We start from the raw sequence: 57,671 nt of genomic DNA, 5'->3' as shown, positions 1-57,671 counted from the left end.
TTGATTTTTCATTAATTATCCATGTAGCTCCAATTTTTTCTGACACTAATTTCCCATCTCTGCAAAGATTTCTAACTTGTTGGGGACTTAGATTTAGTTTAACTGCTGCTTCTGAAACACTTAACATATGGTACTTAAATTACTTTCTTTAAGGAAAATTTATCAGGTACCCAAAAATAGAAAGTAAAACAACATACCACAAATAAAACGACTATTCTAAGAGCTAATTATTTTTTGTGTTTGAGTGAGATCAAAAAAAGACCACCCCATTCGGAGTAGTCTTTCGTCCTAATATACTAATAGTTTATTTCTTGCCCATATAAGCATCTACCTCCTGGCGCCAATTTTTGATCAAGGCCATCAGCTCTGCGCTTTTCTCAGGCATGGCTTTGGCCAGATTGTTTTGTTCTTCAGGATCTTTTGCAATGTTGTATAGCTCTACACGATTGGCTTCGTAGAAGTCTAGCAATTTGTAATCGCCTAGTCTTACGGCCGTATTGGCTCTGTCGCCAGTGCTCTTGGGTCTTGGTTTTGGCGAATGCCAAAATACCGGACGATTTTCATTTTGTGTATTTTTCGTGGTCAATGATGATGCAAAACTTACGCCGTCAAGGTGAGCCTCGTTTTCTAAAGGCAATCCTGTGAGCTCCAATAGCGTAGGAAAGTAGTCTGTACCCGTGACGACAGAAGAAGACTCACCCGCCTGTATCTGGCTCGGCCAGGCCACAAACATCGGGATCCGGACGCCACCTTCATAGTTGTGCCCTTTGCCAGCTCTCAGAGGAAGATTAGAAGTAGCTAATTTCCTTCCGTTGCCACGATTAGAAAGTCCACCATGATCGGAAGTGAATACCACTATGGTGTTTTCTTTCAAGTTCAATTCTTCCAGCAGATTCATGATTCGTCCAAAGCTTTCATCCATACTCTCCACCATTCCAGCATAGACTGGATTGTCTTGGCGCAATTTTGTTTCGCCAGTTGTTGGGTCTGAGGAAAACTCTGCTACTTCCTCTTCGCCATATAGCGTTCTGGCTTTTTTGCGGTACTTCTTGGTCTTTTCGACTTTGCTTTCAAATGGAGTATGCACCCCATAGTGGGAGAGATACACCAAAAATGGCTGATCTTTATTTTCTCTAATAAAAGCCTCCGTCTTATCTGTCAAGTGATCAGTCAGATAGTAACCCTCTGGTGCATCTTCCAGATTTTCTATGCTTTTCTCCTTGCCATTACCTTTGCCAGACTTTTGCACGTTGTAGGGCTGGAAGTAGGACTTTGGTGCGCCAGCATGTCCACCACCAAAATTGTAGTCAAACCCTTGGGTATCTGGATAAGATTCTGCTGAGGCCAAGTGCCATTTGCCGGCAAAGAACGTGGTATAACCAGCTGCCCTGAATGGCTCTGCAAGTGTTATAGCATCGTCGGTCAGGTCGCCCTCTCCTGGGCCAGGGCTATTGATCCTGGCCGGATACCTACCCGTAATCATCGCATACCTGGAGGGCACACATCTGGGGTGGGCGGCGTAGGCTTGGGAGAAAACCACGCCTTCTTTGGACGCCTTGTCGATATTTGGCGTTTCGTAGAATTTGGATTGCGCAAAACTCACATCATTCCATCCCATATCATCTACCAAAAAGAAAACCACATTGGGTTTTTGCTTTTGTGCAGTCGTAGGGCAGATGCCTATGGCCAGCATGCACACTAGCAGTACACTGGCGATTTTTTGAATGTATCTATTCATCATGATCTAATTTATTCTATTACTATCTTTTTATTTACCAATTGATTCTCAAATCCAATTCTCAGCAGATATACGCCTTGTGCCCAGGAAGAATCCAATGGTATTTCAAGTGGTTGACTGCTATAGGTATTTGAATAGAGGTGGTGCCCTTCCATGTTGTATAGCGCTACAGTGACCGTGCCAGATATTTTTTCACTCAGTTGAATTTTGATATCACTGTTGGAGACAGGGTTTGGATAAATTTTGATTTCTTCCTTTTGATTGCTGATTTCTCCTAGGATGATTTCTATTTCTTCTTCCTCTTGGGCTTCTTCTTCTGTGATAAAATGGGAGGTGAGATGGTAGTTTTCTGTTAATGAAATGGTTTTAGGATTTTCTTCACCAGGCGCTGTTCCTTCCCAATGTGAAAACACATAGCCATCAGCTGGTGTCGCGGTCAGCGTGATTTCTGAGTTGAGCAAATAGGTGCCATCCACTTCATTGATGGAACCCTCTCCGATCACTGAAGTGGTCAGCGTGGCATCTATCACGATTTCTTCTAAAACTTGCTGGACAGCATAGTACGCGGGTTTGGCTGTTCCCTCGGCATCAAACATGGCGGGTAAGCCCGCAGCCCCCTGGCCGTCACTATCACGTACCATCCACGCATTCCAAGTCACTACGCCACTGGGAGCTTTGGAAAGTACGGCCTCTACAACAGTGGCAAATACTTCTGCTTGGTTTTCGTTGCCGTCTCCATCTTCTATGTCCACGTCATTTTCCGTGACATGAAACTCCAGGTCATTGGCGTGCGCCCAATCGATCAAGTCTTCCAATTTGGAAATCACATCAGGAATATCCAAAAAGTCGGTTTCCAAATGGGCTTGCCAGCCAATGCCATCTACTCGAAGCCCGAGAGATTTCAAGTACAGCACGGTCGCTTTTGTCTTTTCCCACATGGGGTCTTCCATGTCGCCATGTTGGTTGTAAATCAATTTGATGTCTGGGGCATGCTCGCTGGCAATTTCGAAAGCCATACGAATGTATGAAGGAGGATTCAACCCGTCCTCAGTTTCATCGTAGCCAATCAATGGCCAGGGGTTTTCCCAAAGGTCAACACCTTCCTTAGGGCCAAACCAATTGCCATCCCGTTCCACGGTTTCATTGACAACATCCATCCATTTGATATTAGGATGGCCATTGAAGTGCTTGCAAAGCTCGGTCATGTATTCGGTCATGTTCGTTTCTAGTTCTGCAGCCGTACGTGAATCGTCTTTGGCCCATTTCGAAGCTTGCGGGCTTATGGGCGAGTGCATACGGATCACTTGTCCATTGAGCGCTGCACTGTCTGCCCATTGATCTGAAACTTCCCATCTCCATTTATCTGGTTCAGGGTGTATATATGATTGCTTGTAATCATTGGCTGGAGTGATGTAGCTAAACTCGCGGTTTAGAATTTCAAGTGAAGCCGTTCCGAACAGTTTGCCGTGCGTGGCACCTCCTATGTAGATTCTGTCATACACAAAGCGGTCTGCCGCGATTTCTCGCAAGCGTCTGCCTGTGGGTATTTCTAGCGTGGAGCCTTGTTCTTCAAAATATTCATACCCAAAAGCCCAATCATCAGCGTCATCTATTTTATGATCCCAATCTTCGCCATCTAGTTCGTAGCTGATGCTTTCTAGTTCATTGGCTGAAGAGCCAGCCCATTGCACGTCAAGGTCACGAAACCATATTTTACCCTCAGTGGAGCCAGAGGCAGGGGCGCCAAATACGATTCTTGTTTTCCATTCGCTAATGGACTTAAGGCTTTGGAAAGCTGAAATATCATTCGCATTGTTAGCGAAGGATACTTCTACCCAGTCTTCTCCAGGTATCACTGTACAGCTCGATCCATTTTTGTAAGGATGGTCTGTGGCCAGGTCGTCCCCGTTCAAATTGGGATATTTGGTGATCGACTGATCGTCCGCATCCAGGCCTACCATCTGAAAAGATACTTTTAGGTCAATGGTAATTTCAGACTTTACAAAAAACGAAACCTTGACCTCTTTATCTACTGAGAAATCAGGGTAATCGGAAAATTTGGAAATGTCTTCTTCGTTTTGATGGAAACTAGCCTCCCGGATGTTAGAACTGGAACCAGATATACTAGTCCAATCCGCATACATAGTGTTTTGTGCGAAACCGGAGAAACTAATCAGGTAAAAAGCTAAAAGGTAAAGGGTTCTTATGATCATAGACTTGATGGTCAGTTAAATACATTATTAAACAATCAAATCTATTTCCTTAATCTTCCTTTCAGGTTCGAAATTGGTTTTTTGAAGTTGGAATACTGTTAGCTGTGGTTTGCTATGGAAAATGAAATAGGCTATATCTTAAGAAGTATTGAAAAATGTCCCGTTTTGTAAAAATTCCGGTCGATTGATAGAATTCAAACCCTAAAAAACAGTTTTTAAACTGGATTGCGTGCTAAGATGGAAACCTTTGAGATGATCAAAAAACAGAACGCATGAAAACATTTCTACAACAACTTTTCATTTTATTGATAGTCCTGACTACTACTCAGGTTGGATATGCCCAGAGCGATATTGTCTACGGGTTTGATACAGATGAAGAAGGCTGGTCTAATATCGGAGGAAATACTTCCATTGCCGTAAGTGGCGGCCAATTGGTAATGGGTACCAGTTCTTCCCAAAACCGGCCAGGCATCAAACTCAATGGGCCATTGGGATTTTCGGATGTGATATACACACAAGTTGAAATTGTGGTACAAAACAATACTGCAATATATGAGGAACTGGAGTTCGTAGTTTTTGATACGGATGATTTCAATGTTGGCAATGGAGAGAAAGTAGTGTTTACCATTTCGACAGAAGATGCTAGCCCGCAGACCTACATTGTGGATATACCTATTAACTCTGACAATCAGGGCTACCTTAACCGAATTGGCATACGTCTCAATGAAACGGGCGTAAACGTAACGGACATGTTTGCCTTTGAATCGATTACCTTATTAGCGGAAACAGGAGATTATTTTGATTTAACAATAGATCAGACAGGTTATGGTACAGTGAGCCCGTCCACCAGCAACTTGCCCACAGGAGATGTGACCATCTATGCCAGCCCAGCTTTGGGATATGAGCTTTCGAGTTGGGGTGGAGATGGATCAGGCTCGGACAATCCGTATGTGTTCACCTTAGACGCAGCCAAAACTGTGACCGCCAACTTCACAGCAATTTCAAGCTTTAGCTACGACTGGACTTTTGGTACGGATGACGATCAAGAGGATTGGGTAGAAGCATCAGCCACAACAAGTGTGGCTAGTGATGTACTGACCATGTCGTTTGATGGCACGGGTACACCTAAAATAGTGCTAAGCGACTTAGGTATTCCTTCGGATGATTATCCGCAGTTAGAATTGATTGTGAAAAACAACACCACAGTCCTGGGAGACAATGATACCAATGCAGATGGCATGAGAATTGTCACGACCAATGATAATGCAGATACAAAATATATCAGATTTGATCATACTGCCAGCGATGCAGATTTTCAAACTTATACCATAGACTTAGCTGGAGGCAACTATACTGGATACATTACCAATTTAGAACTGCAGGGAATCAGGGATGGAAATCCTGGTAGCATTGAAGTGGAAAATATTAGATTGATTTCGGCCTTGCCCGAACATGCATTGACTACAGCCGCTACAGGTTATGGTTTAGTGGATGTAGCTTCAGGCACTTATCCAGAAGGAGATTTGGAAATTACAGCTACGCCAACCTTGGGACATGAATTTGTCAATTGGACAGGAGATGTGACCAGTACAGATAATCCACTCACACTGACTTTGGATGCGGACAAGAGCGTGACCGCTAATTTTTCACCTATTACTGATTACACGTATGAGTGGGAATTTGATACAGATGATGACACGGAGGGCTGGACAACCACTACCAATGCCACGGCTACTGTAGCTAGTGGTGTAGTCAATCTTGCGTTTGATGGGTCGGGCAGACCTAAGCTGATTTTTGATGCTTTGGCTCTGGTAGCCGACGACTATCCATTTATGGAAGTGACTGTCAAAAACAATACGGCCGTAGACAGTGAGTCTGGTGATGGCATGAGAGTAGCGACTTATAACGGGACAGATTTCGCCTTTACATTTTTTGATCACAGTGCTAGTGATGTAGAGTTTCACACCTACACCATCGATTTGCGAACAGCCAAATACAATGGTATCATTCAGCAAATCGAAGTACATGGTATACACGGAGCTACTGTCGGAAATGTCGACATTGATCGTGTCAGGTTGTTGCAGAAGGCTGATCAGACCATCACCTTCGAAGCGTTAGATGAAGCTTTTGTGGGGCAAGACCCTTTTGAGCTGACAGCTACGGCTAGCTCCAGTTTGGAAGTGACTTATGCCAGTGGAAATACTGATGTAGCTACTGTTTCTGGAAGTACCGTGACTATTGTTGGCGAAGGCACTGCCGTGATCACTGCATCACAGGTAGGTGATGACTTATACAATGCGGCTACAGACGTAGAGCAGACCCTGACGGTTAGCACGGTTGACCTCTGGGCACTGGTTGTCTCACAAAGTGGATATGGTACTGTGGATATAGCCTCTGGAAGTTACCCGGAAGGTGATATTGATTTAACGGCAGCATCTGTTTTTGGTCACGAGTTTGTGAACTGGACTGGTGATGTAACTAGTACAGACAATCCACTGACCTTGACTTTGGATGCGGATAAAGGCATTACTGCCAATTTTTCTCCTACCCTCGATTTTGTGTACGACTGGGGCTTTGACACAGATGATGATATGGAAGACTGGATCAATCAATCGGCTGACGTTACCGTGGAGGGAGGACTAGCAACTATGGCTATTTCAGGAAATGTGCCAAAAGTGGTAAGAACCGGATTGGCGATACCTACAGAGAATTATCCTGTAATCTCCGTTCGTTTAAAAAATAACACTGCTGTAGACGGTACAGACGGCTCTACTTGTATGAGAATAGCCACAGGAATCAGTGGTGAAAGTGGTTACAACTATTACAACTTTGACGAGACAGTGGTCCCAATTCCTGATGGAGAGTATGAAATATATAATATTATTTTAGGCGAACGGACCAGCTATACTGGCTTTTTAGAAGAGATTCAATTTATTGGCCCGAGACAGCTGGATTTAGAAGACCCTGATGTGCTGGCTACTGCCAGTGTGGTGATCGATTATATCAAATTGTCTACCATGGCAGATCAATTCATAGACGTTACGGCTGTAGACGCTTATGTTGGCGGTTTGCCCGTAGAGCTTCCGTCTACTTCTAATGCTGGATTGGAAATTACTTATGAAAGTTCAAATACGAGTGTAGCAACTGTAGAAGGAAATATTTTGACTATCGTGGCCACGGAGGCTGCAACAGCAGAAATAACAGCAAATCAGGCCGGAAACGAATATTATAATGCAGCACCTGAAGTGACCGTAGCACTAAATGTAACAGTCACTGATTTGTATGATCTGACCATCACCAAAACGGGTGCTGGTTTGGTTGATGTGGCAACAGGAACTTACCCAACAGGAGAAATGACCCTAGAGGCGACCAGTGTGCTTGGCTACGAATTTAGCAGCTGGACAGGAGATGTGATCAGCACGGACAATCCGCTAACCATTAACTTGACTACTGATCTAGCCATTGAAGCTATTTTTACCAGGGACGAATCATTTTCGTTCGAGTGGAATTTTGATACAGATGACGACATGGAGGGCTGGGTAACCAATTCAAATGCAGAGGCGACTGTATCAGGTGGAGTCCTCACCATGAACATCACAGGCAATGCACCTAAAATCGAATATTATGATTTGGGTATAGACCCAGATGATTATGTCATGATGGAAATCAGTTTACAAAACAATACTGGCGTAGGGCCTGATGATGGATCAAGTACAAACATGAGGATTGCCTACGATCCTTATGATCCTACTGAAGATCCAGAACCAGGTTTCAAATATTACAATATAGATGGCACGGCCAACGACGCGGATCAGGTGGTCTATCAGATTCCACTAGCTGATCAAGCCAATTACAGAAATGTAGATTTCATTGAAGCCTTGGGCTTTGTGGGGCCACGTCAGCAAGGGTCTGGAACCGTCGTTATTGACTATATCAAATTGCTGCCAAAGCAATCACAAAGTATCACCTTTGATGAGCTGGTAGCAGTTGCAGAAGGAGATGCTGCATTTAACCTGACTGCTTCTGCCAGTTCAGGATTGGATGTGACTTATAGCAGCTCCAACCTGGATGTAGCCACAGTGGATGGTCATACAGTGACTATTGTAGGCGCGGGTACTACTGAAATCACAGCCTCGCAAGAAGGAGATTATATCTATCTGGCTGCTGAGGATCAAGTACAGACCTTAACGGTCAATGGCGAAAAGTTGGATCAAGTCATTACGATATCAACAATAAGCGACCAGTGGAATACTCGAACAGAGTCTATCAATATTGAAGCTTCAACGAATTCTAGCTTGACATTAGATTATGATGTGACCGGCCCAGCAACTTTAACTGGATCAGCTTTGACCCTCACTGGTGAATTGGGAACTGTGACAGTATCAGTTTCACAAGAAGGAGATGACACCTACAAGAGTGCCAGTGAAAGCATTTCGTTTGATGTGGTGTCTTGTGCTGAGGTTACTTTGTCCTTGGCGACAACTCATATCTCATGTTTTGGGTCTGATGATGGAGCCATTGATTTGACCGTGAATGGTCCGGAAGGATATGCCGTAAGCTGGTCATCTGGATCAGATGCGGAAGATGTTTCTGCGCTCAGTCCTGGCGAATACACAGCTATAGTGACTTATGAGGGTGGCTGTAGCCTGACGGAATCTGTGACTTTGACTTCTCCTGTAGCGCTGACCGTGGAGGCAGATGTCACGGATGGTGAGATAGCCTTGACAGTAGCAGGTGGCACCTCTCCCTATTCATTTGATTGGAGCCATGGAGTCACTTCGCAGAATGTGTCAGGCCTATCGGCAGGGGAGTACACGGTAGCGATCACTGATGAGAATGGATGTGAGGTTTCAGGCACCTATATGGTAGAAACTACCGTTACGGCGGTTTCTCCTAACGATTTTGAATTTACTGTTTCAGTTTTTCCTAATCCAGTTTCTGAATACTTGACTCTTAATTCAAACCTTGAAAATATACAATTGAACATTGAGGTGCTTGATATGTCAGGAAAATTACTGATGAGCAAAGAAGTGAATGACAATAATCATCAATTGTCTCTTGGACAACTCCAAGCTGGGCAGTATTTACTGAAAATTTCTACTCGGAATAATAGTATGGTTCACCATGTGATTAAGCGATAAATTGGGCATTACTATGGTGAATTCACAAATAGATTGAGAGGATAGGGACGAACTTTCTTCATAGTCCATTGAAGACTATTTGTCAATTTAATCATTAGGTTATTGCAAATGGGTGTAATATTTGGTAACTGGTATGGACGGAAAATTCATTGATGTGTATTTAGTTATTCAGTCAAAACAAATTTTCCAAATGTCTCTGGAATATGAAAATCAGGTTCAGAAGTGTTTGGATCTATCCAACTCATCCATTTGAATCCCTCTTCTAAATCTCCAGGTTTGATGCAATTGGCTCTATAGAGCCCAGTGATGATTGCTGCATCATTCAATAGCTTCAATTGTTTTAAGGAGCTAATGGTTATTTTGCCTGATACTGTGTACCCTTTATCATTCAAATTAGATTCAATCACAAGATTTGGCCAAGACCAGTTGAAATCTAAATTTCGGTAATGGGAGGATTGGAAATCCATTACTTGACCTATAGCATCTATTTCCAAACAATAGTATTTGGATAATTCAGCATCTGTGGAGAAAAAAAGCTCAATTCGATCGTGATGGTTGATTTCTTCCTTGTTTTTATCAATGGGTTTGGTGAATATGTTTTTATCCACAGCGTCATATTTGAAGTACAAGTAATTAGAATCCCAGAGCGCCCTGAAAGTAGTTTTTGGCGCTTTTTCGTTTTCCCAGGGATAGCTGAAATCAGTGAGTAATTCTGCAGTGTGCCAAGGAACGGTGGATAATGAAGCTGGGAATTTATTGACCTGATAGGTTTTCATAATAAAGAAAGTTATAGGCTTAAATCAGCTATTTGTTGTTTGACCATTTCAAAAATTTTATTCGCCTTTTCTTCTGTGTCAGATTCGGTATAAATCCTGATGATGGGTTCAGTGTTTGATTTTCGAATATGCGCCCATTCCGTACCAAAAATGATCTTGAGACCGTCTTCTGTGTTAAGCTTTTCATCTTTGAATACCTCTTTTAGGTTGTCGAGCAACTGATCCGCATCTAGTGCTGGAGTAAGTTCAATCTTATGCTTGGCAATAAATGAGGGAGGGGCAGCAGCCTTTAATTCAGATACTTTCTGTTTGCTACTTGCGAGATAGGAGAGAAATAAGGCTATTCCAACTAGTGAATCTCTGCCATAGTGCAACTCTGGGTAGATAATCCCTCCATTTCCCTCACCACCAATGACGGCACTTACTTCTTTCATTTTTTCAACCACGTTGACTTCGCCCACTGCCGAATCGTATCTGAGTTCACCATATTTTTCAGCAATAGTCCCCAGTGCAGCAGACGATGACATATTGGAAACCACAGCCCCAGGTGTATGAGAAAGGACATAATCTGCAATAAGTACGAGTGTATATTCCTCTCCAATAAAGTCTCCTTGTTCATCAATAATGGCCAGACGATCCACATCTGGATCCACCACAAACCCAACATCGTAAGAAGCAGTTCTAATCAGATTGCAAATATCTGTCAGATGTTCAGGAAGAGGTTCGGGGTTGTGAGGAAAGCGGCCTGAAGGATCACAATACAGTTCCTCTATTTGGCTCACTCCTAAGGCTCTTAGCAGTTTGGGTATGGCAATACCACCAGTAGAATTAACGGCATCTATGGCTACCTTAAAGTTCGTTTTTTTGATAGCTTCTACATTTACCAATGGTAGGGCTAAAATATCCTCAATATGTAGATCTATATACTCATCCGCTTTTTGAATAGTCCCAAGTTCCAGCACTTCCGAGTAGTCAATGTTGGCCGCTTCTGCCAAATCAATGATTTCTTTTCCATCACTTGCTGATAAGAATTCACCTTTTTCATTCAGGAGTTTTAAGGCGTTCCATTGGATAGGATTGTGGCTGGCAGTGACTATGATACCGCCCGCAGCAGATTCTTTTGGTACAGCAATCTCTACTGTAGGAGTAGTGGATAATCCAAGGTCAATCACATCAATACCGAGCCCTACGAGTGTGTTAGAAATGAGGTTGCTTACCATTTCGCCAGAGAGCCTTGCATCTCTGCCTATCACTACTTTGATTCGGTCAGTACTTTGGTTTTTGAGCCATTGCCCATAGGCTGAAGCAAATTTTATAATATCCACAGGCGTTAAGTTTTCTCCTGGTTGTCCTCCTATGGTACCTCTTATTCCGGAAATCGATTTGATTAAAGTCATGTCTCTTGTCTATGTGAAAGGATATTTTCTTTTGTGATGATATCGATGGGTAACGTTGTTTTTTTCTTCATTTTTTTGTCAAACACCAGGTGCTCGCCTATTTGCATGGCAGACAGAAAAGCCTGTTGTTTCGCATTTTGATAAATGAGAAAGTCAATAATGCCTTCAGAAAGAAAGCTTGCATTTTTATCTATCAAATCATACCCGACCAGTTTATGAGGCAACTCATGATGGCTTAGGTATTGAGCAACTTTGTAACCCTTAGAGGTGGTCACAAATATTCCTTTAGTGTCTGGGAAGGAGCTGAAAATGGTATCCAGGTGGTCATGCAATTGCCCCTCTTCTTTTTCCGTCAGGTTTAGAGCTGTCAGCCTCCATCCTGTGATGTGGTCTTGATCAAAATAATCACGAAATCCAGCCTCTTTTTCCTGCATGTGCATGGCATTGGAGATGTTCTCATCGAAGTGTATGATAAGGATGGTGCCTCCTTGGTCGCTCATGCATTTATGCAACAAGCCTGCTGCCACACGCCCACTTTGCACTAAATCTTGACCAATAAATGAGGCGAATGATGAGGAAGGTAGAAATGTGTTGAAATTGATGCAGGGGATGGCTTTCGTTTCGCATTGGGCAATGAATGCAATAGATTCCTGATGAAAAAACGGGGCCATCACCAGACCAGCTGGCTGACTTTCTAAAACAAGTTGGCTAACAGTTCCAAAGTCTTTAGGACTCTTTTGATCAAAGTAAAAATATTCAAAGCCTACATTATACATGGACAACTCCTTTGCTGCCTGATCAATGCCGATCTTGGCATCTTCCCAATAGACATCTTTTTCTACAGAGGGCATCAGTACAGCAATTCTAAATTCCTTTGAACTACTGAGAGCTTTGGCAATGACATTGGGCTGGTAGTCTATCTCTTCGAGTACCTTCAGTACCTTATTTCGGGCTGTTTCTGACACCTTGCCGCGATTGTGTATGACACGATCAACCGTTCCTCTCGACACATTGGCCAGTTGAGCAATGTCTTTAGATGTATATCGGATTTTTTTCATAAGGCCAATTTGCGGCGACATTATTTAGGGAACAAGTTTCAGCGTGCTAAAATTTATTGTTCACGAGAACAAATATAATGTTCACGTGAACAAATTCCAATTTCGCTTGCTTTTTATTTAATTATTGTCTTGGTTTGTGAAGAGATAATGAAATGATATGGTAACAGAAGACATAAATTTTAAGAAAGAAGGAATAGAGAGAATTCCAGTCCGAGTTTTCGAATCAGACGTAGTGGCGAGTATTGCTGTGGCTGAGCAGATGGCATCCGTCATAAAGGAAAAGCAGAGCCAGAATAAAATGGCGGTCTTAGGTTTGGCCACGGGATCGAGCCCAATCAAGGTCTATAGAGAACTGGTTCGAATGCATCAAGAAGATGGATTGAGCTTTGCCAATGTGGTAAGCTTCAATCTGGATGAATACTATCCAATGAGAAAAACTTCTGATCAGAGTTATTACTATTTCATGCATCAGCACTTGTTTGATCATGTAGACATCAAATCCGAAAACATAAATATTCCAGATGGTGAATTGACTATTGACGCCATAGATCACTACTGCCGAACATACGAACAAAAAATTGATGAGCTAGGAGGTATAGATTTGCAGCTATTGGGCATTGGGAGAACGGGTCATATTGGGTTCAACGAACCTGGCTCTTATTTCGAGTCCAAGACCAGGCTCGTTAAGCTCGATCCGTTGACCATACAGGATGCAGCGAGTGATTTTGGTCGTGAGGAGTTAGTTCCGACAAGAGCAATTACCATGGGCATTCAAAGCATTTTTAAAGCCAAAAAAGTAATCTTGATGGCTTGGGGAGAGAAGAAGGCACCCATCATTAAAAGAACAGTAGAAGGAATCATAAGTGAGGCAGTACCAGCCACCTTCTTGCAAAAGCATTTGGATGTCGAGGTGGTAGTAGATGAAAACGCTTCCCTCCAACTGGCAAAAGTGAAAACACCATGGATTTCTTCCATTTGCGAATGGAATGAAAAACTGACAAAATCGGCAGTCATCTGGCTGAGTCAAAAATTGGGTTTGCCTATTCTGAAACTTACAGATGATCAATACAGAGAAAATGGATTGGGCGACTTGATCGCACATTATAACGGGAGTCAGGAGCTCAATGTAAAAATATTCAACGCCCTACAAAAAACGATTACAGGATGGCCAGGCGGAAAACCCGGAGCAGATGACACCAATAGGCCAGAAAGGGCTTTGCCAGAGAAAAAGAGAGTGATCGTCTTCAGCCCACACCCAGATGATGATGTAATCTCCATGGGAGGTACTTTCCTGAAATTGGCCGAACAAGGCCATGAGGTACATGTGGCTTACCAAACTTCTGGAAACATTGCCGTATTTGACGATGACGCCAGGAGGTTTTTGGATTTCTACCATGACCTATCGATTGAGCTAGGACTCAATGAAGACGAAGCAGAGAAAATCTACCAAACGGCATTGGATAGCATAAGTAATAAAGGTGGTGAGACCAAGGATCATGAAGTGGTCAGAAAAGTAAAGGGTCTGATCAGAAAAGGAGAAGCTGCAGCAGGTGCTCGTTTGGTAGGGCTGCCAGACGAAAGAATTCACTTTTTGAATTTACCTTTTTACGAAACAGGTGCAGTCAATAAAAAAGACATAGGCGAAGCGGATGTCGCCATTATTACTGAATTGCTTAAGAAAGTGAAACCTCATCAGGTTTTTGCGGCAGGTGATTTGAGAGATCCACATGGTACACATAAGGTGTGTTTGGATGCCATCTTCAAAGGGCTTGCAAATGTAAAGAGTGAATCTTGGGCAAAAGATTGTTTCCTCTGGTTGTATCGTGGAGCATGGCAAGAATGGGATGTAGATGAAATTCAGATGGCTGTGCCACTAAGCCCAATGGATTTGGTCAAGAAGAGAAAAGCAATATTTAAGCATCAATCTCAGAAAGACACACCCGTTTTCCCAGGCGAAGACAAGCGCGAATTTTGGCAGAGAGCAGAAGACCGAAATAGGGAAACTGCCAAAATTTATGATAGCCTGGGTCTTGCTGAATATGAGGCGATGGAAGCCTTTGTAAAATATGATTACTAGATCAATTGAAATTGTACTTAATAGGGTTTAGTTATTTCTGCAGCTGTTGGATTAGCGTATGCAGAAGTCGGCCAGGCACTGGTCTGGCCGACATTTTAAAGAATTGAAGAGTCACAAAGATGTATCGTTCACATGAAAATACTTGAAGCGCTTAACGAATTTAGATTTTCTTGTTCTTCCTGCAAGCTGGAAGGTTTCGGCGGCGAGTTGATCAATGATACATTTTATCTCAAGAATTCTGATGTCAGCAAACCAGATGGCTTGCTCCAGCGCATCAATCCTCGAATTTTCAAGGACATTAAATTGTTAATGAAAAATATAAGTTTAGCGATAGATTATTTCGAACCTGATGGAGAACAAGTCATAGATCCTGTGCGTCCAGCTACAACCAAGGAGGGTGGTAGTCAATATTACAGGGATACTGATGGGTATTATTGGAGAATGTATCACTTGCTAAGCAGAAGAGAACTATGTAAAATCAAGGACATACACGAAAATGCATTCAATTGGGCGTCTGTATTTGGTAAGTTCATATCCGACATAGATGAGCTTCCAATTCAAAGCCTGGTAGAAATTGAGCCTACAGATTTATTACATGCATCTGCAACAAAAAGGGCGCCTGAAGAGATAAAAAATGAAATAGACTATGTGCTACGACTCATCAAGCAGCTCACTATTATGAATAACATTTGGAGGGAAGAACAATGGCTGAATTCAACAATTGAAAGAGCGGCAAGACTGGATCGCAAGCGTTTGAGGGTTTTGAATGAAGTAAATAACTACTCAGGCATAGAATTAGAAATGAATAGAAACCGAGTCTTGGCTTACTAGAAGCCTAAAGGCCTTAAAATCATGAGATGATGAAAAAACCAAGTTTATTAGTATTGGCAGCTGGCTTAGGAAGCAGATATGGCAGTTTGAAGCAAATAGACAAATTTGGTCCAAATGGAGAAACTATTGTGGACTATGCGATCTACGATGCGATTGAGGCAGGATTTGAGAAAATTGTCTTCGTTATCAGAGAAAGCATAGAAGCAGAGTTCAAGGAAATCTTTATCAATAAGCTAGCAGACAAAGTTCAGATAGAATACGTGTTTCAGGAATTGGATGTATTGCCTGAAGGATTTCAAGTCCCTGAAGGCCGTGAAAAGCCCTGGGGCACAGCACATGCCGTCATGACTGCGGCTCCAAAAATACAAGAGCCTTTTGCTATAGTGAATGCAGATGATTTCTATGGAAGAAAATCTTTGGAAACCATGTATAATCATTTGATTACACTCGACGACTCCAAATTGGATGCTTGTTTGGTTGGCTTTGTTTTAGAGAATACGCTTTCAGAACATGGTCGGGTATCAAGAGGCATTTGCCAGACCAATGATCACAGTGAGCTGACTGAGATCATTGAGCGCACACATATTTTCAAGAAGGAAAGTGGTGGCGCTTATTATGAAGAAGATGGAAACAGCTTTGATTTAACAGGGAAAGAAATGGTATCCATGAATTTAATGGGCTTCACATCTCAGGTTTTTGAAGTCATGCAATCGATGTTTGTTGATTTTCTGAAAAAGGAAGGTCAAGAACTTAAGTCTGAATTTTTTATTCCTTCAGTGCTGGATCAGGTGCGCCAGTTAGGCGTAAAAGTACCAGTACTTACCTCTGAGGAACAATGGTTTGGAGTTACTTATCAGGAAGACAAACCTATTGCCAAGAGAAATTTGAATCAGTTGGTTGATGCAGAAATTTATCCCCAGAAATTATGGAAGTGAAAACAGACGGGCTGGCCAATGTCAGTGAAATTTTTAATCAGTTTGATTTTGAAGGGGACATTCAGAAGGCCAGGCCATTCGGGAATGGTCACATCAATGATACCTACAGATTGGAGAACACGGATCAGACCAAACCAGACTATTTGCTTCAACGGGTAAATCATCAGGTATTCAAAGATGTGCCAGGTATGATGGATAATATTTGGAAAGTGACCAATCATATCAGTAATAGCAAACAAGCTGATTTCAAACAAGAGACACTCAATATTGTAAAGTCGCATGGCGGTCAATTATTCACCAAACAGGAGGATAACTATTGGCGCATGTTTGAATTCAAGAAGGGGACGAAATCCTACGATGTAGTAGAAACGCCCGAGCAGGCCTTTCAAGGTGCATTGGCTTTTGGATGCTTCATGCGATTATTGTCTGATTTTCCCGCAGACACTTTGGTTCACACGCTTCCCGAATTTCACAACATCATTTTAAGGCTCCAGACATTTGAAGCTGCAGTGGTTGCAGACGAAAAAGGTCGGGCAGGAGAGGTGCGATCAGCCATAGATTTTGTACGAAGCATGGCAGAGCAGATGTGCGAAATCGAAGCACTTAGAATAAAAGGTAAGATTCCACTGCGCGTCACGCACAACGACACCAAGTTTAATAATGTGCTGCTGGATGAGCATGACAAAGGGGTTTGTGTCATTGATTTGGATACGGTAATGCCTGGAGTGGTGCATTATGATTTTGGAGATGGCATTAGAACCAGTACCAATACAGCAGAGGAAGACGAAACGGATCTGTCGCTTGTACATTTCGATATTGACAAATTCGAAGGGTTTACCTCAGGGTACTTGGAAGCCACCAGAGATATATTGATGCCAGTTGAAATTGAATACCTGGGCATTTCAGGCGCATTGTTGGCCTATATCATGGGCGTAAGATTTTTGACCGATTACCTCCAAGGAGACGTGTATTACAAAATCAAACACCCTCAACATAATTGGGACAGATCCAAAGTGCAACTAGAATTGGTTCGTCAAATAATGGAACAACAGCTGGACATTAAAAAAATAATTGCCAAGCAGGCGAGTATAATTTTGTAATCATGAGCAGACAGAGAGCAGAGAAAATATTGGTAACTGGTGGGACAGGGTTTATCGGGTCGCATACAGTAGTTGAATTGATCAATGATGGCTATGAGGTAGTAATTATTGATGACTTGTCAAATTCTAAAATTGAGGTATTGGACAGAATTGAAAAAATCACTGGTGTCAGACCGACATTTTACCAGCTCAATTTATGTGATATTGACATTTTGAAATCATGTTTTAAAAAGGAGGAAAATATATCAGCCATCATCCATTTTGCTGCAAGCAAAGCTGTGGGAGAATCGGTCGAAAATCCTTTGTTATACTATAGGAACAATCTGCTTTCTTTAATGAACCTATTAGAGATGATGAAGGCTTTTGAAACTTCCAGTATGGTGTTCTCATCCTCATGTACCGTCTACGGCCAGCCTGATCAATTACCAGTGGATGAAAGTACACCTTTCCAAGAGGCCGAATCACCTTATGGCAACACCAAACAGATTTGTGAAGAAATATTGAGAGACACGGCCAAGGCACATGAGCAACTCTGTGCCATTGCACTGAGGTACTTCAATCCTGTAGGCGCACACGAATCTGCCCTTATAGGAGAGCTGCCCAATGGCACACCAAACAACTTGGTTCCATTTATTACCCAAACAGCAGCAGGCATTCGTCCGAAGTTGAGCATTTTCGGGAGTGATTACAATACACCTGATGGCACTGCGATCCGGGATTATATCCACGCCGTGGATTTGGCCAAAGCCCATGTGATTGCCCTGAGACGTATGATCGAGCAAAAGAACAAGTCAAACTTCGAATTTTTCAACATTGGTACAGGCAATGGATTTTCCGTACTAGAAACCGTGAAAAAATTTGAAGAAGTAAACGGAGTCAAAGTGAACTATGAATTGGTGGATCGGAGAGAAGGGGACATCGAACAAATCTTTGCCGATACCACCTTGGCCAATGAAGAACTGGGATGGAAAGCTGAAAAAGGGCTGGCTGAGATGATGGCTACCGCTTGGAAATGGCAAACTGAGGGTGCAGTATAATTCTCCACAATAACAGATTAACGGCAATGAACAAGTTATCAATTATCTAAATATTACTATTGATATTTCTCAAGAATGATCAGGTCAAGCAGCATGCGTTGTTCTCTGCCATTCAAGCTTACACTTGCGTGGTATGGATAGATCGTGGTATTAGCTACGCAGATGCCTCTAGTCTAACGCTGAGAGGAGAGTGGCGTGTTGAGCCATCCAGAGCAGTTATAGCTACTAAAATCAGTAATGGTGAAACCATCATCAGTATGAAATGCCAACATGGTCTCACTTCCGAGCTGAAATTGATTCAATCGTCTGCTGAATAAAGCCTATTGAATCATGCAGGCATAAATTTAAGCTTGTGCTCATTTGCCCCTTGGGTTTGATTCATGAACCCCCATTAAATGGGAACTTATTAAGCAACTTTAGCTTACAGTTAATGAGTTATATGATATGTTCAGCTTGATTTAATGTTGATATCAAGGTATGGAATGGTTCCATAAACTTTGATTAATGATGGATAAAGTGACGAACAAACAATGGCTAATAACTACATGTAAAATCTGTCTGTACAAATTAACTTAACCAAACCAACAGTTTATGAATCTTTCAGTCAAGCAACTAAAATTCAGAAGTGAACAAATTTTTCGTTTAAACCATGAAATCAGAAAATATCTTACCAATGCGGTAAGCCTTTGTGAGTTGTTAGAAGGGAATGAAATTTCAGATGTGGATTTTGATCGATTTAAGTGCTTACTTTTGAAGAGCCTGCAAGATCTTGATTCTGCACTTTATATGCTTGACGATAGCGAACAGTGTGAGTAGTTTTCAAACAGTTACCTAGTCCTAGGTCAATAAAAGTCATTCCGTCTGGAGGTACGACTAGCGAAATCTCGTTAGCTGGCAGCCGAATGTAAATGTCCAAGCAAATTTTCCGCTAGACCTTGAGAAGATTTCTCCGCTGAGCTACGAGATGAACCCTGAGCTTACAAGCTTACTCAGACATCGGAAATATTCTCCTGCCCCCAACTGCACAGACTGATCCGTGATCAACCCCAACTTTGCAGACTGATCCCAATCTTGTGTGCATTCTTTGTTCGCCGAAAACAAATAAAGGCTGCTAGAGGTTAATCTAGCAGCCTTTATTTGTTAAAAGAGTAGTCCGTAGGGGAATCGAACCCCTGTTACCAGGATGAAAACCTGGCGTCCTAACCCCTAGACGAACGGACCATTACTTTGTCAAAATAAAAGGACGACAAAGCGTCCTAAGTATTGTAGTCCGTAGGGGAATCGAACCCCTGTTACCAGGATGAAAACCTGGCGTCCTAACCCCTAGACGAACGGACCAAAAAATGTCTTTTTTCGTCCGTAAAAGAATCGATGGCATCGGCCAACCGCCCCTGTTACAGATGAAAACCTAGTGCGGCCGGCTAGGATCCTAACCCCTAGACGAACGGACCAAAAAATGTCTTTTTTTCGTCCGTAAAAGAATCGATGGCATCGGCCAACCGCCCCTATTACAGATGAAAACCTGGTGCGGCCGGCTAGGATCCTAACCCCTAGACGAACGGACCATTTTGTAATGGTCTGCAAAAGTAAACTGCTTTTTATCTTTTCCAAAGGCTTGCTGTAAAAAGGTGCATTTTTTTTCTAATTACTCAATATTTTTTTTCTTCACATACCAACATATTGCCAATAGCAAAAGGTGTGAGTAAGTTTAGGGCATGGAATTGTTAGAGGTTAGAAGCAAACGCGACGAACAGGATTTTGTGGAGATGGCTGTCGATTTGTATCGAGGTCAAAAAAACTGGATTCGTCCGTTAGACAAGGACGTACATGCTGTATTTGATCCTGAAAAAAATAAGACTTTCAAATGGGGGCAATGCAGCAGGTGGCTACTGAAAACAGAAGGACAAATTATTGGCCGTATTGCTGCCTTTGTGAATGACAAAACGAAAGATAAGGACAACAGTCAGCCTACAGGTGGCACTGGTTTCTTCGAATGCATCAATGATCAGAAAGCTGCCAATTTATTGTTTGATACGGCCAAGAATTGGCTGAAGGTGCAAGGTATGGAGGCCATGGATGGACCTATCAATTTTGGTGACCGTGACAAGTGGTGGGGTTTGCTGGTAGATGGTTTTGAAATCGAGCCGAATTACCAATGCAACTATCATTTTCCCTATTACCAGGAGCTATTCGAAAACTATGGCTTTCAAGTGTACTTCAAGCAGTTCACTTTTATCCGAAATACATTTGATCCTTTTCATCCCAGAATCATGCAAAAGGCAGAAGTATTGAATAAAGACCCAGATTATTCCTTTGAGCACATGAAGTTGAGTAATCTCGAAAAATATACTGAGGATTTTCGCCAGGTATATAATGTGGCCTGGGCCAATCATGATGGAGTGGCTGAAATGTCGAAAGAACAATCTCAGGCAATCATGAAACAGATGAAACCGATTATTGATGAGAAGATCATCTGGTTTGCTTATTACAAAGGAGAACCTGTCGCTTTTTACTTGAATTTGCCTGAGGTCAACCAGGTATTCAAACATGTGAATGGCAAACTGGATTTGATTGGCAAACTGAAATTTGTTTGGCACAAGTGGAGAAAAACAAACAAAAAAATGTTGGGATTGGTATTTGGCGTAGCCCCTGCGCATCAGGGCAAAGGGCTGGACGGTGCGCTGGTGATGGCTACCGCCCAAATGGTGCAGAAAGACTACAAGCGATACCCCATTTTAGAAATGAACTGGATTGGGGATTTTAATCGAAAGATGATTTTAGTCGTGAAGCAAGTGGGTGGAGAGATTGGCAAGACGCATCATACCTATCGTTACTTGTTTGATAGAAACCAGCCATTTGAGCGAATGCCAATAAAATAGCAAAGCGTCTTGTAATAAAGAACGAATTATATCAACCTACTGCTTAGAAATCAATCGTATATGAAATCTGACTTTCAGGGTTTTTTGGATAACAACCATCGCATCATCGCGAAAGTCTGTCGGATATATACGGACAGTACAGAAGATTTTAATGACTATTACCAGGAATGTATCGTACAGCTTTGGCGTTCCTTTGATACCTTTCGCGGCGCCTCTAAATTAAGTACCTGGACATATAGGGTATGCCTGAATGTTTGCCTGTCTCAACTAAGAAGTAAGAAACGCACCATACCTACCGAAAACAGGGAGATTCCTGATATAATAGATGAAGACAGTGCGCTGCAAGAGGAGAGGGTACAAGAGCTCTACAAGGCAATCAAGCTCTTGAGAGAATCTGATCGAGCGATTATTCTTCTGTATTTGGAAGAAAAAAGCTATAAAGAGATGGCAGAAATATTGGGTATTACTGTTACCAATGTAGGCGCCAAAGTGAATAGAGTAAAAGCACAGCTAAAAAAGATCATTGATGAAAGATTTGGACATTAAAGACTTGTGGAAGCAGGGTGATGCAAAAGAAGTGGGGACATTCTCTGTTTCTCAAATCCAGGACATGATTCGTAAAGGGTCTGATAGTTTGATTCATCGTTTTATCAAAACTTTGACCATTGAGCTGTGGATCAATTTAGTGATTCTTACCTTGCTCAGTGGGTCGTTGCTTTATCTGTCCGAATGGGAGGTAGGTGGAGTGGCCATGATACTTAATATCCTTTTTTGGCTTTACTATAAAAATTTGATTGGCAATTTGAAAAGAGAAGAAATAGATAGTACCGTGCTCGCGCATCTTTATGTCATTCAGAAAATGGTCAAACGATTCATTCTCCATTACAAAATAGCGACCCTAGTCATGTCCCTTATTGCAGTGTCTGCTGTATTTTATCTGGAAAACAATGCCTTTTATTATATGTTTTCAGAGAAACCCAAAGCTACTGCCATTGGCATGGCTTGTGGATTCGTTTTTGCTGTACCGCTTTCTCTTTACTTGATCCATATACTCTATGGCAAAAAAGCTAAAAAATTAGCTGACATGATAGATTCTCTTGAAAAGGAAGAGGATTGACCTATACTGTGACCAGGCCGTCAAATACTCTTTTGATTTCGTGGTAGGCAATTCCCATGTGCGAATTGTGATAGACACACACGCCATCCGAAATGATCAGTACTTGAGGAGATTCATGTGGCACGCTAAAAGAAATGGCTATCTCATCCGAAAGATCCCTGTGCTGTATCAAATCTAAATGATAAATAGTCATGGAAGGAATCTCTTCAGTATTCCAAGCCCGCTCAAGTCTGTTTTCAGCCATGGCACTGATGCTGCATCTGGTGCTGTGCTTGAAGATTAATACAGGTTTGTCAGCAGATGAAGCCTTGATTTGATCTATTTGATCCTTAGCTGTTAAATGATTCCAGTTCATACTTAATTATTCCAAATTTCTATTTCGTCCTTATCGAACTTAGCCTTTTTAGGTTTTTTCTTAACAGCGTCAGGTTGAATTTTGTTCCCGTGCATGCGCACCCAAACCACATTAAATTTTCGTTTGGTATTTCTTACCGTTCGGTTTTTGTAATATTTGGCAGAGAGGTAATTGGCACTTGGGTGCATATCACTCTTTTTGCGCATTTTTTTAGTTTTCAGCTCATAATTAGCCATCTGGGCATTGGGGGAAAACCGTAAGTTTCGATTGGTGTATTTCTTGTAGCTTTTGATATTTTGATTATGATCACCTACATGAAAGGGTTTTTGGTATTTGTTTTTCATCACCCCGGCATACTGAGAGTTTGGCCCTGCTTTGTGTTTGGCAGGTTTTCTGTACAAGTTGAAATCGGAGAGAAAACCTTTTTTGCGGTTGCCAGCAGGTTTTGTTCTGTTGTAAGTAGGCGGAACAGTAAATCGAGGTTTTACGATCACCATTTTGCCAGCTTGTTTCCATTGTGAGTAGCGTGGGCTAATGTTTCTTCCTTTTACTTCGCCAGCATTGGTTTTGGTAAATCTTGGAGCAATTTTTCTTCCTTTTACTTGTCCAGCATTCAACACTGAATATCTGGGGTTTACTTTTCTATCCATCCCTGCTCCAGCATGGCTTTGTGTATACCTGACATTGATCTTTTTGCCTCTAAATTGCCCGGCATTGGCCACAGAATATCTAGGGGTTACTTTTCGATCTGTTCCTTTTCCCGCATTACTTTGCGTATATCTGATGTTTAGCTTTTTGCCTTTTGACTGTCCAGCAGTAAAGACCGAGAATTTAGGGTTGATATTTCTGTTCGAACCTTCTTTTGAGGACGGCTGAGAGTATTTGGTTTTTCCTGCTGCTATGGTCTTGTGTTTCCCACTTGGGCCCTTGATTTTTGCTTTCTTTTTGAATTGAAGGAATCCAGATTCTCTTCTGGCAGTTTTGAGCTTATTGCGATCTGTCAAAAGTTGCGCGTAGGAGATGTGGCTCGAGGCCATAATTAGGCCGGCGAATAACAAAAAAACATACAGCCGCTTGTTTAACATATATCCTCTCTACGCAATATAAACGGGAAGTTAACAAATATATTGAACTCAATATAGGAGGCTACAAAGTTAGGTGGTTAGTATTCCAAAAGGGTTTTTAATTTGGTTTTAAATCGCTCTTTGGGTAAGAAATTCTGTTCTAGGTCTGGGGCAAAGGGAACAGGTGTATCCAGACTGGCTTCACGCATGACTGGTGCATCTAGATTCTGGAAGTGATGCTCACTGATCCAAGCTGCCAGTTCGGCTCCAATACCGCCCGTCAAGCAGTCCTCGTGAAGAACAATCACTTTGTTTGTTTTCATGACAGTTTCAGCTACGGCCTCTTTGTCCCATGGCAGAAGTGTACGTAAATCTAGAATGTCCGCGTCAATACCTAATTCTGTCGTAATCTCTTTTGCCCAATGTACCCCCATGCCATAGGTAATGACAGATAGGTCTGAACCTTCTTTGACCAATTTGGCCTTACCAATTTCTACTGTGTAATAATCCTCAGGAATTTCTTCTGAAAGGGCTCTGTACAAAGCTTTATGCTCAAAAAATAAATAGGGATTTGGGTCTTCAATAGCCGCATGCAACAAGCCTTTGGCGTCATAAGGATTGGAAGGATAAACGATTTTTAGACCAGGTGTATGAAAAAACCAAGCTTCATTCGACTGTGAATGAAAAGGTCCAGCAGCTACACCCGCACCTGTTGGCATTCGAACGACCACGTCAGCATTTTGCCCCCAGCGCCAGTGAATTTTAGCCAGATTGTTAATGATCTGATTGAATCCACAGGTGACGAAATCTGCAAACTGCATTTCTACCATGGATTTGATGCCTTGAATGGAAAGTCCCAGTGCGCTGCCTAAAATAGCAGATTCGCAGAGTGGCGTATTACGCACTCTTTCCTCTCCAAACTGTTCTACGAAACCTTCTGTGATTTTGAATACACCTCCATACTTTCCTATGTCCTGACCCATGAGTACCATTTCAGGATATTTTTCCATGCTTTGTCTTAGGCCATCAGAGATGGCATCTACAAATCGCTTATCTACCTTTTTATCAGATTTTGGAGCAATGACCTTTTGTTCAAAAGGAGAAAAAAGATCATTGAATTCTTTTTCAGTTGACACTGAAATTAGGCTTTCCTCATTGGCTAACTTCAGACCGTTCTCTATGGCTATTTTTATCTCTCCCTCAATCTCGGATTTGAGTTTTTTGGTAAGCACTTTTTCTTTAAGCAAAAAATTCTCATAGTTGTCCACAGGATCTTTTTTGGACCACTGGTCTTGCAGCCCATCTGGATAGTATTTGGTTCCGCTGGCTTCTTCGTGCCCTCGCATCCTGAAGGTCATACACTCAATCAGGAAGGGTTCGTTTTTCCTTTTTATAGATTTTGAAGCCTCTGAAATCGCGTGATAAACCTCCAACAAATTATTGCCATCTACCTGCTTGGTTTTGATTCCGTATCCTGGGCCTTTTTGGGTAAAGGATTCAAAATTGAATTGTTGATTGCTTGGTGTGCTGAGTCCCCAGCAGTTGTTTTCTACTACAAAAATGACTGGCAGTTGCCATACAGAAGCAACGTTAAGTGCCTCATGAAAGTCTCCCTCACTTGCGCCACCATCACCACTGAAAACAAGTGTTGATTTTTTGTTTTTCCTTAATTTGTGAGCAAGGGCAATACCATCAGCAATACCTAGCTGTGGCCCCAAATGTGAGATCATTCCTACCAGATGATGCGCTTTAGATCCAAAATGAAAGGAGCGATCTCTACCTTGAGTAAATCCGCTAGCTTTTCCCTGAAACTGTGCAAATAGCCTGTGCAAAGGAATTTCTCGTGTAGTGAAAATGCCGAGATTACGATGCATGGGCAAGATGTATTCGTCCTCTTCCATGGCCAGTGCTGATCCAACGGAAATGGCTTCTTGCCCCATCCCAGAGAACCATTTGCTGATTTTTCCCTGACGGAGCAAAATCAACATTTTTTCTTCTATGAGTCTGGGCAGAAGTAAGTTTTTATAAAAAGAAAGAAGTTGCTGGTTGGTGAGTTTCTTCCGATCAAATTTCATTGGGTATGAATTGGGTTGCTTAACAATTGTTTTTGGACGAGCCAATCACAAATCTAACAGTTTGATCGAGTTGGTGAATGTATAGAAGAGAAATTTTACTGAATGTATCAATATAGTATAGATTCATCCGATTGCGACTTATTTTTACACTCAGAAGGAAAACTATGAAATACGAAAAATTTACCTTGGACAACGGACTCCAAGTGGTGGTACATGAAGATCATTCCACGAAAGTGGCCGTGCTCAATGTCTTGTATAATGTAGGTTCCAGAGACGAGGATGAGAACAAAACTGGATTTGCACACTTGTTTGAGCATTTGATGTTTGGTGGATCTGCCAATATTCCCTCTTATGATGAGCCTTTGCAGAAGGTAGGCGGCGAGAACAATGCCTTTACCACGCCTGATTATACTAACTATTATATTTCCATTCCTTCTAATAATTTGGAAACAGCCTTTTGGCTAGAGTCCGATCGGATGCTAAGTTTGGCATTTGACCCACAGTCCCTAGAGGTGCAGCGAAAAGTGGTTATCGAGGAATTCAAACAGCGATATTTGGATCAACCTTATGGTGATGCTTGGCTGAATATGAAACCAATGGTGTATAAAATCCACCCCTATAGGTGGAATACAATTGGGAAGGAAATTTCGCATATTGAGGATGCGACTATGGATGATGTAAAGGCCTTCTTTAAAAAGTTTTACATTCCAAATAATGCCATTTTAGTCGTAGCAGGAGATGTAAGTCTGGATCAGGTTAAATCACTGACAAAAAAGTGGTTCGCACCAATTCCAGCGGGAGAGCCTTATGTGAGAGACTTGCCTCAAGAGCCTAAGCAAGTAGAAGAACGGAACAAGACGATTCAGAGGGATGTGCCTATGAATGCGTTTTACAGAGCTTACCACATGCCAGATCGATTGGATGAAAAATATCATACGATTGATTTGCTAAGCGATGTTTTGGGGCGAGGAAAGTCTTCCAGACTCTATACCAAACTGGTCAAGGAAATGAAGCTTTTGAATTCTATAGGTGCGAGCATTACCGGGTCAATTGAATCAGGATTATTGGTTATTTCAGGTAAGCTAAAAGACAAAGTTTCCTTTGATGAAGTGGATAAAGTCGTAGATGGGGAAATTGAAGCCCTTTTGAAAGATGGCTTGACGCCAGAAGAACTGGACAAGGTGAAAATGCAGGCCGAATCTTCTCACGTGTTTTCTGAGGTAGAGTTGCTAAACCGGGCGATGAGTTTGGCCTACTATACTTTGCTTGGAAATACAGAATTGGTCAATGAAGAAACAAAAGCCATCAATGAAGTATCTGCAGATGCGATACTTAAGGAGGCAAAAAAAATGTTGAACAAAACCAATTGTTCAACATTGTATTATCAGAAAAAGGAAGCTTAGGCTTCCTTCCATTTTATCGTGCAGCCGATAGCTTTTGTTGAGGCTGTTTTTACTGCCTTACCCCCTAAAAGGCTATCTACAGCATCTTCCACATATTTTTGTGTCACTGCGTCAGCATCTTTGTGATTGTCATCAATAGCGCCAATGTAAGCTACTGTAAGTCCTTTGGTGTTTTTGTTTAATACGTAAACGTGGGGTGTGCGAGTGGCGCCATAAGCTGTGGCTACAGCTTGACTTTCGTCATATAGATATGGGAATGAATATGCTTTGTCTTGGGCTCTTTTGGTCATTTCCTCAAAGGAGTCTCCTGGTTGTTTGGTCACATCGTTCGAATTGATAGCAATGACCGGAAATCCCTGAGGCTCATATTTTTGGTTTAGCAGATCAATTCTCTTTTCGTACATTTTAGAGAAAGGGCAGGTGTTACAGGTGAATACCACAATGAAACCCTTGGCGTCTTTGTAGTCTGTCATGGAGATGGTCTTACCATCCACATTCTTCAATTTGAAATCAGTGGCTTTGTCTCCTACTTCAAAACCAACTTTTGGCTTGACAATTTCTTCTTTGTTGCCACTTGCAAAAAGCACTGCTGCTACAGCAACCAGGCCGAAAACTAAAAGTATATTTTTCTTCATGATAATAGGGTTATTTAATAAAGTTCAGATAGACTTTTTCTAGTTCATCTTCTGAGAATTCTTTTTCAATAAATTTTCTTTTTGTATTTCCTTTGGATACCATCAGAGTGGCGGGTATTGCCCCACTCCATGATGGATCCACCTTGTCAATGAATGCATTATAATCTGTTTCATCTAGCAGGTAGACTTTGGCTTCTATATTTTTTTTCGTTACGAAAGGCTTCAGTTTGTTTTCCAAGTCTTCCACGAAATCAAAACTGATCAGACTCAACTCTAAATTTTCTTCATTGTACTTTTCGTATAATTCGAGAAATTGTGGCAGCTCCTTCACACATGGTCGGCACCAAGTAGCCCAAAAATTAATGACTTTGTTTTTGTCTGATTGAGAAGAAATAAGTTTTGCTAGATCTGGGTATTTGATCACCTCAACACTTTGAGCCTGTGAATTGCTTGCCAATAAACAAACAATAATTATTGCTAGAAAAGGAAAATGGACTGCTTTATTCATGAACGATGGCAAATATAAATATTCTGTAAAAATATGATAACGTACTCAGAAATAGATAGTTGCAACTTTATTAGTGCGATGTCAAAATTATCCGTCAATAGTACTATTTTAAGAATTAGATATAGTTATCCACAAAATAGAAAGTTATCCACAATGTTTAAATAAAGGGATGTAACTGGCAGTATTATAGTGAGTTGTGTATTTTTTATGAAATGAAAAATGTGGAAAAGGCGAATCAATTTTAAAAATGCCTAAGCAATATTCAGGGAATAGTGCAAAGTATGCAACGTTGATAATTTTATTCTTTGTCTTGATTTATCAACTTATTTCGATAAGCATTAAAAATTCTGGATTTAGATAAAAAGCCAATATATTGTCCCTCGTCAATCACAGGAAGATTCCAGGCTTGTGTCACCTCAAACTTGTTCATCACAGTCTGCATAGAATCATCTGGGTGCACTTCCGCTGGAGGAAGCTGCATGACTTCTTTAACAATAATTTTCTTTCGGGCCTCTTCATCAAACATTTTTTCTCGAATGTCATCTAGAGTGATAATGCCTTCTAGCCCTCCATCATAGTTCAGTACTGGAAAAATGTTGCGCTTAGATTTTTTGATCAGTTTGATCATGTCCTCCAGTTTGGCATCGTACTTTATGGTTAGTAAGTCAGATTCAATGATCTTGTTGACTTTCATCAAACTGAGCACTTGTCGATCTTTGTCATGTTGAATCAAGTCTCCTTTTTCAATGAGGCTCTTCGTGTACAATGAATGTTTTTCGAAATAGCTGATGGTGATAAATGAAATGGCACTGACTAACATGAGCGGCACAAAAAGTTCGTAACCGCCAGTTATTTCCGCAATCAAAAAGATGGCTGTCAATGGTGCATGTAGTACGCCGCTCATCACACCACACATGGCTACTAGGGTAAAATTACTCGTACTAATGGTGATCGGTAAAACGAAGTTGACAGTTTTGGCAAAGAGATAGCCGGCAATACCTCCCATAAATAGTGATGGTGCAAAAATACCACCACTACCACCTGAGCCTATAGTTAATGCTGAAGCTACTGGTTTTACGACCAGAATAGCAAATAGCAGCATGATAATGACTAACGTTTTGTCTGTGCCCTCATATATCAAACTGTTATTAAAAATGATATCGTCATTGCCGTTCAGTAGTTGTTTGATGGTGGCATAACCTTCCCCATAGATTGGCGGAAAAGTTAAGACAATCAAGGCCACACCTATCCCTCCTACGACTGCCCTGCTCCAGTCGTTCGTCACTTTTTTTATCAATCTCTCAATGACATAGGTCAACCGTGTAAAATGTACAGAAACAATACCACAAGCTATGCCTAGAAAAATATAGTAGTGGACATGTTCTGCGAGAAACGGATCTTTCAACTTAAAAGAGAATAGTAAATCATCACCTAGCAGAGCCAGTGATACCAATGATCCCGTCACTGATGAAAGCAGAATTGGAATGAATTTGTTGATCGTGACATCAGTGAGGATAACTTCTATGGCAAAGATGACACCAGCTATGGGCGAATTAAAGATGGCAGAAATGGCACCAGATGCACCACAAGCAATCAACAAAGTTCTTTTCTTATAATTCAAATGTGTGAGTTGGGCGAGGTTTGAGCCAATGGCAGAACCTGTCACTACTATGGGTGCCTCTAGCCCTACAGACCCACCAAAGCCTACCGTGATGGCGCTCGTCAACATTCGAGAATACATCATTGATCTTTTGACAATACTTGATCGTTTTGAAATTACGAACAGGATTTGTGTAATACCGTGACCTAATTTTTCTTTTAGCACGTACTTCGCCACTACCATAGTGAGTACTATACCAGCCAATGGATAAAAGAGGTATAAAAAATCGAAGCCAGAAGTATATATGTATTTGTTTAAAACGGCCTGAATATAGTGGACAGACTCTTTCAGTGTCACTGCGGCTAGTCCTGCAACCAGCCCGACAATTCCGCTCAGTATCAAAGTGAAGTTGTTGTTGCTGATATACTTCATCCGCCATACCAGAAACCTGACCAGCAACACGTTTAATTTCATTTCAAGAAAGAGCTATAATTTTTCACCACAATGGAATGCATGAGCAAATGTAAGTTTTTAGGCTCTGAGCCAAAATTTATTTCTTATTATTTCCAAGCCAAAGAGACAAATTTTTCAATTGTTGCTCACCTGCACCTACCAAGACAGAAATATCATAAGATCCATAGTAGTTTGAGGAGGTGATTGGCACTTCAATTCCTAAAATTCTTGAACCTCTCTTGATTTTGAATATGACTTGATCAGAAAGTATGATTTCCTCTTCATTGAAGTTTTTTCCGTTCAATTCAAGAATTTCATCTCCAACTGATAGATACTCTTCCGTGTGGCTGCCAGGAGCTATTTCCGTGATTTTGTGATCCAGACATTTGATGCCCAACTTGCTTGTTAATTCATTTGAATGCGCTCTTGACGTCAGTTCGCAACCCACATACGAAAGCGCCTCTTTTAGATAAGTGTCTAAACTGGCTGTGGTTTCGTAGAGGGTATGAAGTAGTGGTTTGATGTTTTCACCACCAAAGTCCACTAATATAGCATATACCTGTTCTTGTGTATATCCGCCTTGTACATAAGTGTGATTTTGAAAGAGTGCCTTCACTATATCAATGAGTGTTGATTCATTGTTGGTATGCTTTCGAATTGTTAAATCCAAAATCAAAGAGCAAAGTGCACCTTTTACATATATCGATACTTTTTTGGGAGGAAAGAGGTTTTTGTATCCATCCACCCAAAGGTTTTGACTGGATTGAATTAAAGTACTTTCATGTCTGCCATAATTTTCAAAATGTCTGCTGAATAGTGTATTTAATTCTTTAAAATATTCGGCTTGACTGAAAACGCCAGATTGTTTCAAAAACAAATCTCCATAATAGGTGGTAAATCCCTCTGTTACAAAACCAGTCTTGGTCATCGTCTCAGAGTCGAATTGGTAGGGAGACATTTCTTTTGGGCGAATACGTGTCACATTCCAGGTGTGAAATAGCTCGTGTGAAGCTACGCCCATCAATTTTCCATAATAAGAAGCTTTATTGGCTTCGTCATTTGGGCCCAGTACCAGTATGGTTGAGTTTTGGTGTTCTACACCATGATAGTGCGTGTAATCCAATGATTGTATAATAAAATCATATTGCTTGGTTGGGAATCCGTCCATGGTAGCTATTTGACATTCACTGAATTTTTTAAAATCCTCGATAATTTTTTCGTCTGAGTACGGGCAGTCGCCAAGGATGGCAATGGAGAATTGGGATCCTTTTACTTGATAGTCCAATATTTTCAAATCAGGACTAGCCAGCAGGGGCGAGTCCACCAATTGAAAATAGTCAGCAGCATTGAATTGGCCTAAATTCGTTTGCGTGAGACTACAACTTACCAAATAGTCCTTAGGTATATCAACTGTCAGATTGATTGACTCAGCTGTATGCTTTTCTGTATAAAAAATGCAATTAATGAAATTGATGTAAATCTGGCGATCATCCAATACAGAATTGCCAGCATCCATTTTGTTTGCATAATACTGATAACCTACTGTGATTTCATTGGATTGATTTGTGTCTACAGTCCAAATGTTGGGTTGGGTTTTCTCCCACCCTAAAAGGCCGCCACTTGAATTTGTCACAGAAAATTTCTGGATATTTTCAACAAAAGGAGCCAATTCGTACCTGCCAGGACGCCATGCTGGTAGTATCAGATCTAATGTAGGTTGATTGCTGACTTCAAATTTCAGTTCAATATGCAATAAGTGAGTCAAAGGGTTTGGAAATGAAATGCGGCAATCAATCATAATTTTGTGTTTGTTTGCACAAATATTCAGGATTTGGAATGGATATATCAAGAACGCATCCTTTTATTATGCATTCTTGCCCAAACTATCTGATTCAGACTTTGTTATTGTCAAAAAGCTCTCTATTTTTGCACTCCATTTTTTCAAGCTGCGTCAGAAGAGTAGTTAGGGGCATTTGGAAATTTAGAGATAAAAAATACGATATAAGATGAAAAGAACATTTCAACCTTCTCAGCGAAAAAGAAGAAATAAGCACGGTTTTAAAGCCAGAATGGAAGACGTAGCCGGCAGAGCTGTTTTGAAAAGAAGAAGAGCTAAGGGCAGAAAAAAATTGACAGTCTCTGACGAAAGAAAGCACAAGAAATAAGAATCTTGGTTAGCTTTATTCCTTCTTAATGGAAGGAACAAATCATACATATAGAAAATACTCCTTTCCCAAACGGGAAAGATTGAGTAGTAAAAAATTAATTGATGCTCTTTTTACCAAGGGGGCATCTTTTTATTTTTATCCCTTTTCTGTCAGGTTCCTCTTGGCAGATGAAAATACCACGTGCCATCAATTTATGGTGAGTGTTTCCAAGCGGAATTTCAAACGAGCAGTTGATCGCAATCGAATCAAACGATTAATCCGTGAATCTTATCGGTTGCACAAACACCTGCTCGACGAGCATTTACCTCAAGGTAAATTTTTGCTGATTGCCTATATTTACACAGGTAAAGAAATTCATCCCTATGATTTCATAGAATCCAAACTTGTGGATTCTTTTAGGCGTTTAAAGTCCAAAATGGATCAATAGGTACTTAATAAAAAATTCATCAGATATGAAGAGAATAGTAATAGGTGTAGTTGGTGTGGCGTTATTGGCTGGACTGTTTTCTTTTACCTGGTTGGGTGGTGACCATAGTTTCGAAATTTCTCGAAACTTAAACATATTCACGACGCTCTACAGAGAATTGAATACCCACTATGTGGATGAGGTCTCAAGTGAGAAATTAATTGGTGATGGCATTGAGGCCATGCTAAAATCTCTAGATCCGTATGCTGCTTATATTTCTGAAAATGATATAGAAGATTATCGCACAGCCACCACAGGCGAATATGGTGGAATAGGGGCAATTGTAGGACAACGCAATCGAGCAAACACTGTCATCATGCCCTATGTTGGGTATCCAGCGCACACTGCTGGACTAAAAATTGGGGATGAGATCCTAGAAATTGATCATCAAAACCTTGAAAATAAGACTTCAACCGAAATCAGTGAACTCCTGAAAGGACAGCCTGGTTCTGAAATTGTGTTGAGAGTGAAAAGGTACGGAAGAGACAAACCTTTTGATGTGACATTGACCCGCTCTAAAATCACTATTGATAATGTAATGTTCTATGGCATGTATAATGAGACCATTGGCTTTATCAAACTGACCGATTTTACCACTGATGCAGGAAGCGAAGTAAAAAATGCTTTGGATAGTCTGAAAAGTGCTGGTGCAACTAAAATCATTCTTGATCTTCGAGACAATCCAGGGGGTCTGTTGGATGAAGCTGTGAAAGTGGCCAATGTATTCGTAGAACAGGGAAAAGAAGTGGTAAGTACCAAAGGCAAAATGGCATCCTGGAATAAAACCTACACGACGCCTTATGCTTCCGCAGATAATGATATTCCGTTAGTGGTGCTGACGAGTCGTGCCACGGCATCTGCAGCTGAAATTGTGTCTGGAGTGGTTCAAGACTATGACAGAGGAGTATTAGTAGGGACTAGGACTTTTGGAAAAGGATTGGTACAAGCTACTCGTCCACTGCCCTACAACTCACAACTAAAAATCACTACAGCCAAGTACTACATCCCAAGTGGAAGATGTATTCAGGCGATTGACTACTCGCACAGAAACGAAGACGGAAGTGTAGGAAAAATCCCAGATTCGCTAAAAGTGGCTTTTAAAACAAGCAAGGGCAGAACAGTTTATGATGGAGGAGGGATAGAGCCAGATATCCCAGTCACACCACAGAAATTCTCCAATCTGTTGTACAACATGGTAAGCCAAAATTTGATATTTGATTATGCCAATGAATACGCATTTAATCATCCCGAAATCCCTGCTCCAAGGCAATTTGAGTTGACAGATGCAGAGTATATTGAATTTGTAACATGGGTAAAAGGGAAGGAATTCAATCTGTCTTCACAAATGGATGATGCAATAAAAGCATTGGAGGAAATGGCCAAAAAGGAAAAGTACTATGAAGGTATGGAACCAACTATTGAGAAGTTGAAAGCAAAAGTTAGCACGTTGAAAGAAAACTATTTGGAGACTTTTAAGGATGACATCAAGTTCATGCTAGAAGAGGAAATAGTGAGTAGGTATTATTTCCATACAGGGATGATGGAAGCCAGTTTAGACCATGATCCAGCGGTGCTAGAAGCCGCTAAGATACTGGCAGATACTCAGACGTATTCAAAAATTTTAAATCAATAAATTTTAATCAGTGTCCTTAATACTTGGTATTGATACTTCTTCCAGCAGTGGATCTGTTGCGCTGCTAAAAGATGGGAAACTCATTGGCTCTCAGCTGTATTCCATAGAAAAATCGCACTCTTCATTACTGCATGTCATGATCGAACAGATGATGAAAAATGCAGGGTGTCTGATGAACGAACTATCTGCTGTTTCAGTGGCAGAGGGGCCAGGCTCTTATACGGGCTTGCGAATTGGGGTTTCGGCTGCCAAGGGATTGTGTTTGGCGTTGGATATTCCATTGATTGCTATCAATACATTGGAAGCCATGGCTTACCAGCTACATAGACGGTCTGCTGATCAAGTTACTTACTGTCCAATGCTGGATGCTCGACGTATGGAGGTGTACTCAGCGCTTTATGATCAGAATTTTCAGAATATAAAATCTACCGCTCCAGTGATTTTGGACGACTATGCTTATGAGGATATTTTAGAGAATCAAAAGGTATTGTTTTTTGGAGATGGCTCGAATAAGGCCAAAGAGGTGATTAACCACAAAAATGCCTTTTTTGTTGACTCCATTGTTCCTTCGGCAGAGGAGGTGGCACTTTTGGCCTTTGATAAATTTAAAAGCAACGCATTTGAAAACGTAATCAGCTTCGAGCCGTTTTATTTAAAAGAATTTAGAACTGCATCATCATTCAAATAATGGAAGGAGAAATAGTAAATAGGGTAGCGCAGAGTACATTGATCAACTTCGATTTGGAGCAATATTATGATCAGTCCCCCCGCATACAGATAGATATCAAAGACCAATTGTTTAATGAGTTGGTACTTCGAGAGAAAGATTTTAGGGCTTTTGTTAAGGATCACAATTGGGAGGATTATAAAAACAAAAACGTGGCTGTGCACTGTAGTGTAGATGCTATTGTGCCGACTTGGGCTTATATGCTCTTGTCTTCAGCGCTAGAGCCTTATGCTAAAAATTTCGTGTTTGGTGATTTGTCTCATTTAGAAAATCACCTTTTTCAGCAGGCTCTTTCAAAAATTGATTTGGCGGAATACAAAAATGAAAAAGTGATTATTAAAGGATGCGGAAAGTTTCCAGTGCCTGAATACGCTTATGTAGAAATTACGAGATTGTTGAGCCCAGTGGTTTCGAGTTTGATGTATGGGGAAGCTTGTAGTGCCGTGCCTATTTACAAAAAGGCCAAATCAAAATAAGGACTTACTTTTTCAAATCAAGTAATCGTGATACCTTTGAAACTGACTAAATGTATTACTATTGAAATTTGAAGTCAAGCTACCGTTATTTGAAGGTCCGTTCGACCTGTTGCTCTTTTTCATTCAAAGAGATGAGCTTGATATCTATGATATTCCGATTTCCCAAATCACCAATGACTTTTTAGACTATATCAAGCATTTGGAGAAGATGAATGTAGAAGTGGCTAGCGAATTTATTTTGGTGGCCTCTACACTCATGCGGATCAAATCAAAGATGCTATTGCCTCGACCAGTATTGGATGAGGAAGGCAATGAAATTGATCCACGAGAAGAATTGGTGCGTCACCTGCTAGAATATAAGCGCTATAAGTCAGTAATTGCCGAGTTGATCCAATTGGAGTCTGATAGATTGGATAGGGAAAAGCGTGGAAATTTAGCCAAAGAAATTCGTGCACTTTCGGAAGTGAGTAATGTAGAAGCCGAGTTGCAAAATCTGGATCTCTTCAAAATCCTGAAAGTGTATAAAAAAGTACTCCAGCGCTACGAGAGTGAACAAAACAAAGTGGAACACAAGGTAGTACAATATCCATATACCATATCTGGTCAAAAGGATCACATACTTTCCTCACTGGATAGAGTGCCTCGCATGGCGTTCACAGAGGTGATGGCCGAGAAGCCGGAAAAGATAGCCGTCATTTTTAATTTCCTTGCCATATTGGAGTTACTCCAAATGCAGCAAATTCAAATCACAATTGGTGAGGGCTTCAATAATTTTTGGATAGAAAAAACGGAGACCGTAACGGCCGATTGATGGAGATCAGTAAGAAGAGTGCCTTCAAAGTTTTAAATCCTAACAACATTTGGGTACCCATACTACTTGGTTTGGGTATTGTTTTTCTCCTGTTTTATTTTGATGATAATATTACAGCAGACAACCTCAGGCTGATTTTTGATGCGAAGTGGTCATCTGTTTTGGTTGCTTTCTTGGTGCTTCTGGCAAGGGATGCTGGATATGCCTATCGAATAAGAACACTCACCAATCAAGAACTGTCATGGAAAAGCAGTATCATGGTGATTATACTTTGGGAGTTTGCCTCAGCAGTTACTCCCTCTGTTGTAGGAGGTACGGCAGTTGCAGTTTTTATCCTTACGTACGAAGGCATCAATTTTGGAAAGTCTTTGGCGTACGTGATGCTCACGGCCATACTGGACAATTTATTTTTTGTTGTGGCGGCTCCAATTGTGATGCTACTCACGCAGGGTGTTATTTTTCCTGCTGTTGAAACCTTTGATTTACAAATCGGCGGAAGTTTGCAGTTTTTCTTCTTCCTAAGTTATGGTCTGATTGCTATTTACACGCTAGTGATGTCTTATGGCTTATTTGTGAAGCCCCGAGCATTCAAATGGTTCTTATTGAAAATGACCTCCATGAAGTGGTTGAAAACATGGAAAGTCAAGGCCAACCAGTATGGAGATGAGATTATCATTGCATCGAGCGAAATCAAAGGGAAGGTGGCTCAATACTGGATCAAAATTTCCCTGGCCACTATTTTTATTTGGTGTGCACGATATCTGATGCTCAATAGCCTGGTGTCTGCTTATACCGAAATTACGATACCAGAACACATGGTGATTTTCAGCCGTCAGGTGATCATGTGGATTGTGATGCTGATTTCACCCACGCCTGGTAGCTCGGGCACGGCCGAGTTCTTTTTTAATCAATTCTTCAATGAGTATTTAGGAAGCTATACGTTCGTCTCTAGTATATTCTGGCGATTGATGTCGTACTATCCTTATCTATTACTGGGTGCGATTTTCCTGCCTCGTTGGGTTCGAAGCAAGTTTTTCAAGAAATAAAAAAATCCCACCAGAAGTGGGATTTCATATTTTTATTCTATCGAAATATGCAATTAAATTTTCTCCAGTTCAGAGAAGAAGAAAGAGCCCTCAATAGCTGCATTTTCGTCTGAATCAGATCCATGTACCGCATTGGCCTCAATAGACTTAGCAAATATTTTTCTGATCGTACCTTCTGCCGCGTCAGCTGGGTTGGTCGCACCAATCAATTTTCTAAAATCCTCAACTGCGTTATCTTTTTCAAGAATCATTGCAATGATTGCTCCTGAAGACATGTAAGCACAAAGATCGTTGTAGAATGGTCTTTCGCTATGTACCGCATAAAATTTACCAGCAGTCTCAGCCGTCAACTTCGTTAACTTCATTGCTTTGATTGAGAAACCTGCTTCTTCTATCATTTTGGTTATTGCACCAGAATTGCCAGCACTGAATGCGTCAGGCTTGATCATGGTGAATGTTTTGTTAGTAGCCATTAAATTTTAAGTCTTATTTGTTCTAAAAATCCCGCAAAATTAGGGCTAATTTCTGACGATCAAAAGAATTCTTTACTTATCATAATTCGTAGTTGTGCAGGCCTTTTGCATTTCCGATAAATTTCACCACTTTTGCACCTTCTTTTTACATCATCGATGCAAAACTTAGCAGCATTTAAAGCTTTACTGGAGCTTCCAAAGCGAATAGTAATTACCACCCATGTCAAACCCGATGCTGATGCACTAGGTTCTTCTTTGGGGCTTGCAGGATATTTATTGAAGCAAGGCCATCAGGTATGTGTGATTACACCCACTGATTATCCGAAGTTTTTGAATTGGATGGAAGGAAATGATGATGTGTTGATTTTTGAAGGCAATGAAGAGAAGTCGAAGTATCTGGTAGAAAATGCTGATTTGATTTTTTGTCTGGATTTTTCCAGCCTAAATAGAATTGGTGAACTTGGAAAAATGGTCGCTGAATCTGATGCTGAAAAAGTGTTGATCGATCATCATCTAAACCCCGAGACATTTGCTAAGTATGTACTTTGGAGTACAGAGGCTGCCGCCACTGCCGAGTTGGTCTACGACCTGATTGATATGTTAGGTGATAGTGATAAGCTGACCAAAGGAATGGCAGAAGCTTTGTATGCTGGCCTCTTGACTGACACAGGCAATTTTAAACATCCATCTACTACTCCACATGTGCATAATATTGTGGCTAGTTTGATGGAATTGGGCGCTGATGTTTCCAAAGTAAGTCATAAAATATATGACAGTAACTCGTTGGACAGGATGCGCCTTTTAGGTTTTGCGCTAAATGAAAGGTTAGAAATAATAGAAGGCACGAATGTGGCTTACTTTTATCTGACTTTGGAAGATAAAAAAAGATTCAAATACCAAACAGGTGATTCAGAAGGTTTGGTTAATTATGGGTTGGCGATCGAAGGAATTAATGTTTCGGCGATCTTCATAGAAGATCCAGATAAAGTAAAAATTTCATTCAGATCATTTGGAGATATTCCAGTGAATGAATTGTCCAGAAAATATTTCAATGGCGGCGGACATAAAAATGCTGCTGGTGGTGCAACTGACGATAGCTTGGAAGATACCATCAAACTATTTAGAGAACTAGTAACAAAACAGACGAAGGAATTAAATTATGAAGTATAATGCACTCTTAGCCATTTTGGCTATTTCTATCCTATCTATAGCATGTAGTGAAGAAAGAACGACTGAATCAGGTATCAAGGTAAAAGTTATTGAAAAAGGTGAGGGATCAGCGCTTGTTGATAGTACGATTCTGAGACTCAATATGAAGTACCTAAATGGTAATGGCAATGAACAATGGAGTTCTGCAAAGACAAACGCACCTGTTCCAATTCAATACATCAAAGAAGTATGGTCTACTAGCGGTACAATGTATGAAGCACTAGAAATTATGAACGTGGGCGATAGCGTGTCTTTTGAAGTGTCGGCAAAGGATTTGTACGAAAATACGTTTAAGACGGGAGTTCCAGATAGTTTGGACTCAACTAGCAACATGACATTCTATGCCAAGATCGTTTCCATGATGACTATTGATGAATTTCAGGCTTTCCAAAAGGAAGAATACGAAAAAGCACAAGCAAAAGCACGTGAAGAACAAGCTGCTGCACAAGCAAAAATGCTTGAAGATGCTGCAGATTTGATTAAGCAGGATGGGGAGACAATCGATGCCTATTTGGCAGAACAGAATATCACACCACAAGTTACGGAGACAGGCCTAAGATATGTAATTACTCAAGAAGGAGAGGGAGCAAATGCTACAGATGGGAATCAGGTATCAGTACACTATAATGGAACTTTATTAGACGGAACTAAGTTTGATTCTTCTTATGATAGAGGACAACCTTTTAGTTTCACACTTGGACAAGGTAGAGTGATCATGGGATGGGATGAAGGTATTGCCTTGCTGAACAAAGGAGCAAAGGCAACCCTTTATATTCCAAGTACATTAGCTTATGGAGAGACAGAGACTGGTAAAATTCCTGCAAACTCAATCTTGAAGTTTGATGTTGAATTGGTTGATTTTAAGTAAAAGATTTTAATAATCTTGAGGGACTTCGGCATTTGGTACAACATGCATAATGTTTTCCAGGTGCCGAAGTTGTTATAAATAAGGAAAAAAGATGAAGAAGGAACTTCTATATTTATTCGTCATGCTATTATTTTTCACTTCCTGTAAGGATGATGAAAATAAGAGTTCCTTATTGTCTTATCTTAAGAAAAACAATATTACTGATTACAATACAACTAGCTCAGGACTCATCTATATTATAGATGAACAAGGAGAGGGGTTGTTACCCGAAATAGGTGATACAGTTCAAGTGGAGTACACTGGGTATTTCACTAATGATGAAATCTTTGATAGCTCTGTTGGTGGAAGTCCTCTTGAATTTGTACTGGGTTTGGGTCAGGTGGTCCCTGGTTGGGACGAGGGCATAGGTTTATACAATCAAGGCGGAAGTGGTACGCTCTATGTTCCAGCCAAGCTTGCCTATGGTTCTGATGATATGATATTTGAAATTACCTTAGAGAAGGTGGCCCTCGGAATTGCCGGATATACTATTGCAGATTATATAGAGGAAAACAATGATTGGGAGGACTATTCAGTTACTCAAAGTGGCATCCATTATAGAATAACCGAATCCGTGCCAGAAGCTGATAGTCCGACAAATGGAAATACGGTCACAGTAAACTACACAGGATATTATCTGAACAATAAAATATTCGATACTTCAGTAGGAAAGTCAAGTTTTTCATTTGACTTGGGTACTTCAAACATTATAGAAGGATTTAACGAAGCCGTATCACTGCTAAAGGTGGGTGAAGCAGGAGATTTTCTCATTCCAAGTGATTTGGCTTATGGTGAAGATGGTGTTGCTGGTGTATTTACGCCGAATCAAAACATAAGATTTACCATAAAATTGGTTTCGTTCCAATAAGCAATGAAAATAAGCATCAAAATATTATTTGTGTTCTGCTTGTTCCTTATGGGGAGCTGTCTTGATGATACTACAGAAGACGCAGTTGACTCTATAGAAGAGTACCTGGAGCGGAATCAAATTGAGGATCATATCACTACTTCTTCAGGCCTTATATATACAGTGAATAAGATTGGGAACGGAGATTTTCCTATTACAGGTCAAACGGTAACTGTACATTATACAGGCTATCATTTGGATGACACTCGATTCGACACCTCTTATGGAGGGGCGGCATTTTCATTTACGCTTGGCGATCAAAATCTGGTTCAAGGCTGGAACGAAGGCATTGCGCTATTCAAAAAAGGAGGGTCTGGTACTCTGTTTATTCCTTGGGAATTGGGATATGGAGAGGAAGGATTTGAAGGAGTCATTAAGCCCAAAGAAGATTTAAAATTTGATATTAACATAGTAGCAATAGATTAATGATAATGGGATTTGAAAAGAGTTTATTTCTGGGTGTGATTTTGATGGGAGGGGTTGTTTTTGGCAGCTGTGTTGATCATGCGGGTGAAAGTGAGGAGGAGCTGGAACAGATAAGACAAGATTCAATCCTTCAGGCAGATGCTGATAATGCACTTATTGATGCATATATAGCAGATGCGAGCAACGGAATTGATGCGAGTTTGGTAAAAGTTGGCGAATATGGTGTACGTCGTATTGTTTGGGCTCCAGCTGTGAGTATTCGAGTTCCTGAATACAACGAGATAGTTTCTGTTCACTATACAGGGAAGTATCTTGAGAATGCTATTTTTGATACTTCGAGCTCAACCACTGCCAAAAAATCAGATAGCCTTAATTATGTAACAGACGGAATAGTTTTTGATGATCTGTTGGCTAGCTCAAGCAAGTCCTATGAAGAACTTCTGGACTCACTCAATACTTCAGATGGAGCAATAGATGACCCTCTATTCTCTGCAAGTAGACTTTATTTGCCGATTGCCTTCAATCACACTGAGAATGGGACGGGAATCAGTTTCAACTACATCCCTGGATTTAGAAGTGGGTTAAAAGAAGCAATGTTGGAAATGGAACTGAATTCAAAGGCGCTAATCATGATTCCATCAGCAGTTGCTTATGGAGCGTCGGGTTCTAACCCTGGAGGAGAAGGCGGAATTCCAGCCAATACGCCACTAGTTTTTCAGTTTGATTTGGTCAACATTCATCCCTAATTGGTTTTGAAAATCTGTTTTGCCACGCACAACGAAAACAAACTTAGAGAGATCAATCAAATCCTAAGTGACTTTGAAATTGTGGGCTTGGATGAAATGGGTTGTACAGAAGAAATCCCTGAGACAGGAGCTACTTTAGAGGAAAACTCTCAGATTAAGGCGGATTTTGTAGCCAGCAATTATAATGTCTCGTGTTTTGCAGATGATACGGGTCTGGAGGTAGAGGCTTTAAAAGGAGCGCCAGGTGTTTATTCTGCCAGATACGCTGGAGATGGTAGGGACAACTTATCCAATATCAACCTACTTCTCAAGAATTTAGAACCACATTCAAATAAATCAGCCAGATTCAGAACTGTAATTACATTAATCCTCAAAGGAGAAATGTATCAGTTTGAGGGTGTGGTAAATGGAACAATTATTTCAGAACTCAAGGGAGAAAAAGGATTCGGCTACGACCCTGTTTTTATTCCTGACGGCCATAATCAGACTTTCGCCGAAATGTCCGCGAATGAGAAAAACAAGATCTCACATAGAGGAAGGGCAGTGGCTAAACTGGTTGAATTCCTAGAAAATCAAGCATAAAAAAAGACCGCGCCTGTAAAAATGAGCGCGGTCTTATTAAAGTTATTTTTATTAACCTTATTTCTCCTCCATGAAAGGATACCTGTAATCCTTTGGCGGGTTGAAAGTTTCCTTAATCGTTCTAGGAGAAACCCATCTCAACAAATTAATCATTGAACCTGCCTTGTCATTAGTTCCAGAAGCTCTAGATCCACCAAATGGCTGCTGACCAACTACTGCACCTGTTGGCTTATCATTGATATAAAAATTGCCAGCAGCGTTCACTAATTTCTTAGTGGCTAATTCTATTGCATACCTATCTTGAGAGAAAATTGCTCCTGTCAACGCATAAGGCGAAGTACTATCTACTAATTCAAGTGCTTCTTCAAATCTCTCTGCTTGGTAAACATATATGGTAATCACAGGTCCGAATATTTCTTCACACATGGTGGTGAACATTGGATCCTTAGCCACTATGATAGTAGGTTGCACGAAATAGCCTTCTGATTTATCATAACCACCCCCAGCTATGATTTCTGCCATATTACTATCCTTGGCAGCATCTATATATTTAGATATTTTATCAAATGATTTTTCATCTATGACTGCATTAAAGAAATTGGTGAAATCTTCGGGTGATCCCATTTTGATGGTTTTATGATCTTCCAATAGGTATCCTTTCACCTCTTCCCAAAGGTTGTCAGGAATATAAGCCCTAGAAGCTGCACTGCATTTTTGCCCTTGAAATTCGAAAGCACCTCTTGTAATTCCTGTGGCCAAAGCCTTGGCATCAGCAGATTTGTGAGCAATGATAAAATCCTTGCCACCAGTTTCTCCTACGATTCTTGGGTAGGATTTGTATTTGCTTATGTTTTCTCCTATTGTTTTCCATAAGTGCTGGAAAACGCCAGTGCTACCCGTGAAGTGTAGCCCACCAAAATCCTTGTGGTTGAAAATAACTTCTCCAGCTGTAGGGCCATCTACATAGATCAGGTTGATCACACCATCTGGTACACCTGCTTCTCTAAATACTTCCATTAGAATCTGAGCTGAATACACCTGACTCTCGGCTGGCTTCCATACGATCGTATTGCCCATCATGGCTGGAGCAGCACATAGATTACCAGCAATAGAGGTAAAGTTGAACGGAGTCAAAGCAAATATAAATCCTTCCAATGGGCGATGCTCCATACGGTTCCACATGCCTGGAGCTGATTCTGGCTGCTCAGTATAAATCTGAGTCATGAAGTCCACATTGAATTTCAAAAAATCAATGTATTCACAGGCAGCGTCAATTTCCGCCTGCATAGGACTTTTGGATTGTGCAAGCATGGTAGAGGCATTGATCTTGGCTCTATAAGGGCCAGCCACTAGTTCAGCAGCCTTCAGAAAGATACTAGCCCTGTGCTCCCAAGACAATTCAGTCCAGGCTTGTTTAGCACCTAGGGCTGCATTAATAGCTTGCTCCACATGAGAGGCATCACCATAGTTGAAATGACCTAAGGTATGTTTATGGTCATGAGGAGGTGCCATTCTCATCTTTTTTTCGGTCGTGACCAACTCGCTACCAATGTACATGGGCACATCAATTTCTTTGCTTTTCATTGCCTTTAATTCGGCTTTGAGGGCAATTTTTTCTGGACTTCCTGGGGCGTATGATAGTACTGGTTCGTTTTCTGGAACGGGTACTGCGTATATTCCTTTGGGCATATTGTTTATTCTTTAGTATTCAATGAATTTGCACAAAGGTAAGAAAGACCCATATAATGGGTATTGGATAAATACATATTATTTTAGCGGAAAATTCAGGTTTTTGACCTAACAAGCCAAAATAGTACGTGATGAAAAAACTGAAAGAATTTTATTTAAAATACAAGAATTACTTTAGGACAGATTTACTTTTTTATGTGTTTATGTTCCTGTTTCTTCTTTTTCTTTTTGTTGTGATTGGTCCTGATTAATGGACATAACTGGCTGCATTCATATCAATGGTACTACCAGTGGCATGATCAGCCATGCCGCTGGCTAAGAAGGTTACCATTGGAGCAATATCTTTAGGTTCAGTCATTCGCTCTAGCGAAATATCTGCAGTAGCATGTTCAGTACCATATTTTTCCATGGCCTCTTTAGCCATGTCTGTTCGCACGAATCCTGGGGCTATATTAAAGGCTTTAATCCCATCTTTGCCATAGGCTCTTGCAATCGTCTGAGTTAATGACACCAGCCCAGCTTTGGAGGCAGCATAGGCCATATACTCTGCTGTATCTCCTCGATAGGCTGCTCTGGAGGTGATGTTAATAATTCTTCCTGCGCTATTTCTTTTTAGAAAGTGCTCAATGGTTTTTTTGCAAAGAATACCTGCTGATGTCAGATTGACTTGAATCGTTTCATTCCAGGATTTGATCCAATCTGCCTCTTTACCATCTATTTCGGCTGCTTTTGCCACGCCAGCATTGTTGACAAGAATCTCAATGCTACCCATTTCCAGTATGACTCGATCAAACAAATTGGCAGCTTCGTCTTTTTTTGAAAGATCAGCTTGAAAAGCACGAGACTCATTGCCCAGCACGTGGGCTAAGTTTTCGGCCTCTCTCATATTTTTGTTGTAATGAACGGCCACTGTTGCACCTGCCTCTGCTAGTTTAGATGCGATGGATTTGCCAATTCCTTTGCTGGCTCCGGTAACTAAAATGTTTAATCCTGATAGGTTGATGTACATCTTTTTCTCTTATTGGAAGGTTAAATTAATACGCATCTAAGTAAATAAAAATTTCAGATCGTAATTATTTGCAGTGTGACTACTAATGAACCTATTTCAAGGCGTCTGGGTTAAACTATAGATCTCTGTATTTTTGTGTCATGAACTTTAGGAAAATGCTATTTCTATTTGTATGGCTGCCGCCATTTTTTTCTCATGCAAATGTGAATAATGATGAGCAGATAAACTGGAATGATTTGGAGTCCGCTCAAACGCTTTCTATAGAAAGTCCAAGGCCTATATTCATTGAATTTACAGCGAAATGGTGCGGCTGGTGCAAAAAGATGGAAAAAACAACATTTAGGGATGATAAGGTAATTGACCTGTTGAATGAAAAATTCTATGCCGTAAAAGTCGATTTTGATAGTCCGACGCTTATTGAATTTCAGGGAGAGAACTTTACAGGAAAGCAACTGGCAAAGCATTTTGGAATTAGTGGTTTGCCCACTATGATTTATATATCTAGTGATCAAAAAAACAGTGAAACAATTGTTGGCTACAAAACAGCAAAGCAACTGGTTAAGGAACTCAACAAACTAAATCAATTCTAAGTTGTAACCAAGGCATCCATACTGTAGTCCAATGACCAAACTCAAAAACGTCATTATGTTCTACAACTACTTCAAAATCTCTATCAGAAACATTCGGAAGCATAAATTGTTTTCGTTCATCAATGTTTTCGGACTTTCATTTAGTTTGTCCATTTGTCTTATCATCATTATGCTTTTGGCTGATCAGTTTAGCTATGATAGATTCAATACAGAAGCGGATGGGATTTATAGAATCAATCACACGCGAAGTGATCTGGATGCCATTGTCGAAGGAATGGCCACTTCCCCTATGCCATTGGCTGAGGAATTAGCAAGGAAATATACTGGAGTTTCTAGCTATACGAGACTGACTCGTGGTTTTGGCAATGGGTGGGTCAAGTTGATGCAAGACGTGAACATTCCGTTGTCTGGATTCTTTGCAGATCCCTCATTCTTCAACATGTTTCAATATGAGTTTGAGTATGGAAATTCAGAGACGGCCTTATTGGAACCTTATTCAGTAGTGCTCTCAAAAGAAACTGCAGAAAAACTTTTTAACAAAGAAAATCCTGTAGGTGAAACCATAATTGTAGGAGAGTTAGGGAGCTACAAAGTGACTGGCGTACTAAAAAGGATAGAAGGCAAATCACATATCAAGTTTGATGGTTTAGCTTCTATGGCTACCTTGGAGTCCTTAGTCAAGAAAGAAACTCTTCCTGAGAATCTGATGTCTTGGAGGAACAGATCTTGGACATGGACTTATGTGAAACTTGAGGAAAATATAGAGCCAGAAACAATTGAAAAGAATTTGGCTATAATCAGTGATGAACAGTATGGGGCAATGGATGATATGGATGCCGAATTTTATTTGCAAAATATTCGAGCCATCAGTCCAGGGCCTATGATAGGGAATCAAATAGGGCCTGGTATTCCCATGATCTTTGTGTACTTTTTGGCCGGAATGGCCATCGTCGTTATTGTTTCTTCATGCTTTAATTATACCAATCTATCCATTGCTCGCTCGTTGAACAGAGCGAGAGAAGTAGGTATAAGAAAGGTGTTTGGAGCAGTCAGGTTTCAGATTTTGATGCAATTCCTTACTGAATCGATCATCATCTCTGTGCTTGCGTTTGTGTTTTCTTTGGGAATTGTGCAACTCATGGAACCTATTTTCCTTGATTTGAATTTCAGTCAATTGCTGGACTGGAATCTGAATCAATCTCTTGAAGTCTACCTGATTTGTTTGGCTTTTTCTATTGCAGTTGGCTTCTTGGCCGGGATTGTACCAGCTTCTTTTCATTCTTCTGTGAGAGCTTTACAGGCTCTTAAGAATCTATCAGGAGTAAAGGTGTTTTCCAAGCTAGGGTTAAGAAATGCACTGATCGTTGCGCAGTTTGGCTTATCTGTCTTTTTAGTCATCACGGTCAAATTGATTTATGATCAAATGAACTTTATGGTCGATTCGGACTATGGTTTCGAAGCGGACAATATCGTCGTAGTCAAATTGAATAATACCGACTCAAATCAGCTTAAACATGAGCTGCTTACCTATCCTGAAATACGAAGTGTGTCTGCGGCTGGATTTGTGCCTGCATCGGGATCGAGTACATCTACGACAGTATTAATAGATAAGGTGGAAAAGGAATTGCAGTATTTTGAGGTAGATGAGGACTATGTAGAAAACATGGGGCTCACACTTGTAGCAGGTTCAAGTTTCACAAAAGACATTAATCAAAGAAAATTAGTAATCAATGAAGAGGCGTCAACAAGTTTTGGTTATCCACATCCATTAGATGCTATTGGTCAGATTGTGGTTCTCGAGGACTCCATTAGTTATGAAGTGATAGGAGTCATGAAAAATTACAATCATGAAACCTTTCTTTCTTCGATCAAACCAATGGCATTGATTTATAATCCAAAAGAGTTCGGAATTTTGCAGGTCAGAGTCAATTCTTCTAGTTATGAACAGGCTATCGAGAGTATAGAAACCGCTTGGGAAAAAGTCAATCCAGATCTAAAAATTGAGTATAAACTGATGAGTGATGAAATTGCATTTTTCGCAGATTTGATGTTTGGTGATCTAACCAAAATAGTATCGTTTATATCATTTCTGGCAATCATAATAGCTTGCCTTGGACTGATGGGAATGGTCGTATTCAGCACCCAAAGTAGATTAAAGGAGGTCTCCATTCGGAAAGTACTTGGCGCAAGTAATCAGGCATTGATATTTATTTTATCCAAAGGATTTGCCAAATTGCTATTGTTGGCAGTGATCATAAGTGTACCACTTACTTGGGTTATTAATAATTCTTGGATGAATTTCATTGCATTCAGAGTAGAAATAGGAGCTGGAGTGATGCTTTTTGGAGTGGCGATTGTGGCAGTGTTAGGGTTGATTGTAGTAGGTTCTCAAACCTGGCAAGCAGCTAATACCAACCCATCCAAAGTCTTGCGAGATGAGTAGATTTTGAATTCTCAACAATAAGTATTACACTTGTAATACAATCATTAAGTTATGCTGAATGTAAGACTCGATAAAGACACAGAAAAGACGCTAAAGAATTATAGTGAACTCAATAATATGTCAAAAACGGATGTGGTGAAGGAGGCATTGGCAATGTACTTTAGCAAAGAAAAGGAAATAAAGCAGCCTTATGGATTGGGAGAGGATCTTTTTGGTGCTGGAGAAAGTGGAGATGGTGATCGTTCGGCTAGTTACAAATCTAAATTACGAAAAAAACTGCATGAAAAGCATTCTCATTGATGCAGGCCCATTAATTGCACTCTTTGATCGCTCGGACAAATATCACTCACGTGCGCTGGATTTTATCAAAAAATATGAAGGTCAATTATGGACGACATGGCCAGTGGTTACAGAGGTGAGCCAGATGTTGGATTTTAGCACAAAAGCTCAGATTGCCTTTTTGAAATGGATAGAACGAGGGGGATTGAGATTATTTGATCTCAATGAAAACCACCTGAGGAGGCTGGTTGATTTGACACAAAAATTTGATGATGTGCCTATGGATTTGGCTGATGCTTCATTGGTTGTAGTGGCCGAGGTGAAGGGCCAAAAGGAAATAGCGACTATTGATTCTGATTTTTACATCTATCGAGACATCCGGAACGAATACCTGACAAATATTTTTATGTGAACAAAAGGAGAGCCATCCATTTTTATAGGGCTCTCCTTTTTTCGTAATTCTCATTATGGGCTTACTTCAGCCATGCCTTGTACATCCAAAGCGTCTTTTCCTGCTCCTCAATCAAGGCTGACATCTGATCTTCCGTGCCACTGTCATGAGCATCTCCAGCAATTTCCTTCAACTCCTTTTCTTGTGTTATGATCTGCTCAAGATTGGAAACTACTGTTTTTACAGAAATTTCACCTTCGTGAACATTCTTCACAGGCTTGATGTGAGCTGTCGCCAAATAGTCTTCAAAACTATGAAGTGGCGTTCCGCCAACTGTCAGTATACGTTCGGCAATTTCATCTACTTTCACAGATGCATCCGTGTAGAGTTCTTCAAACTTAACATGCAACTCAAAAAATTCTTTACCCTGGATATTCCAATGGAAGCCTCTGAGATTCTGATAATAGATTTGATAATCAGCAAGTAGCGAATTCAATTTTTCAATGATTACTTTATTTTCCTTCATGATTATTCTAATTAAGGTTATGACACTACAAAGAACGTAAAGTGGTCTGCGGAGGTGTCGCCATAAGCATCAGTTATGGTGATGTGATAATAAAAAATATTGATCTGATTTTTAAGAAGGAATATAACTCTTGAACAGGCTTTTGATTTTCATCTGAATCACTCCGAACACAGCTTCTTTGAAAATACCTCTGGACATTTTGGATTGTCCTTTGGTTCTATCTGTAAATATAATCGGTACTTCCTTGAGCTTGAAGCCATACTTCCAAGCCAAAAATTTCATTTCGATTTGGAAAGCATAACCTACGAAGTGCACATTATCTGGCCCAATAGTTTCTAACACTTTGCGCGTATAACATTTAAAGCCGGCAGTAGTGTCTTTGATGGGTATGCCAGTAATGAACTGCACATAGATACTAGCGCAATATGACATCAGCACGCGATCCATTGGCCAGTTGACTACATTGACACCAGAAATATATCTTGAGCCAATTGCTAAATCTTCTCCAGCTTCACAGGCTTCTCTCAGTCTAATCAAATCTTTTGGATTGTGAGAGAAATCTGCATCCATTTCAAATATATATTCATAGCCCTTTTCCAAGGCGTAATGAAAACCTGCTAGGTAGGCAGTGCCTAATCCTGATTTTCCCTCTCTTTCTAGCAATTGGAGGGCTTCAAATTCTGGCTGTATTTTTTTTACAATATCTGCTGTGCGGTCTGGCGAATTGTCATCCACCACCAAAATATCAAACCCAGCTTTCAAACTGAAAACGGCTCTTATGATATCTTCAATGTTTTCTTTTTCATTGAAAGTAGGAATAATGACAAGACTAGTGTTCAAGCGCTAATGTTTATTTTTTACGAAACTATGAGAAAATGCGAATATTTGAACGGTCTTCAGATCAAATGTCAAAAAGAATCATGGGAATTCCAGATTATTTATAACCCAATATCTCCATCATTTGTTCGCTCGACTGCTCCTCAGCAAATACGCGAGTTGACATCTTTCCGTTGTCATCTTTTTCTACTAAAATATGCTTAGGAGCAGGAATTAGACAATGCTGAATGCCGCCATAACCACCCAAGGACTCCTGATAAGCTCCAGTATGGAAAAATCCGAAATACATGGTTTGTTCTTTTTCAATAACTGGTAAAAACAATTCTCCAATGTGCGCTTCTGAGTCATAATAGTCCATACTATCGCACGTTAATCCTCCAATGTTGACTCTGTGAAATTGGTTGTTCCAAAGGTTGATGGGCAGCATGATAAATTTCGCATTGAGACCCCATACATCAGGGATATGCGTGATGAACGAACCGTCCATCATATACCAGAGCTCTTTGTCGTTTTGCAGCTTTTGGTCAAGTACGGAATAGATAGTGGCTCCACTTTCGGCTACAGTATAGCTGCCAAATTCTGTGAAGATGTTTGGTTCTTCTACACTGTTCTTTTTACAAATCCATTGAATGTTTTCAATGATTTGCTCTGCCATGTACTTATAATCATATTCAAAATGCAAGGAGTTCTTTATAGGAAAACCACCTCCAATATCCACGGCTTCAAGCTCAGGGCAAACCTTTTTTAGTTCAGCATATTTGTACACAAATCTGCTGAGTTCACTCCAGTAGTAGGCAGTATCTTTTATTCCTGTATTGATAAAATAATGAAGCATTTTTAGCTGGCCCTTAGATTTATCCTTGATTCTGTTTTGATAGTAATCAATGACATCTCCATATCTAATCCCGAGGCGAGAAGTGTAGAATTCGAAGTTAGGTTCTTCATCTGCGGCGAGCCTCATGCCCATATTGAACGGCTTCTTCACATGCTCCTCATAGTAATCCAGTTCCATCAGGTTATCCAAAATGGGCAAGCAATTTTTGAACCCAGCATTAAGCAACTGAGTAATCTTTTCTAAATAATGTGGACGCTTGTATCCATTACAAATGATGTAGGTGTCTTTAGTGATCAACCCTCTTTCGAACAAAGCCTCCACAATAGAAATGTCGTAAGCAGAGGAAGTCTCGATATGGATATTGTTTTTTAAAGCTTCCTCGAGCACAAAAGAAAAATGGTTTGACTTCGTGCAGTAGCAATAGGTATAGCTTCCGTTATATTTCTTTTTCTTGATCGCTTCAGCAAATATTGCTTTTGCGTTTTGGATGTTTTCAGAAATCTTGGGCAGATAGGTTAGTTTGAGTGGTGTACCATGCTCTTTGATGATGTTCATGAGATTTACCCCATTAAAGAATAGCTGGTTGTTCTTTACGTCAAATTCCTGAGTAGGAAAATAAAAGGTTTGGTCAATTAAGTCACGGTACTTTTTCATTTAAACAGCAAGGTAAAATTAGAGCTTAAGTAAACGAGCAAATATCTGCAAATTTATGTTTAATACGCATCATCGTAATTGCTAAAATTCCTGTTAAATTTGCCGTCCCAAAAACCCGAATTTGATGATTAATATTTTAATTAAAGACGAAACTGCTCCGCTGAAGTCGGTTGTACTTGGTACAGGCGAAAGTTTTGGTGGAGTACCTGCTATCGAAGAAGCATACGATCCCAAATCAAGGGAACACATTCTCGATGGAACCTTCCCAAAAGAGGAAGACATAATAAATGAAATGGAAGCTGTAGCTAGCGCACTTAAAAAATATGGAGTTGAAGTTTATCGACCTGAGGTACTCTCTGATACCAATCAGGTGTTTGCACGTGATATTGGTTTCGTGATTGGTGATAAATTCATCGTCCCTAACATTATTGATGATCGAGCGAGCGAAAGGGATGGTATTAATTATTTGCTTGATCAAATCAACCCTGAACAGATCTTAAGAATGCCAGAAGGTGCTTATGCTGAAGGCGGGGACGTGATGCCATGGAAGGAGAAACTCTATATTGGCTATTCGGAAGATGAGGATTACAACAAGTACAAGGTAAGTAGGACTAACCGTGCAGGTGTGGAATTTTTGAGAGATCAGTTCCCAAACTGTGAGTTTTATGCTTTTGAGCTCAAGAAGTCTGATGATGACCCCAAAGAAAACGCCTTACATCTCGACTGTTGTTTTCAGCCGATTGGCAATGATCAATGTATCATCTACAAGGGTGGTTTCAAAAACGAAAGAGATTACGAACTGGTAGTGAGCCATTTTGGTCAGGAAAACTGCCTAGAGATCTCCAAGGATGAAATGTACCACATGAACTCTAATGTGTTCTCCATTTCGCCAGAAATTATTATTAGCGAGCAAGGATTTACTCGACTGAATGACGAGCTGGAACGAAGAGGCTTTAAGGTTGAAAAAGTGCCTTACAGTGAAACGGCCAAAATGGAAGGCCTTTTGAGATGTTCTACTCTACCACTAGAAAGAGCCTACTGATATGGGAGTAAATACAACATCTACGATCATGATGATCCGTCCAGTACAGTTCAGGCTCAACGAACAGACGGCAGTCAACAATTACTATCAAAAGGCACTAGAGGGTATTACACCTGAGAATGTACAGGAACGAGCATTGGCTGAGTTCGATGGATTTGTTCAGAAGCTTCGGAACCATGATATTGAAGTTTTAGTAGTGAAAGACACGCTTGAACCTAGTACACCAGATTCTATTTTTCCAAACAACTGGATTTCATTTCATGAAGATGGAGTCATAGGGCTGTATCCCATGTATGCAGAAAATCGCAGACTCGAACGTCGTCAAGACATTATTGATGATTTGGGACAATTTGGTTATCAAATCACTAATATCATTGACCTATCTGGGACGGAAGAGGCAGGCAGATTCTTGGAAGGGACTGGGAGTTTGATCCTAGATCGAGGAAATCAAATAGCTTATGCAGCTATTTCAGAAAGAACTCACCCAGAAGTGATCAAGGATTTTGAAAGTGCCTTTGGCTATAAAGTAGTTTCTTTTGTAGCCAATCAAAATGTAGGAGGCAAAAGACTACCCATTTATCACACAAACGTGATGATGGCCCTGGGTCATGATTTTGCAGTCATTTGCCTAGACACTATTGATGATACTGGCGAACGAAAAATGGTGGTAGATTCACTAGAGAATTCGGGTAAAGAGATTATTGAAATTTCTGAAAATCAAAAAGCCCATTTTGCTGGTAATATGCTTCAGGTAGAGAATAAATCTGGTGATCGAATGATGGTGATGTCAGCTGCTGCTTATGCCTCATTGGACGAAGATCAGAAAACTAAAATTTTATTATATAATAAAGACATCATTTCCAGTTCGCTTGATACGATTGAAGCACTGGGAGGCGGAAGCGCACGATGTATGATGGCAGAAGTTTTTCTGCCCAAGAAGTAAGAAAGAATGGATATTGTATCACAATTGCAACAAGGAATAGCAGAGGGGCTCAAGTCTCTCTATGATCACGAAGTATCAGCTTCAGATTTGGGTTTACAGCCTACCAGGAAGGAATTTGAAGGGACTTATACTTTTGTGACCTTTCCTTACGGAAAAATTTCAAAAAAGAATCCCATGGAAACTGGCGAGGACTTGGGTACCTACTTGAAAGAGAATTGTGAAGTTGTAGATGGTTACAATGTGGTCAAAGGCTTTTTGAATATAGAAGTGTCTGCGTCCATTTGGACAAGTTTGTTCAATCAAATAGCTGCCAAGCCAAACTTTGGGGCGCATGCGCGAAAAGGGGAGACTGTGATGGTGGAGTATTCTTCGCCAAACACAAATAAACCTCTACACTTGGGTCACTTGAGAAATATCTTTTTGGGTTACTCTGTTTCTCAGATTTATGATGCTTTCGGATATGACGTGGTCAAAGTCCAGATCATCAATGATAGAGGGATTCATATCTGTAAGTCTATGGTCGCCTGGCAAAAATTTGGAAACGGAGAAACGCCTACCTCTGCTGAACTGAAAGGGGATAAGCTAGTGGGTAAATACTATGTGGAATTTGATAAAGCCTATAAGGCTGAAATTGCGCAGTTGGTTGAGGCTGGTAAGCCTAAGGAGGTAGCAGAGAAAGAAGCCCCTATTTTACTAGAAGCCCAAGACTTACTCAGAAAGTGGGAAGCAAAAGAATCAGATACTTATGCGCTTTGGGAAAAAATGAACGGATGGGTTTATGAGGGGTTTGACGCTACGTATCAGCAGATGGGAGTAGACTTTGATAAACTTTATTACGAATCAAATACCTATCTGCTAGGCAAAGAACAAGTAGCTGAAGGTTTAAAAGCTGGACATTTCTTTGCCAAAGATGATGGGTCTGTTTGGGTCGATCTCACTGAAGAAGGATTGGATCAAAAGATCGTACAAAGATCTGATGGTACAGCTGTTTATATGACACAAGATATAGGTACGGCTATCCAAAGATTCAAAGAATATCCAGGGTTGATCAAGCAGGTCTATACTGTCGGCAACGAGCAGGACTATCACTTCAAAGTGCTTTTTCTGATTCTAAAGAAATTGGGTTATAAGTGGGCAGAGGAGTGTTATCACTTGTCTTATGGCATGGTGGATTTGCCTTCAGGCAAAATGAAGTCTCGTGAAGGAACGGTGGTAGATGCAGATGATTTGATGAATGAAATGATCAGCACAGCAGCTCATCACACCAAAGAGCTGGGTAAAATTGACGGTTTTAACGAGGAGCAAGCCAGGGAGCTCTATGATACAATTGGTTTGGGCGCGCTGAAATATTTCTTGCTAAAGGTAGACCCAAAGAAACGAATGCTTTTTGACCCTCAGGAGTCCATTGAGTTTCACGGAAATACTGGCCCATTTATTCAATATACGCATGCGAGAATATCCGCCATTCTAAGAAGGGCAAGTGAATTAGGCATTGACACTGAATCGCTAAGCATTTCATCTGATATACAATTAACCCAGACGGAATGCGATCTGATTTATTTGATTTCAGAGTTGCCAAATAAGATCAAATTGGCTGCTGAGGATTATTTGCCCTCTGTGATTGCTCAGTATGTTTATGATCTGGCCAAGGAATACAACAAGTTCTACGCTGAGTTAGCTATTTTCGGAGAGCAAGATCAGGGAGTGACCACAGCTCGTGTAGCACTTTCAGCTCAAGTAGCGAAAAATATCAAATTTGGCATGTCGCTTTTAGGCATCCATGTACCAGATAGAATGTAAATTTGAATCTGTCATTTCGTAAGGAGGAACAACTGGAGAAATCTTGTTGGCTGAAACAACAAATACTTCGGATGGCTGCAATACGCTGAGAAAATTTCTTTGCCCGGGCTACGAAATGACTGGTTTTGATTGAAAGGTTAAAATTGAATAATGATCGATTCTAAAATAAAACACTGGCTCCAAGCTTTCAGACTTCGAACACTACCTTTGGCGCTGTCCAGTATTTTTATGGGTAATTTCTTGGCGAAATGGCAGGGGTCATTTGATTGGGGTATCCTGGGACTGGCAGTTACTACAACTGTATTTTTACAAATTCTGTCCAATCTGGCCAACGACTATGGAGACTCTGTTCATGGAGCAGATAGTTCAGAAAGAGAAGGCCCCTCCAGAGCTGTACAAACGGGTACCATTTCGAAAGAGCAAATGAAGCTCGCTATGATTGTTTTTGCAGGCCTGTCATTGGTTTCTGGGCTCTCTTTGTTGGCCCTGGCTTTTGCAGGTCAGTGGATATTGATTACTGTTTTCTTAGTGTTGGGCCTTCTAGCTATTTATGCTGCCATCACTTATACAGCTGGAAATAAGCCCTACGGCTATCGCGGACTGGGAGATATTTCAGTTTTAATATTTTTTGGGTTGATTGGAGTTTATGGTTCATATTATTTGCAAACCAGAGTGTTGGATTGGTCCATTCTGTTTCCGGCATTGAGCTGTGGCTTCTTGGCGACTGGTGTTCTCAATGTAAATAACATTCGAGATATTGAGTCTGATAAAAAGGCTGGTAAAATATCAATACCAGTTAGGATAGGCAGAGACCGTGCAGTGACTTATCATTTTTGTCTATTGGCTCTTAGTATGTTATCAGGTTTGATGTTTACCCTGCTCAATTCTACTCAATGGACATCATTTTTGTTCGTTCTTTCCTTTCCGTTAATCATAAAAAATGGATGGGCGGTGAAAACCAAAACAACGGCTGTAGCCCTCGATCCATATCTGAAACAATTAGCATTATCCACACTTTTATTCGTGATACTGTTTGGCATGGGGTTGATTTTGTAGCTCGACGGATATTAATGCTTTTCGTTACAGAGTGCGCTCGTGTACAATTACTGTCCGATTCTTTGACAAATATTATTTGGTGTAAAGATCAATAGACTATCTCTCAGTGAGTTAGCTTCTTGGCATGCTGTTGGCCTCTGACTGATTGTCAAAAACTTAAAAATTCACTGTTATGAACAAAATCAAAAGAATATCAGCCATGGGCTTGGCCTTATTGCTTATACTCCAAACTTCAGTCTTTGCTGAAATTCCAGAAAACAAATCTGTAGAGAAAGCCAAGGAAGCTGTAGAGAATGGTTCGCCAGATGATTGGCAGCTATTAGCCAAGCAGGCCAAAGTATTGCTAAGAAAAAAGAAGGACTTAGGTACGGCTAAGGAATGGATTGAAAAATCTATCGCCATCAAACGAGATGTCAGCAATCTGGAATTGATGGGTGATTACTATGTACTTAATAATTTGCCTAAACAAGCACTAGACTACTACTCGCAGTGCTCTGAGCTGATGAGGCAAAATGATCAAAGCGCAGACGTATCTTATTATCAGAACAAGATCTGGGAGCTGAAGTATTAAAAACATTTAAAACTTACGTTTATATCGTGAGGCCGTC

53 protein-coding genes and 2 tRNA genes (1 of these 55 only partly in view) are annotated in these 57,671 nt (G+C 40.7%); 34 read left to right on the top strand and 21 right to left on the bottom strand.

The window, feature by feature from the left end:
* The 3 genes from B9A58_RS08340 to B9A58_RS08330 form a co-directional block, all read right to left on the bottom strand.
* Nucleotides 1–127, bottom strand: partial view of a DNA cytosine methyltransferase gene (locus B9A58_RS08340; RefSeq protein ID WP_084372248.1) — the 5' portion only. Its footprint begins 1,271 nt before the window's first position; only the first 127 of its 1,398 coding nucleotides appear in the window; the start codon lies at nt 125–127; its stop codon lies off the left edge, out of view.
* Between the two features lie 177 nt (nt 128–304).
* Nucleotides 305–1,741: a sulfatase gene (locus tag B9A58_RS08335; protein WP_084372246.1), complete on the bottom strand. Its 1,437-nt coding sequence runs from the start codon at nt 1,739–1,741 to the stop codon at nt 305–307.
* Between the two features lie 8 nt (nt 1,742–1,749).
* Nucleotides 1,750–3,951 carry an endo-1,4-beta-xylanase gene (locus B9A58_RS08330; protein ID WP_084372244.1) on the bottom strand — a complete coding sequence of 734 codons (2,202 nt, stop codon included), beginning with the start codon at nt 3,949–3,951 and terminating at the stop codon, nt 1,750–1,752.
* A 272-nt stretch (nt 3,952–4,223) separates the two neighbouring features.
* Between B9A58_RS08330 and B9A58_RS08325 the strand changes: the two genes are divergently transcribed.
* Nucleotides 4,224–9,092 carry an InlB B-repeat-containing protein gene (locus B9A58_RS08325; protein ID WP_084372242.1) on the top strand — a complete coding sequence of 1,623 codons (4,869 nt, stop codon included), beginning with the start codon at nt 4,224–4,226 and terminating at the stop codon, nt 9,090–9,092.
* A gap of 164 nt (nt 9,093–9,256) precedes the next feature.
* Here the strand turns inward: B9A58_RS08325 and B9A58_RS08320 are convergent, their stop codons facing one another.
* Genes B9A58_RS08320 through B9A58_RS08310 form a run of 3 tightly spaced genes read right to left on the bottom strand, consistent with a single transcriptional unit; the run spans nt 9,257 to nt 12,323 of the window.
* A complete protein-coding gene (locus B9A58_RS08320; protein WP_084372240.1) occupies nt 9,257–9,868 on the bottom strand; it encodes a carbohydrate-binding family 9-like protein in 612 nt (203 codons plus the stop codon).
* 11 nt (nt 9,869–9,879) lie between these two features.
* On the bottom strand, nt 9,880–11,265 hold the full coding sequence (glmM, locus tag B9A58_RS08315) for a phosphoglucosamine mutase (protein ID WP_084372238.1): 1,386 nt from the start codon (nt 11,263–11,265) through the stop codon (nt 9,880–9,882).
* Complete coding sequence (locus B9A58_RS08310; protein WP_176214724.1) at nt 11,262–12,323, bottom strand: LacI family DNA-binding transcriptional regulator; 1,062 nt, start codon at nt 12,321–12,323, stop codon at nt 11,262–11,264. The genes glmM and B9A58_RS08310 overlap by 4 nt, the downstream gene beginning before the upstream one ends.
* A 157-nt stretch (nt 12,324–12,480) precedes the next feature.
* Here B9A58_RS08310 and nagB point away from each other — a divergent pair, with 157 nt between their 5' ends.
* From nagB to B9A58_RS08275, 7 genes are all read left to right on the top strand, one after another.
* Nucleotides 12,481–14,400, top strand: coding sequence for a glucosamine-6-phosphate deaminase (gene nagB / locus B9A58_RS08305; RefSeq protein WP_084372234.1), 1,920 nt, complete (start codon nt 12,481–12,483; stop codon nt 14,398–14,400).
* Nucleotides 14,401–14,532: 132 nt separating this feature from the next.
* Nucleotides 14,533–15,231 carry a hypothetical protein gene (locus tag B9A58_RS08300; RefSeq protein ID WP_084372233.1) on the top strand — a complete coding sequence of 233 codons (699 nt, stop codon included), beginning with the start codon at nt 14,533–14,535 and terminating at the stop codon, nt 15,229–15,231.
* A 26-nt stretch (nt 15,232–15,257) separates the two neighbouring features.
* Nucleotides 15,258–16,166, top strand: coding sequence for a nucleotidyltransferase family protein (locus tag B9A58_RS08295; RefSeq protein WP_245827036.1), 909 nt, complete (start codon nt 15,258–15,260; stop codon nt 16,164–16,166).
* Nucleotides 16,157–17,266: a phosphotransferase enzyme family protein gene (locus B9A58_RS08290; RefSeq protein ID WP_084372231.1), complete on the top strand. Its 1,110-nt coding sequence runs from the start codon at nt 16,157–16,159 to the stop codon at nt 17,264–17,266. Before B9A58_RS08295 ends, B9A58_RS08290 begins: the two co-directional genes overlap by 10 nt.
* A gap of 2 nt (nt 17,267–17,268) precedes the next feature.
* Nucleotides 17,269–18,303: a UDP-glucose 4-epimerase GalE gene (galE, locus tag B9A58_RS08285; protein ID WP_084372229.1), complete on the top strand. Its 1,035-nt coding sequence runs from the start codon at nt 17,269–17,271 to the stop codon at nt 18,301–18,303.
* Nucleotides 18,304–18,362: 59 nt separating this feature from the next.
* Nucleotides 18,363–18,620, top strand: coding sequence for a hypothetical protein (locus B9A58_RS08280; RefSeq protein ID WP_084372227.1), 258 nt, complete (start codon nt 18,363–18,365; stop codon nt 18,618–18,620).
* Nucleotides 18,621–18,894: 274 nt separating this feature from the next.
* Nucleotides 18,895–19,119, top strand: coding sequence for a hypothetical protein (locus B9A58_RS08275; protein ID WP_084372225.1), 225 nt, complete (start codon nt 18,895–18,897; stop codon nt 19,117–19,119).
* Nucleotides 19,120–19,452: 333 nt separating this feature from the next.
* Here the strand turns inward: B9A58_RS08275 and B9A58_RS08270 are convergent.
* Together B9A58_RS08270 and B9A58_RS08265 are read right to left on the bottom strand one after the other, a co-directional pair.
* Nucleotides 19,453–19,524, bottom strand: a tRNA-Glu gene (locus B9A58_RS08270).
* Between the two features lie 45 nt (nt 19,525–19,569).
* Nucleotides 19,570–19,641: transfer RNA gene (locus B9A58_RS08265), tRNA-Glu, on the bottom strand.
* Between the two features lie 377 nt (nt 19,642–20,018).
* Between B9A58_RS08265 and B9A58_RS08260 the strand changes: the two genes are divergently transcribed.
* The 3 genes from B9A58_RS08260 to B9A58_RS08250 are packed head-to-tail and all read left to right on the top strand — an operon-like array spanning nt 20,019 to nt 22,299.
* Nucleotides 20,019–21,182 (top strand): hypothetical protein, encoded by a 1,164-nt coding sequence (locus B9A58_RS08260; protein ID WP_084372223.1) that lies wholly within the window; start codon nt 20,019–20,021, stop codon nt 21,180–21,182.
* A gap of 60 nt (nt 21,183–21,242) precedes the next feature.
* A complete protein-coding gene (locus tag B9A58_RS08255; RefSeq protein WP_084372221.1) occupies nt 21,243–21,728 on the top strand; it encodes an RNA polymerase sigma factor in 486 nt (161 codons plus the stop codon).
* Nucleotides 21,709–22,299: a hypothetical protein gene (locus tag B9A58_RS08250; protein WP_084372219.1), complete on the top strand. Its 591-nt coding sequence runs from the start codon at nt 21,709–21,711 to the stop codon at nt 22,297–22,299. Before B9A58_RS08255 ends, B9A58_RS08250 begins: the two co-directional genes overlap by 20 nt.
* Nucleotide 22,300: 1 nt before the next feature.
* Here B9A58_RS08250 and ytxJ read toward each other — a convergent pair whose 3' ends face one another.
* The 3 genes from ytxJ to B9A58_RS08235 all read right to left on the bottom strand — a co-directional run bounded on the left by ytxJ (nt 22,301) and on the right by B9A58_RS08235 (nt 25,793).
* Complete coding sequence (ytxJ, locus tag B9A58_RS08245) at nt 22,301–22,654, bottom strand: bacillithiol system redox-active protein YtxJ (protein ID WP_084372217.1); 354 nt, start codon at nt 22,652–22,654, stop codon at nt 22,301–22,303.
* A 2-nt stretch (nt 22,655–22,656) separates the two neighbouring features.
* Nucleotides 22,657–23,691, bottom strand: coding sequence for a hypothetical protein (locus B9A58_RS08240; protein WP_084372215.1), 1,035 nt, complete (start codon nt 23,689–23,691; stop codon nt 22,657–22,659).
* Between the two features lie 125 nt (nt 23,692–23,816).
* Entirely contained in the window at nt 23,817–25,793 is a 1,977-nt protein-coding gene (locus tag B9A58_RS08235) for an alpha-ketoacid dehydrogenase subunit alpha/beta (protein WP_084372213.1), read from the bottom strand.
* A 164-nt stretch (nt 25,794–25,957) separates the two neighbouring features.
* Between B9A58_RS08235 and B9A58_RS08230 the strand changes: the two genes are divergently transcribed.
* Complete coding sequence (locus B9A58_RS08230) at nt 25,958–27,196, top strand: M16 family metallopeptidase (RefSeq protein ID WP_084372211.1); 1,239 nt, start codon at nt 25,958–25,960, stop codon at nt 27,194–27,196.
* Here B9A58_RS08230 and B9A58_RS08225 read toward each other — a convergent pair.
* The 4 genes from B9A58_RS08225 to B9A58_RS08210 all read right to left on the bottom strand — a co-directional run bounded on the left by B9A58_RS08225 (nt 27,193) and on the right by B9A58_RS08210 (nt 32,190).
* Complete coding sequence (locus B9A58_RS08225; RefSeq protein WP_084372209.1) at nt 27,193–27,831, bottom strand: thioredoxin family protein; 639 nt, start codon at nt 27,829–27,831, stop codon at nt 27,193–27,195. The genes B9A58_RS08230 and B9A58_RS08225 overlap by 4 nt on opposite strands.
* Before the next feature lie 10 nt (nt 27,832–27,841).
* The gene (locus B9A58_RS08220; RefSeq protein ID WP_084372207.1) at nt 27,842–28,339 is read right to left on the bottom strand and encodes a TlpA disulfide reductase family protein; all 498 of its coding nucleotides are present in this window, start codon (nt 28,337–28,339) and stop codon (nt 27,842–27,844) included.
* Between the two features lie 298 nt (nt 28,340–28,637).
* A complete protein-coding gene (locus B9A58_RS08215; protein ID WP_084372205.1) occupies nt 28,638–30,413 on the bottom strand; it encodes a chloride channel protein in 1,776 nt (591 codons plus the stop codon).
* Nucleotides 30,414–30,489: 76 nt separating this feature from the next.
* Nucleotides 30,490–32,190, bottom strand: coding sequence for a M61 family metallopeptidase (locus B9A58_RS08210; protein ID WP_084372203.1), 1,701 nt, complete (start codon nt 32,188–32,190; stop codon nt 30,490–30,492).
* Between the two features lie 208 nt (nt 32,191–32,398).
* Between B9A58_RS08210 and rpmH the strand changes: the two genes are divergently transcribed.
* The 7 genes from rpmH to B9A58_RS08175 all read left to right on the top strand — a co-directional run bounded on the left by rpmH (nt 32,399) and on the right by B9A58_RS08175 (nt 37,719).
* Nucleotides 32,399–32,557: a 50S ribosomal protein L34 gene (rpmH, locus tag B9A58_RS08205; RefSeq protein ID WP_084372201.1), complete on the top strand. Its 159-nt coding sequence runs from the start codon at nt 32,399–32,401 to the stop codon at nt 32,555–32,557.
* A gap of 28 nt (nt 32,558–32,585) precedes the next feature.
* On the top strand, nt 32,586–32,987 hold the full coding sequence (gene rnpA, locus B9A58_RS08200; protein WP_084372199.1) for a ribonuclease P protein component: 402 nt from the start codon (nt 32,586–32,588) through the stop codon (nt 32,985–32,987).
* Between the two features lie 25 nt (nt 32,988–33,012).
* Nucleotides 33,013–34,659, top strand: a complete 1,647-nt coding sequence (locus tag B9A58_RS08195) for a S41 family peptidase (RefSeq protein WP_084372197.1) — start codon at nt 33,013–33,015, stop codon at nt 34,657–34,659.
* Between the two features lie 10 nt (nt 34,660–34,669).
* Complete coding sequence (gene tsaB / locus B9A58_RS08190; protein ID WP_084372195.1) at nt 34,670–35,347, top strand: tRNA (adenosine(37)-N6)-threonylcarbamoyltransferase complex dimerization subunit type 1 TsaB; 678 nt, start codon at nt 34,670–34,672, stop codon at nt 35,345–35,347.
* Entirely contained in the window at nt 35,347–35,862 is a 516-nt protein-coding gene (locus B9A58_RS08185) for a DUF2480 family protein (RefSeq protein ID WP_084372194.1), read from the top strand. Before tsaB ends, B9A58_RS08185 begins: the two co-directional genes overlap by 1 nt.
* Nucleotides 35,863–35,923: 61 nt before the next feature.
* Nucleotides 35,924–36,673: a segregation and condensation protein A gene (locus B9A58_RS08180; protein ID WP_084372192.1), complete on the top strand. Its 750-nt coding sequence runs from the start codon at nt 35,924–35,926 to the stop codon at nt 36,671–36,673.
* Entirely contained in the window at nt 36,673–37,719 is a 1,047-nt protein-coding gene (locus B9A58_RS08175; RefSeq protein WP_084372190.1) for a lysylphosphatidylglycerol synthase transmembrane domain-containing protein, read from the top strand. Before B9A58_RS08180 ends, B9A58_RS08175 begins: the two co-directional genes overlap by 1 nt.
* A gap of 53 nt (nt 37,720–37,772) precedes the next feature.
* Here the strand turns inward: B9A58_RS08175 and B9A58_RS08170 are convergent, their stop codons facing one another.
* Nucleotides 37,773–38,192 (bottom strand): nucleoside-diphosphate kinase, encoded by a 420-nt coding sequence (locus B9A58_RS08170; protein WP_084372188.1) that lies wholly within the window; start codon nt 38,190–38,192, stop codon nt 37,773–37,775.
* 156 nt (nt 38,193–38,348) lie between these two features.
* Here B9A58_RS08170 and B9A58_RS08165 point away from each other — a divergent pair, with 156 nt between their 5' ends.
* From B9A58_RS08165 to B9A58_RS08140, 6 genes are all read left to right on the top strand, one after another.
* Nucleotides 38,349–39,362, top strand: a complete 1,014-nt coding sequence (locus B9A58_RS08165) for a DHH family phosphoesterase (protein WP_084372186.1) — start codon at nt 38,349–38,351, stop codon at nt 39,360–39,362.
* Nucleotides 39,352–40,269 carry an FKBP-type peptidyl-prolyl cis-trans isomerase gene (locus B9A58_RS20490; protein WP_084372184.1) on the top strand — a complete coding sequence of 306 codons (918 nt, stop codon included), beginning with the start codon at nt 39,352–39,354 and terminating at the stop codon, nt 40,267–40,269. Before B9A58_RS08165 ends, B9A58_RS20490 begins: the two co-directional genes overlap by 11 nt.
* A 91-nt stretch (nt 40,270–40,360) precedes the next feature.
* Nucleotides 40,361–41,176: an FKBP-type peptidyl-prolyl cis-trans isomerase gene (locus B9A58_RS08155; protein WP_084372183.1), complete on the top strand. Its 816-nt coding sequence runs from the start codon at nt 40,361–40,363 to the stop codon at nt 41,174–41,176.
* A gap of 3 nt (nt 41,177–41,179) precedes the next feature.
* A complete protein-coding gene (locus B9A58_RS08150; RefSeq protein ID WP_084372181.1) occupies nt 41,180–41,641 on the top strand; it encodes an FKBP-type peptidyl-prolyl cis-trans isomerase in 462 nt (153 codons plus the stop codon).
* A 5-nt stretch (nt 41,642–41,646) separates the two neighbouring features.
* Nucleotides 41,647–42,387, top strand: coding sequence for an FKBP-type peptidyl-prolyl cis-trans isomerase (locus tag B9A58_RS08145; protein ID WP_176214723.1), 741 nt, complete (start codon nt 41,647–41,649; stop codon nt 42,385–42,387).
* A 6-nt stretch (nt 42,388–42,393) separates the two neighbouring features.
* Nucleotides 42,394–42,969: a non-canonical purine NTP diphosphatase gene (locus B9A58_RS08140; protein WP_084373182.1), complete on the top strand. Its 576-nt coding sequence runs from the start codon at nt 42,394–42,396 to the stop codon at nt 42,967–42,969.
* Nucleotides 42,970–43,026: 57 nt separating this feature from the next.
* Here B9A58_RS08140 and pruA read toward each other — a convergent pair whose 3' ends face one another.
* Both pruA and B9A58_RS08130 read right to left on the bottom strand, forming a co-directional pair.
* On the bottom strand, nt 43,027–44,658 hold the full coding sequence (gene pruA, locus B9A58_RS08135; RefSeq protein ID WP_084372177.1) for an L-glutamate gamma-semialdehyde dehydrogenase: 1,632 nt from the start codon (nt 44,656–44,658) through the stop codon (nt 43,027–43,029).
* Between the two features lie 247 nt (nt 44,659–44,905).
* The gene (locus B9A58_RS08130; RefSeq protein WP_084372175.1) at nt 44,906–45,667 is read right to left on the bottom strand and encodes an SDR family NAD(P)-dependent oxidoreductase; all 762 of its coding nucleotides are present in this window, start codon (nt 45,665–45,667) and stop codon (nt 44,906–44,908) included.
* Nucleotides 45,668–45,822: 155 nt separating this feature from the next.
* On the opposite strand from B9A58_RS08130, the gene B9A58_RS08125 reads away from it, so the two are divergent.
* Genes B9A58_RS08125 through B9A58_RS08110 form a run of 4 tightly spaced genes read left to right on the top strand, consistent with a single transcriptional unit; the run spans nt 45,823 to nt 49,391 of the window.
* Nucleotides 45,823–46,257 (top strand): thioredoxin family protein, encoded by a 435-nt coding sequence (locus B9A58_RS08125; protein WP_176214722.1) that lies wholly within the window; start codon nt 45,823–45,825, stop codon nt 46,255–46,257.
* A 31-nt stretch (nt 46,258–46,288) separates the two neighbouring features.
* Nucleotides 46,289–48,700, top strand: a complete 2,412-nt coding sequence (locus B9A58_RS08120) for an ABC transporter permease (protein ID WP_084372171.1) — start codon at nt 46,289–46,291, stop codon at nt 48,698–48,700.
* A gap of 51 nt (nt 48,701–48,751) precedes the next feature.
* Nucleotides 48,752–49,000: a hypothetical protein gene (locus B9A58_RS08115; protein WP_084372169.1), complete on the top strand. Its 249-nt coding sequence runs from the start codon at nt 48,752–48,754 to the stop codon at nt 48,998–49,000.
* Nucleotides 48,981–49,391, top strand: a complete 411-nt coding sequence (locus B9A58_RS08110) for a type II toxin-antitoxin system VapC family toxin (protein WP_084372167.1) — start codon at nt 48,981–48,983, stop codon at nt 49,389–49,391. The genes B9A58_RS08115 and B9A58_RS08110 overlap by 20 nt, the downstream gene beginning before the upstream one ends.
* 61 nt (nt 49,392–49,452) lie before the next feature.
* On the opposite strand, the gene B9A58_RS08105 is transcribed toward B9A58_RS08110, so the two are convergent.
* From B9A58_RS08105 to B9A58_RS08095, 3 genes are all read right to left on the bottom strand, one after another.
* Nucleotides 49,453–49,896: a Dps family protein gene (locus B9A58_RS08105; protein ID WP_084372165.1), complete on the bottom strand. Its 444-nt coding sequence runs from the start codon at nt 49,894–49,896 to the stop codon at nt 49,453–49,455.
* 111 nt (nt 49,897–50,007) lie between these two features.
* The gene (locus B9A58_RS08100) at nt 50,008–50,736 is read right to left on the bottom strand and encodes a polyprenol monophosphomannose synthase (RefSeq protein WP_084372163.1); all 729 of its coding nucleotides are present in this window, start codon (nt 50,734–50,736) and stop codon (nt 50,008–50,010) included.
* Nucleotides 50,737–50,830: 94 nt separating this feature from the next.
* Entirely contained in the window at nt 50,831–52,222 is a 1,392-nt protein-coding gene (locus B9A58_RS08095; RefSeq protein WP_084372161.1) for a type III PLP-dependent enzyme domain-containing protein, read from the bottom strand.
* Between the two features lie 124 nt (nt 52,223–52,346).
* On the opposite strand from B9A58_RS08095, the gene B9A58_RS08090 reads away from it, so the two are divergent.
* The 5 genes from B9A58_RS08090 to B9A58_RS08070 all read left to right on the top strand — a co-directional run bounded on the left by B9A58_RS08090 (nt 52,347) and on the right by B9A58_RS08070 (nt 57,634).
* Complete coding sequence (locus B9A58_RS08090) at nt 52,347–53,264, top strand: dimethylarginine dimethylaminohydrolase family protein (protein ID WP_084372159.1); 918 nt, start codon at nt 52,347–52,349, stop codon at nt 53,262–53,264.
* A 1-nt stretch (nt 53,265) separates the two neighbouring features.
* Nucleotides 53,266–54,207, top strand: a complete 942-nt coding sequence (gene ctlX, locus B9A58_RS08085) for a citrulline utilization hydrolase CtlX (protein ID WP_084372157.1) — start codon at nt 53,266–53,268, stop codon at nt 54,205–54,207.
* 6 nt (nt 54,208–54,213) lie between these two features.
* Nucleotides 54,214–56,007, top strand: a complete 1,794-nt coding sequence (gene argS, locus B9A58_RS08080; protein ID WP_084372155.1) for an arginine--tRNA ligase — start codon at nt 54,214–54,216, stop codon at nt 56,005–56,007.
* A gap of 150 nt (nt 56,008–56,157) precedes the next feature.
* Nucleotides 56,158–57,063 carry a 1,4-dihydroxy-2-naphthoate polyprenyltransferase gene (locus B9A58_RS08075; RefSeq protein WP_084372154.1) on the top strand — a complete coding sequence of 302 codons (906 nt, stop codon included), beginning with the start codon at nt 56,158–56,160 and terminating at the stop codon, nt 57,061–57,063.
* A 172-nt stretch (nt 57,064–57,235) separates the two neighbouring features.
* A complete protein-coding gene (locus tag B9A58_RS08070; RefSeq protein ID WP_084372152.1) occupies nt 57,236–57,634 on the top strand; it encodes a hypothetical protein in 399 nt (132 codons plus the stop codon).
* The last annotated feature ends 37 nt before the right edge of the window (nt 57,635–57,671 follow it).

Source organism: Reichenbachiella faecimaris, from assembly GCF_900176375.1.
GTDB lineage: Bacteria > Bacteroidota > Bacteroidia > Cytophagales > Cyclobacteriaceae > Reichenbachiella > Reichenbachiella faecimaris.
The sequence above is the reverse complement of the archived record's forward strand: the minus strand, read 5'-3'. Positions and strand labels throughout refer to the sequence as shown.

What these genes read in the sequence shown, in the direction of transcription:
- B9A58_RS08260 (WP_084372223.1), top strand. Translation starts at nt 20,019, where the DNA reads ATGGAATTGTTAGAGGTTAGAAGCAAACGCGACGAACAGGATTTTGTG.
- B9A58_RS08130 (WP_084372175.1), bottom strand. Translation starts at nt 45,667, where the DNA reads ATGTACATCAACCTATCAGGATTAAACATTTTAGTTACCGGAGCCAGC.
- glmM (WP_084372238.1), bottom strand. Translation starts at nt 11,265, where the DNA reads ATGACTTTAATCAAATCGATTTCCGGAATAAGAGGTACCATAGGAGGA.
- B9A58_RS08105 (WP_084372165.1), bottom strand. Translation starts at nt 49,896, where the DNA reads ATGAAGGAAAATAAAGTAATCATTGAAAAATTGAATTCGCTACTTGCT.
- B9A58_RS08250 (WP_084372219.1), top strand. Translation starts at nt 21,709, where the DNA reads ATGAAAGATTTGGACATTAAAGACTTGTGGAAGCAGGGTGATGCAAAA.
- B9A58_RS08230 (WP_084372211.1), top strand. Translation starts at nt 25,958, where the DNA reads ATGAAATACGAAAAATTTACCTTGGACAACGGACTCCAAGTGGTGGTA.
- galE (WP_084372229.1), top strand. Translation starts at nt 17,269, where the DNA reads ATGAGCAGACAGAGAGCAGAGAAAATATTGGTAACTGGTGGGACAGGG.
- argS (WP_084372155.1), top strand. Translation starts at nt 54,214, where the DNA reads ATGGATATTGTATCACAATTGCAACAAGGAATAGCAGAGGGGCTCAAG.
- B9A58_RS08220 (WP_084372207.1), bottom strand. Translation starts at nt 28,339, where the DNA reads ATGAATAAAGCAGTCCATTTTCCTTTTCTAGCAATAATTATTGTTTGT.
- rpmH (WP_084372201.1), top strand. Translation starts at nt 32,399, where the DNA reads ATGAAAAGAACATTTCAACCTTCTCAGCGAAAAAGAAGAAATAAGCAC.
- ctlX (WP_084372157.1), top strand. Translation starts at nt 53,266, where the DNA reads ATGGGAGTAAATACAACATCTACGATCATGATGATCCGTCCAGTACAG.
- ytxJ (WP_084372217.1), bottom strand. Translation starts at nt 22,654, where the DNA reads ATGAACTGGAATCATTTAACAGCTAAGGATCAAATAGATCAAATCAAG.
- pruA (WP_084372177.1), bottom strand. Translation starts at nt 44,658, where the DNA reads ATGCCCAAAGGAATATACGCAGTACCCGTTCCAGAAAACGAACCAGTA.
- B9A58_RS08120 (WP_084372171.1), top strand. Translation starts at nt 46,289, where the DNA reads ATGACCAAACTCAAAAACGTCATTATGTTCTACAACTACTTCAAAATC.
- B9A58_RS08210 (WP_084372203.1), bottom strand. Translation starts at nt 32,190, where the DNA reads ATGATTGATTGCCGCATTTCATTTCCAAACCCTTTGACTCACTTATTG.
- B9A58_RS08110 (WP_084372167.1), top strand. Translation starts at nt 48,981, where the DNA reads ATGAAAAGCATTCTCATTGATGCAGGCCCATTAATTGCACTCTTTGAT.
- B9A58_RS20490 (WP_084372184.1), top strand. Translation starts at nt 39,352, where the DNA reads ATGAAGTATAATGCACTCTTAGCCATTTTGGCTATTTCTATCCTATCT.
- B9A58_RS08090 (WP_084372159.1), top strand. Translation starts at nt 52,347, where the DNA reads ATGATTAATATTTTAATTAAAGACGAAACTGCTCCGCTGAAGTCGGTT.
- B9A58_RS08095 (WP_084372161.1), bottom strand. Translation starts at nt 52,222, where the DNA reads ATGAAAAAGTACCGTGACTTAATTGACCAAACCTTTTATTTTCCTACT.
- B9A58_RS08155 (WP_084372183.1), top strand. Translation starts at nt 40,361, where the DNA reads ATGAAGAAGGAACTTCTATATTTATTCGTCATGCTATTATTTTTCACT.
- B9A58_RS08175 (WP_084372190.1), top strand. Translation starts at nt 36,673, where the DNA reads ATGGAGATCAGTAAGAAGAGTGCCTTCAAAGTTTTAAATCCTAACAAC.
- B9A58_RS08275 (WP_084372225.1), top strand. Translation starts at nt 18,895, where the DNA reads ATGAATCTTTCAGTCAAGCAACTAAAATTCAGAAGTGAACAAATTTTT.
- B9A58_RS08170 (WP_084372188.1), bottom strand. Translation starts at nt 38,192, where the DNA reads ATGGCTACTAACAAAACATTCACCATGATCAAGCCTGACGCATTCAGT.
- B9A58_RS08145 (WP_176214723.1), top strand. Translation starts at nt 41,647, where the DNA reads ATGGGATTTGAAAAGAGTTTATTTCTGGGTGTGATTTTGATGGGAGGG.
- B9A58_RS08240 (WP_084372215.1), bottom strand. Translation starts at nt 23,691, where the DNA reads ATGGCCTCGAGCCACATCTCCTACGCGCAACTTTTGACAGATCGCAAT.
- B9A58_RS08255 (WP_084372221.1), top strand. Translation starts at nt 21,243, where the DNA reads ATGAAATCTGACTTTCAGGGTTTTTTGGATAACAACCATCGCATCATC.
- B9A58_RS08235 (WP_084372213.1), bottom strand. Translation starts at nt 25,793, where the DNA reads ATGAAATTTGATCGGAAGAAACTCACCAACCAGCAACTTCTTTCTTTT.
- B9A58_RS08115 (WP_084372169.1), top strand. Translation starts at nt 48,752, where the DNA reads ATGCTGAATGTAAGACTCGATAAAGACACAGAAAAGACGCTAAAGAAT.
- B9A58_RS08335 (WP_084372246.1), bottom strand. Translation starts at nt 1,741, where the DNA reads ATGATGAATAGATACATTCAAAAAATCGCCAGTGTACTGCTAGTGTGC.
- B9A58_RS08125 (WP_176214722.1), top strand. Translation starts at nt 45,823, where the DNA reads ATGCTATTTCTATTTGTATGGCTGCCGCCATTTTTTTCTCATGCAAAT.
- B9A58_RS08300 (WP_084372233.1), top strand. Translation starts at nt 14,533, where the DNA reads ATGAAAATACTTGAAGCGCTTAACGAATTTAGATTTTCTTGTTCTTCC.
- nagB (WP_084372234.1), top strand. Translation starts at nt 12,481, where the DNA reads ATGGTAACAGAAGACATAAATTTTAAGAAAGAAGGAATAGAGAGAATT.
- B9A58_RS08330 (WP_084372244.1), bottom strand. Translation starts at nt 3,951, where the DNA reads ATGATCATAAGAACCCTTTACCTTTTAGCTTTTTACCTGATTAGTTTC.
- B9A58_RS08215 (WP_084372205.1), bottom strand. Translation starts at nt 30,413, where the DNA reads ATGAAATTAAACGTGTTGCTGGTCAGGTTTCTGGTATGGCGGATGAAG.
- B9A58_RS08165 (WP_084372186.1), top strand. Translation starts at nt 38,349, where the DNA reads ATGCAAAACTTAGCAGCATTTAAAGCTTTACTGGAGCTTCCAAAGCGA.
- B9A58_RS08225 (WP_084372209.1), bottom strand. Translation starts at nt 27,831, where the DNA reads ATGAAGAAAAATATACTTTTAGTTTTCGGCCTGGTTGCTGTAGCAGCA.
- B9A58_RS08325 (WP_084372242.1), top strand. Translation starts at nt 4,224, where the DNA reads ATGAAAACATTTCTACAACAACTTTTCATTTTATTGATAGTCCTGACT.
- B9A58_RS08075 (WP_084372154.1), top strand. Translation starts at nt 56,158, where the DNA reads ATGATCGATTCTAAAATAAAACACTGGCTCCAAGCTTTCAGACTTCGA.
- B9A58_RS08310 (WP_176214724.1), bottom strand. Translation starts at nt 12,323, where the DNA reads ATGAAAAAAATCCGATATACATCTAAAGACATTGCTCAACTGGCCAAT.
- B9A58_RS08185 (WP_084372194.1), top strand. Translation starts at nt 35,347, where the DNA reads ATGGAAGGAGAAATAGTAAATAGGGTAGCGCAGAGTACATTGATCAAC.
- B9A58_RS08150 (WP_084372181.1), top strand. Translation starts at nt 41,180, where the DNA reads ATGAAAATAAGCATCAAAATATTATTTGTGTTCTGCTTGTTCCTTATG.
- B9A58_RS08290 (WP_084372231.1), top strand. Translation starts at nt 16,157, where the DNA reads ATGGAAGTGAAAACAGACGGGCTGGCCAATGTCAGTGAAATTTTTAAT.
- B9A58_RS08195 (WP_084372197.1), top strand. Translation starts at nt 33,013, where the DNA reads ATGAAGAGAATAGTAATAGGTGTAGTTGGTGTGGCGTTATTGGCTGGA.
- B9A58_RS08320 (WP_084372240.1), bottom strand. Translation starts at nt 9,868, where the DNA reads ATGAAAACCTATCAGGTCAATAAATTCCCAGCTTCATTATCCACCGTT.
- B9A58_RS08070 (WP_084372152.1), top strand. Translation starts at nt 57,236, where the DNA reads ATGAACAAAATCAAAAGAATATCAGCCATGGGCTTGGCCTTATTGCTT.
- rnpA (WP_084372199.1), top strand. Translation starts at nt 32,586, where the DNA reads ATGGAAGGAACAAATCATACATATAGAAAATACTCCTTTCCCAAACGG.
- B9A58_RS08295 (WP_245827036.1), top strand. Translation starts at nt 15,258, where the DNA reads ATGATGAAAAAACCAAGTTTATTAGTATTGGCAGCTGGCTTAGGAAGC.